The sequence below is a fragment of the Labrenzia sp. C1B70 genome (assembly GCF_000475395.1).
GTDB lineage: Bacteria > Pseudomonadota > Alphaproteobacteria > Rhizobiales > Stappiaceae > Roseibium > Roseibium algicola.
On sequence record NZ_AXCE01000012.1, the window covers coordinates 799013 to 850009 of the forward strand.

The window sequence follows — 50997 nt, forward strand, 5'->3', positions numbered from 1 at the left end:
CGGCTTCTACGCCTGTAACTTCCCGGAAGAAGTGGGCGGTGCCGGCCTGAGCCATCTTGATTTCACCCTGGTGGAACGGGAACTGGGGCGCGGATCGATGGCGCTGAACCACTTTTTCGGCCGTCCCCAGAATATCCTGATGGCCTGCAAGGGCGAGCAGATCGAGCGCTACCTTCTGCCGGCCGTGCGCGGCGAGAAGATGGACGCGCTGGCCATGACCGAACCCGATGCCGGCTCGGATGTGCGCGGCATGAAATGCCAGGCGGTACGCGACGGAGGAGACTGGGTGGTCTCCGGCTCCAAGCATTTCATCTCCGGCGCCGAACACGCGGATTTCTTCATCGTGTTTGTGGCGACCGGCGTTGACGAAACACCAAAAGGCCCCAAGAAGCGCATCACCTGTTTTCTGGTCGACCGGGGCACACCCGGCTTCGAGGTGCGCGACGGCTATCGCTCCGTCAGCCATCGGGGCTACAAGAACTGCATTCTCTACTTCGACAATTGCCGCCTGCCGGACAGCCAGGTGCTCGGTGAGGTCGACGGTGGCTTCGAGGTGATGAACGAATGGCTTTATGCCACCCGTCTGACGGTTGCCACCATGAGCGTTGGTCGCGCCCGCCGCTGTTTCGACTATGCGGTAAACTATGCCGCCGAGCGCAAGCAGTTCGGCCAGGCGATCGCCAAGTTCCAGGGCGTCAGCTTCCAGGTCGCCGACATGATCACCGAGATCGATGCTGCCGACTGGTTGACGCTTGCCGGAGCCTGGCGTCTCGACCAGGGTTTGCCCGCCAACCGCGAGATTGCGAGTGCCAAGGTCTATGCGACCGAAATGCTGGCGCGCGTCACCGACACGACGCTGCAGATCTTCGGCGGCATGGGTTTGATGGACGACTTCCCCATTGAACGTTTCTGGCGCGACGCCCGCGTGGAACGGATCTGGGATGGCACCAGCGAAATCCAGCGCCACATCATCAGCCGCGACATCTTCCGCCCGCTCGGAGCCTGATCCATGCGCTCACTCGAACGCCTGCTCCGGCCACGCACGGTCGCTGTTATCGGTGGCGGTTCCTGGTGCCGGAACGTGCTCAGGGAATGCCGCAAGGCCGGTTTTGAGGGTGATCTCTGGCCGATCCACCCGAGCCGTGAAGAGATCGACGGCTGCAGGGCCTATGCCACCGTGGAAGATCTTCCCACCGCCCCCGACGCGGTCTTTATCGGCGTCAACCGGCACGTGACGGTCGAGATTGTCCGCTCGCTTTCACGCCTCGGCGCCGGTGGTGCCATCTGCTTTGCCTCCGGTTTCAGCGAAGCAATCCGGGAGCTTGCCGACGGCGCGGATCTTCAGGCCGCCCTGATCGAGGCGGCAGGCGAGATGCCGATCCTCGGTCCCAACTGCTATGGCTTTCTCAATGCGCTCGACGGCGCGGCCCTGTGGCCGGATCAGCATGGCCTGACCCCGGTCGACCGCGGCGTTGCGATCATCGCGCAATCGTCCAACATCGCGCTGAACCTGACCATGCAGACACGCGGCCTGCCGATTGCCTATCTGATGACCGCCGGCAACCAGGCCCAGACGGGCCTGTCCGCCATTGGCAGCGCCCTCCTGGACGATGACCGGGTCACCGCCATCGGTCTGCACATCGAAGGGCTTGACGATCTTGCCGCCTTTGAGGCTTTCGCACGCAAGGCGCACGCACTCGGCAAGCCGGTTGTGGCCGTCAAGGTCGGCAGATCCGAGGCTGCCCAAGCCGCAACTGTCTCCCATACAGCCGCCCTTGCTGGTAGCACGGCTGGTTCCGACGCTCTTTTCAACCGGCTGGGCATTGCCCGGGTCGGCAGCCTGACGGCCCTTCTGGAAACCCTGAAGCTGGTCCACGTCGCAGGCCCTTTGCCGAGCACCAACATCGTGTCCATGTCCTGCTCGGGCGGTGAAGCCAGCCTGATTGCCGACACCGCCGTCGGCCGTCGGATCACTTTCCCGCCGCTCGGTCCCGCGCAAAGAACCGCGCTGTCAGAGGCCCTCGGCCCCAAGGTGGCTCTCGCCAATCCACTCGACTACCACACCTACATCTGGGGTGACGGCGAGGCCATGACCCGGTGCTACACTGCCATGATGCAGGCGGACATCGCCCTTGGCATCGTCATTCTCGATATTCCGAGAATGGATCGCTGTGACCCGGAAGACTGGTTGAAGGTGATCGAGCCGGTGGAAGCGGCGATGAAAGCTTCCGGCAAACCGATGGCGATCCTGAGTTCGCTCCCCGAAACCATGCCGGAAACCTTTGCAGCCGATCTGATGAAGCGTGGTCTCGTGCCTCTCTGCGGGCTGGACGATGCACTGACGGCCATTGAGGCGGCTGCCTTTCTGGCAAGACCACTTTCGCCGGAACCGATCCGGGTTCCTCAAGCTGTCGCTGATCCCCGTCTTCTTTCCGAGCACGAGGCAAAAGCCTTGCTGCAAAAGCATGGCCTCAAGGTTCCCGCGAGCGCTTTTGCAGAAGGTCCGGAAGCGGCAGCCCGGGCTGCCGAAGGTATTGGATACCCGGTGGTGCTGAAGGGCACCGGCATTGCCCACAAGACCGAAGCCGGAGCAGTCGCCCTCAATCTGCAATCGGCATGCGAGGTCCACTCCGCCGCAAGCGGGATGCCGGCCTCGTCGTTTCTGGTGGAAGAGATGATCACCGCCAGCCTTGGCGAACTGCTGGTCGGCGTTGTGCGGGATCCGGCTCACGGCTACGTCCTGACGCTCGCAGCAGGCGGCATCCTGACCGAACTTCTGGAAGACAGCACCTCGCTGATCGTTCCAACAGGCGAGGACGAGATCAAGAAGGCCCTTGAAAATCTGAAGATCGGCCGTGTCCTGACCGGATATCGCGGCAAGCCGCCTTGCGATCTGGGAGCGATTGTTGAAGCTGTGCAGGCAGTGCAGAGCTTTGTTCTGTCGGCACCGGTCGAAGAAGTAGAAATCAACCCGTTGCTCTGCGGTGCGGACTTTGCCGTCGCCGCCGATGCACTGGTAAGAATGGGAGCGAACTGATGGAAAACCCCATCAAGACCGAAAGACGCGGCCACATACTGGCTGTCACGCTCGACCGGCCAAAGGCCAATGCCATTGACCTGATGACCAGCCGGATCATGGGAGACGTCTTCACCGACTTCCGGGACGATCCGGACCTGCGCGTCGCCATCGTGACCGGTGCCGGGGAAAAATTCTTCTGCCCCGGCTGGGACCTGAAGGCGGCCGCCGGTGGCGATGCCGTCGACGGAGATTACGGCAAGGGTGGCTTCGGCGGCCTGCAGGAGCTGCGCGGCCTGAACAAACCGGTCATAGCTGCCGTCAACGGCATTTGCTGTGGCGGCGGGCTCGAGCTTGCCCTGTCTGCCGATATTATCCTGGCTGCGGAGCACGCCTCCTTCGCCCTGCCGGAAATTCGCTCAGGCACCGTGGCCGATGCCGCCAGCATCAAGCTGCCGAAGCGCATTCCCTATCACATCGCCATGGAAATGCTGCTGACAGGCCGCTGGATCGAAGCAGAGGAAGCCGCTCGCTGGGGCCTGATCAACCACATCTATCCTGGAAAGGACCTGATGGCGGAAGCCTGGAAACTGGCCGAGCTGCTCGCTTCCGGTCCCCCGCTTGTCTATGCGGCGCTGAAGGAAATCGTGCGCGAGGCAGAAGACATGAAGTTCCAGGACGCGCTCAACCGCATCACCGGAAGCCAGTTCGAAACAGTCGAAAAGCTCTATCGCTCTGAAGACCAGAAGGAAGGCGCCCGCGCCTTTGCCGAAAAACGAGACCCGGTCTGGAAGGGCCGCTAGATCATCCTGCGTCGACATGAACGCCATCAAGATGACCTGACACGTTAAAAACAATCAGTTTCCGGCAGTTCAATCGGTTCCGGTTGAACTGTCGCTGATCCAGGAGAACCAAATGCCATTGACCATGAACCGCGAAGTCTTCATCACCTGCGCCGTCACCGGGTCGGGCGGTACCCAGGACAAGTCTCCGCATGTGCCGCGCAGCCCGAAGCAGATCGCCGACAGCGCCATCGACGCCGCCAAGGCGGGGGCAGCCGTCGTCCATTGCCACGTGCGCGATCCGGAAACCGGCACCCCCTCCCGCCGGCTTGACCTCTACCGGGAAGTCACGGATCTCATCCGCGCCGCCGATGTGGATGTGGTCCTGAACCTCACCGCAGGCATGGGCGGCGACATCGTGTTCGGATCCACGGAAAGCCCGTTGCCGCTGGTTGAAAAGGGAACCGACATGGTCGGTGCAACCGAGCGCATGGCCCATATTCGCGAGTGCCTGCCTGAAATCTGCACGCTCGACTGCGGCACCATGAATTTCGCCGAAGCCGACTATGTCATGACCAACACCCCCGGCATGCTGCGCGCCATGGGGGCCATGATGACCGAACTTGGCGTGAAACCGGAAATCGAAGCCTTCGACACCGGCCACCTCTGGTTTGCCAAGCAGCTCGTCAAGGAAGGCACGCTTGCCTCTCCGGCATTGGTGCAGCTGTGCATGGGTGTGCCCTGGGGCGCGCCGAACGACCTCAACACCTTCATGGCCATGGTCAACGCCATTCCGGATGACTGGGCCTGGTCGGCCTTCAGTCTCGGCCGCGATCAGATGCCCTATGTGGCGGCCTCCATCCTGGCCGGTGGCAACGTTCGTGTTGGCCTCGAGGACAACATCTTCCTCGAAAAAGGCGTGCTTGCCACCAATGCACAGCTGGTCGAGAAGGCCGTCGGCGTTGTTGAAGGCATGGGCGCCAAGATCATCGGCCCGCAGGCCGTTCGTGAAAAGCTTGGCCTGACCAAACGCGCGCCGGTGAGCGCCTGACATGAGCCGCAGGGTCCTCGTCACGGCCGGAGCGTCCGGGATCGGCCGCGCCATTGCGGAACGCTTCCTGGCAGACGGAGACGAAGTCGCGATCTGTGATGCGGATCCTGCAGCCGTTTCCGCATTCTCGGAAGCAAATGGCAACGCGATCGCTGCTGTTGCCGATGTCACCAGCGAAGCGGAAATGTCCGCGTTCCTGAACGACCTAGAACACCGCTGGAAAGGCATCGACGTGGTTTGCGCCAATGCCGGCACCGGCGGTCCTGCAGGGGCGATCGAGACGCTGGACTACGCGGAATGGCAACGCTGCGTCGCGACCAATCTCCACGGAGCCTTCCTGACCTGCCGCTGGGCGGCCAGAGTGCTGAAAGCTCAGGGCCACGGTCTGATCACGCTCACCTCGTCGACCGCCGGACTTTACGGCTACCCGTTCCGCTCGCCCTACGCCTCCGCAAAATGGGCAATTGTCGGCCTCACCAAGACGCTCGCAATGGAGCTCGGCCCCCACGGCATTCGCGTCAACGCGGTCTGCCCGGGCGCGGTGGAAGGGGAGCGGATGGATCGGGTCGTCGCGATGGAAGCAAGGGCGCGCGGCGAGACCGAAGAGGCCATTCGAGAGAGCTACGTCAAGGGTGTTTCACTCAAGACCTGGGTCACTGCCCAGGATGTAGCAAACACCATTCACTTTCTGGCGTCCGAAGCAGGCGCCCGCATTTCAGGACAGATCCTGGCCATCGACGGCCACACGGAGACACTTGCACCATGACCCAAAAAGCATGCATCGTCGGCGGCGGCGTGATCGGTGGCGGCTGGGCCGCCCGTTTCCTTTTGAACGGTTGGGACGTTGCCGTCTTCGACCCCGACCCGGAAGCCGAACGCAAGATCGGCGAAGTCATCGACAATGCGCGCCGCAGCCTGCCCGCGCTTTATGACAAGCGCCTGCCGGACGAAGGCAAACTGTCGTTCCATTCAGATCTTGCCGAGGCAGCCGCTGGTGCTGACTGGGTGCAGGAAAGCGTTCCCGAACGCCTTGACCTCAAGCACAAAGTCCTGGGCAGCCTGACGGAGCTCGCGCCCAAGACCGCCGTCATCGGCTCGTCGACATCCGGCTTCAAGCCGTCCGAACTGACCAGCGAAGGCGCGCGCGCCGTCGTCGCCCACCCGTTCAACCCGGTCTATCTGCTGCCGCTGGTGGAACTTGTCGGTGATGCTGCCGAAACCGCTCGCGCGGCCGAGGTCCTGCGCAGCATCGGCATGTTCCCGCTTCATGTCCGCAAGGAGATCGACGCCCACATTGCCGACCGCTTCCTGGAAGCTGTCTGGCGCGAGGCGCTCTGGCTGGTGAAGGACGGCATTGCCACGACCGAAGAAATCGACGAGGCAATCCGCATGGGCTTCGGTCTGCGCTGGGCGCAGATGGGCCTTTTTGAGACCTATCGTATCGCCGGCGGGGAAGCCGGCATGAAGCACTTCATGGCCCAGTTCGGTCCATGCCTCTCCTGGCCCTGGACCAAATTGATGGACGTGCCGGAGTTCACCGACGAGCTGGTCGACCTGATCGCCGGTCAGTCCGATGCGCAGTCCGGCCACCGCTCCATTCGCGAGCTGGAACGCCTGCGCGACGACAATCTCGTCGGCATGATGCGAGCGCTAAAGAAAAGCGGCAGCGGTGCAGGCGGCGTTCTCAACACCCATGAACGGGCTTTGGCGGCACCGGCGGAGGCTGAACTGCCGATCACGGGAGACCGCCAGATCCCGCAGAGCTGGACCGATTACAACGGCCACATGAACGAGGCTCACTACCTGGAAGCAGGTGCTGCCGCAACCGACCGGTTCATGGAGCTTATCGGTGCGGATGCCGACTATATCGCATCCGGCAAGAGCTACTTCACCGTTGAAAATCACCTGCGCTACCTGGACGAGCTTCTGGCGGGTGAACGCCTGACGGTCACGACCCAGGTGCTCCAGGGGGAAGGCAAAAAGATGCAGCTGTTCCACTTCCTGAAAAACGCTGACGGCAAACTTGCCGCGACCATGGAGACCCTTCTGCTCCATGTCGATCTCAACACCCGCGCCAGTTCCCTGCCGGGAGCGGAAGTCGGCGAGAAGCTCAAGGCCTTCGCCGACGCCCACAAAGCCCTGCCTTTTCCGGAAGGTGCCGGCCGCTTCGTCGGACAGAAGGCGGTCTGATCAGACACCGTCCGCGGTCAACGGAACCGCGGACGGGCCTGTTTTGTTGGGCGGTCCTGCTGGCCGGTCCTATTGGGCCGGCTGAACCATGAACCCGGCCACGATACCTTCGGCGTCGGAATAGACACCCGGCCGCGCAAACAGATCGCATCTTCCCGACCCGGCAGACCAGTTGAACCCGAGGCAGGTGCGTTCCGTGCAGAGCGTCTCGCACTGGCCGGCCGATCCCGCCTGCAGGCTTTCATCCGGCTGTCCGGGAAAGCCCTTGTTCTGTTTGGTGAACGTCTGGACAGGCACGCTCAGATTGGGTTTGAGAGACCCGGCGGCAGCCCGCTGCACATAGGTGTCGGCCTTGGAAAGAAGATAGAGCCTGCCATTGCTGTCACCGACGGACTTTTGAATGCAGATCCGGTTCCATCGGTCATGGGTCACGGCATCGCAGCCGCTTCTGGCGCTACAGGACGAGATACAGTCCTCAGCGCTCATGTTGCGGAGCACGCCATCCGACAGATCTCCACCGTAAAGATCATAGCCGCTCAGGCGAACGAAACCGCCCTCGCCTGACGCAGCAGGCGCAGATGCGGGTGCACTTGCATTCTGCCCGGCTACGTTTCTTTCTGCCTGCTGGTCAAGCTTCAGGGAAGCCGGCAGCAGATACCAGTAAGGCGCGGAAAATTCCTCGGCCTCCCCGTCACCGAAATCGTCACCCACGGAATACTGCTCGAAACGGACACTGAGCGGACTGTAATCGGTATCCCAAAACCGTTTCCAGTCGTCGGATATCCGGACCGAACAGCCAAGCGCAGAGAATTTGCTCGGAGTATCATAATTGAAGACCTTGCCGACCAGGTCCTCTCCCTGCCTTGTCAGCACAACTTTCCGGTCTCCATCCGGATCGCCGATCAGGATTTCGTCGTAGTATTGTGAACTGGTCGTATATCCCGGCCGACCATCCATCAGATTGGCCGCATAGGCGTTGTCGCAGATATTTGCGATTTCCCGTTCCGTAATCGAGGCTGGCGGTGTCAGTCCGGTGACGGTGATATTGGCCAGCACCGCATCGCCGATGCTCTCTATGTGGAACATGTTTTCGGGGCGCGTGCCGAGGATCCGCTGATAGAGGAAATCCGTCATGGCCTCGACGTCGTGCTCTTCGCTCAGCTTGATATCGAAAAAGGATTCGGCAGCCTTTAGCGCAATCGCAAAGGCAGTCTGGACTTCGCTGGCAGGGTAACTGTTCTCGTTGGGCAGGTTGAGGCTGGGCGAATGGAAACCGAGCTTGCCCCCTGGACGCAGAGAGCGCATCTGAAAACGGATCACGGCTGTCCCGATCCGCATGCTGCCGCCAAGGAAAGCCAGGGAACAGGCGGATTCGCACCGTTCTCCCGAACGCACCATGGTTGCGATATCCTGGTCCCAGATCGTGTCGAACAGCCGCTTTCCTTCGGCAAAGCTGCCCCCGGGGCTATCGAGGCAAAGCGTGATGCCTTGCGAGTTGATCGGCAGAACCTTGAGCTTTTCCGCATCACCCGAGACGATCTGACCCCGCAAATGATAGTCGCAGCCTTCCGCGTTCGACGGAAACACGTCGGCCGCTTTCGCCACCGTTGCGGCAAGACAGAACAGGATAAACACCAGGCATCTCGAAATCATGGGCACTCCTTCTCCAGGCAGTCCGTTTAAAAAGTTTTGGCAGGGCTGATCGGGCACCCGAAAAAACCGGGGCCTCAGGTCGACCGGTACGGCCGGTCCGGGAATGAAATCGTCATCTCGAAATCGTTTTTCAAAACAGGCGACGAAGCAGCAATAGACCAAATATCGAAGCGTGTCTTCAACCCGCCGGTTGCGGTGACCGGCCCGCTTTCAGGTGCCTCACCAGACGCGCGATTGGGGTATCGACCCCATACTGACACCCCACCCGTTCTGGCACCTTTCTCTCATCGAAAGATCGATACCCCCTCCGAAAGGAGATTATTCAAGAGAAAGGAATTGACCAATGAAAGCCCTTGCCAAAACCGCAACAGCCGCCACCGTTCTTGCCATTGCAGGCGTTGCCTCCCTCGGTGCCGTGACCCCGGCCGCCGCCCTGTTCGACATCTGCAAGAAGGTCAACATCACGGTGAAGAACAACACCGGCCAGCCGATCCAGCTTTACGATCTCGATTACCGTGACCTCGGTTCCAACCGCTGGCGCTCGGAAAACATTTCCAACCGCGTCATCGCCCACGGTGGCACCTACAAGGTCACCCGGAACCTGGAAGGCGTAAACAACGCCAGCACCTTTGTCCGGGTCCAGTTCCGCAAGCTGAAATCCAACGGCCGCTGGAACCTCCTCAAAACCTGGTACGCGGACTCCAGCACCTCGGTTTGCCGCAAGGGCGCAAGCTACCGCATCGTGTTCCGGTAACACCCGGCAAACACACCAAGGCCGCGCCGCAAGGGCGCGGCTCTTGCCCGGCACATTACCCAACCTTTCCACATCACCCCGACACCCGGACCTTTCCTCCGGGCGACGAAAAGGATTTGTCTCATGTTTGGCAAACACATGCCCAGAACCTTGCTGATCAGCTCCGCTTCGCTGGTGACAATCGCCTTCGCCGGCATCGCCTCGCAAACCATCGATTGGCAGGAGCTCGGGAAAAAGCTCACAAGCCCGGCGGAAGAAGCCGGCCGGATGACCATTGCAGGTGAGCGAGACGATGATGCCTCGGTTTCGACAACCCAGCGCAGGAAACAGGAGGAAAGCCACTCCGTCATCGCGGACATCTCCCGTCCGGCCGCAGCCCCGCAGCCCGCCCCGGCCCCGGCCCCGGTCCCGGCTTTTCAGGACAGACTAATGATTGGCTCGGAGGCAGCCACCGGCGGCCTGATGTCGCTTTCCTCCGGCAGTGGCGGCTCTGCCCCGAGAAAGGTGGCTCAGTCCGAACCACCGGCAATGCCAGCCGTTCAGCCTGCAGACCGGGAACGGTTTGCATCCGCAGAAGTAAACCCGCTGAAACGCACGAGCGCGGAACCGGTATCGACCTTCTCCGTCGATGTCGACACCGCCTCTTATTCCTATGTCCGCAGCACGCTGTCCGGCGGCCGATTGCCGAACCCGGATGCCGTGCGCGTGGAAGAAATGGTCAACTACTTCGATTACAGTTATCCCGTGCCCGAAAAGGGCGGTCACCCCTTCTCCACCAATGTTTCCGTGATCGACACCCCGTGGAACGAACACACCAGGCTGATGCAGGTCGGCATCCAGGGCCACAAGGTGCCGCTCGATGACCTTCCCCCGCAGAACCTGGTGTTCCTGATCGACACCTCCGGCTCCATGGCCGATGCCAACAAGTTGCCGCTGCTGCAGCAATCCTTCCGCCTGCTGCTGTCCACGCTCCGCGACGAGGACGAAGTGGCGATCGTCACATACGCCGGCAGCTCCGGTGTTCTGCTGGAACCGACCAAGGTTACCGACAAGAGCCGGATCCTGGAAAAGATCAACGCGTTGACCTCCGGTGGCTCAACGGCAGGTCATGAAGGTCTGAAAGGAGCCTACGCCCTGGCCGAAACAATGACCGGCGACGGCGAGCAGACCAGGATCATCCTGGCCACCGACGGCGACTTCAACGTCGGCCTGTCCGATCCGGACAGCCTGAAACGGTATGTCACTGAACAGCAGGAAAACGGCACGGCGCTCTCCGTTCTCGGCTTCGGTCGCGGCAACTACAACGATGAACTGATGCAGACCCTTGCGCAGAACGGACAGGGCGTTGCCGCCTACATCGACACGCTGTCCGAAGCCCGCAAGGTGCTGGTGGACCAGGTGGTCAGCTCCATCTCCATGATCGCCCAGGACGTCAAAATCCAGGTCGAGTTCAACCCGGACACCGTCGCCGAATACCGCCTGATCGGTTACGAGACCCGGGCGCTCAGAACAGAGGATTTCAGGAACGACAAGGTAGATGCGGGAGATATCGGCGCGGGCCACAACGTCACGGCCCTTTATGAAATCACCCCTGTCGGCTCGCCGGCGGAAAAATTCTCGGACCTGCGCTACGGCCCCAAGGAGAAGATCGAACCCGTTCGCACTTCCTATTCGGGTGAACTCGCCTTCGTGAAGCTGCGCTACAAGCTGCCCGGAGACAAGGAAAGTACCCTGATCGAGACACCGGTCATGGCAGATACAAGCGGCATACCGATGTCGGAAACCCTCTTTGCCGCGTCAGTTGCCGCCTTCGGGCAGAAGCTGAAAGGCACCGATCACCTGGGAGATTGGGATTTCAAGGCGATTGAAAAACTCGCCAGTGAGAACAAGGGCGCTGATCGCTTCGGCTACCGGTCTGAGTTCCTGACCCTCGTCCGTCTCGCGGACGTCGCCGAGCGCTAGGCTCCCCCACCGCCCGCACAGAAACCGGCAGGCCCGCCTGCCGGTTTCCATTTGTTATTCTCCCCCTCAATTGACCGTCGCCATGCGCCGTCACCTCACGCACCATCCCTCCATTGGTCAGCCCTCCCATGGTCAACTCTCCCATGGTCACCCCTCCATTCGTCATCCCGGACGCAGCGCAGCGAAGATCCGGGACCGGGGAGCCGAGGGTCAGCGAAATGGGCACCCGAAAAACAAAAGAAGCCTGTGCCTCCCCGATCCCGGGTCTCGCGCTGCTCGCCCGGGATGACATTCGGGGAACTTCTCCCTCGTCATCCTGGCCAAGCGGAGCGAGACCCGGGATCCACTCCTTCGCAGAGCCGTACGGACGACTGACACATTCGAGAATAAATCTGGTGGCTGCGCGATTGCGCTGTCGGGCCGGTTATCGGTCCCGCAACCAGTCCAGGGACACTTGCGTCCCGTCTGCCTCGACCAGATCGAGACGGCTGGAGAGGATCAGCGACAGGGCACCCAGGTCGTTGGTCTTCCAGAGATAGATCGTATGGCGCGTCGGCTCGAAGCGGGCACAGGCCGTCGCGCCGACATCGGCAACATAGCGCGGCGGACCATCTCGCCGGATATCAAAGCCCTTGGCGCCGCTGGCATCGTCCGGATTGGTCAGGCAGACCGTCACCAGCCGCGCGGAAATCGCATCATCGGCATCTGCGGCTTCCTCCAGTGGCGCAGGTTCCTGCGCTCGCCTTGCGGCGGACTTTTCGATGACAGAGTTCAAGCCTTGGGCGCCCGCACCAGTGGCTTCCCGTTTTTGCGAATTTTGCTTCGGCGCTGCAGCCGGCGCAACCCGTTCCCTCTGGGGGACAGTCCGGTCGATGGCCCGATCTAACTCCGGACTCATGCGGTCCGTCCAGGATGGGGCGTCGGCGGGTGCAGGTGCATGCGCCGGTGGCTGCGGCCGCGCTGGCGGCGGAGGGGCAATCTCGGCAGCAGCCCCCTCGCTGTCCATCAGCCGGTGCTCGGGCACACGCATCTCGGCAGGTTCTACCGGTTCCGGAGCGGCTGACGGGGCGGCCTCCAGTGCAACCGGCGGTGCGGGCACCTCGCCTTTCTGAAAGCGGATCAGGTCGTTGCTGCCGCTTTCCAGGAATGTCGGCTCCGGCAAGCCGCTGGCCAGAACCGCGACAGTTGCGCAAGACATCAGCAAGCCTCCGATGAGAAGGCTTTTGGCAGATCTGCGCTGATGCTGATTTCTGACCGGCATGGGGCTCGTCGATATGTCTTTCAATTGGCGGGCTCAAGGTAGCGGGTATTCACCCATCCGGACACCGCGCCCGAACGGATTTCACACCAGCTTCCCTCACAGCTCTCGGAAAGTTCCACATTACAGGTTCCCGCCGCAAGAGCGCCGGTAACGGCATGCCGTGTTCCGGGGCCCTGCCGTACATTCAGAACATCGTCCTGCGCAATGCTGACGCACATCAACCGGCCGTCAACGGCACCGGAAGACCGGAACATGGCAGGTGGTGATGCGGATGCGGTGCATATCCCGCCGACATTCACACCACGTGCGCACAAGGGTTTGACCTTCATCTCCAGAAGCTCCCATTCGCCCGTCGCCGTGTGAACAACGGTGCCCCTGTAATGCTCACCGGAAAGGCTGTCATCAAGATATCCCGTCATGACGATATCGACACTGTAGCCGCTGTCGGCCTTGCGCATCTTCAGGTCGAGCGCTGCATTGCCTTCGTCACTCTCCGGATGGCCTTGCAGAAACGGCATCAGCACATCCATGAAATTGGCGGCGACCGCTGTGCCGGGAGCAATACGGATCTCGCGGAAACCGTCATCCTGCGCCTGGACCGAGCCCGTGATCAGCATGCCGGCAACGGGTATCGCAGCAAGCGAGGTTGCTGAAAGTCTGAAACAGGGGCGCATGGCACAATCCTTTTGCGGGTCACTTGCAGCAGTAACGCATGGCGGCTGAGTGCCGGCCATGGGGCCGATCCCCCATTCCGGCCAGAACAGGCATTCCCCGGTCAAAGTTCCCTTGATGGATCAATCATGCCTTCCTTCAGCGCCTTGGCCATCAGTTGCGGCACCGAATGCACGTTCAGCTTCTGCATCAGGCTGGTGCGGTGCTTGTCGACGGTCTTGACGCTGATGCCAAGTCCTTCGGCAATTTCCTTGTTGGATCGCCCCGCGAGGATCAGGTTCAGCGTCTGCCGCTCCCGGTCCGTCAGAACCGGCGGCGCGGGCGTCTCTTCCAGGATCTTCAGAAACACGTCTGAAATATGCCGCTGTCCGCGCAGGATACCCGGCAGTTTCTGGTAGAACTCGGCATTGTCCGACGCCTTCGAGAACAGGCCATCGACCCCGGCCTCGATGAGATCCGATATCAGCCCGACAGCGGAAATGCCTGTCAGCACGACCACCCTCGTTTCCTTCGACCAGCGCCTTGCCTCGATCAGCACTTCCACGCCGCCTGCCATCGGCATGGAGACATCCAGCAACAGGAGGTCTGGCCGCTGCTTGCGCACTTCGGCTATCGCGCTGAGGCCGTCGCCGGCTTCCGCCAGCACGTTGATCCCCTCCGGTTCGAACAGGCCCGGCTTTTCCAGAGCGTCGCGCAAACCCGAGCGAACGATTGCGTGATCGTCTGCAATGATGGCACTATATCTTTGATCTTTCACGGCTCTCGATCCAGCAGCTGCAGTCCTTCTATCTGACATGCCTTTGGGGAAATGACCAGAATTCTGCACCTGTGGGCCCTTCTGTTTTTCAGCCTTCTCGTGACCGGCATCGCCCGGGCAGAAACTGTGCGCCTCGAGCCCGGCCAGGGGATTGGCGACCTGAAGCCGCATCTGGTCTATGAGAGCGATCCGTCAGCATCTCTTGCCGACATCCTGAACCGGTTCCGCTCCGGCAAATTCTCTCCGACCCTCAAGGCCTCTCTGCTGGAAACCAACTATGCGCCGGAAGCCTGGGCCGCTGTCGAGATCGTCAACGCAACACTGAACGATGGCCGTGCGCCGGATCCTTTCGTGCTGACGATCGACCTGCCGCTGGTCAGCGAACTGGATGCCTATGTCATCCGCGAAAGCGGCTTTACCGAAAGCCTGATCAGTTATTCGATTTTCGAACCCTTCGCACCGGAAGACCATTCGGTCACGAGGTTGCGCACGCCCGTCTTCGACATCGCGCCGCAAGAGCGGGTCACCCTCCTGGTCAATTTCAAGTTCGGGCCTTTCCAGTCCTTCAAGATGGCGCTGGAAACACCGGTGGAGCTTGAAGCCTCAGCCTTTGCGTCCGGCATCACCCATACGGCGTTCTACGCCTTCACGATCTCCTGCCTGATTTTCTTCTTCGGCTTTCATCTGGCCATGAAAAACTGGATCGGCATGCTTTATGCCGTCCAGTTCGGGCTCGGACTTGCTTTCATCGCTTATATTGACGGCCTCTGGTTCCGGTTCTTCTTTCCCTACAGGCCTGAACTCCAGTCTCCGACAGGCTTCTTCCTGCTGTTCTCCCTATCCGGCCTCGGCTTCGTCATTTCCGGCCGCTCTGTCGCCACCGCGGGCCGCGAGACAAGACTTTCCATCGGCCTGACAGCCCTTTCCGCCCTATCGATCGCCGGTTTCGGGTTGTCTTTCTTTTCACCCGGTACCTATGTCGCGTTTTTCGGCTATCTGCTGCTGGCGCTGATGTTCATTTCCGTTTTCCTGGCAGGCCGCAGCTGGCGACGCAGCGAAGGCGCGGCACATGTCAGCTCGGAACTGGTTTCAGCCTTTGGCACCGTGCTGGTCGTTGGGCTGATTGCCTTGATGGTCGTTGGCCTCGAGACTGAAATCCTGCCAGTTGCGAGCACGGTCAAGGGTATTTTCTCCTGCCTGCTGATTGCCACCATGACCGGTTTGACCGCCCATATCGTTGCCTTGCGCCACAAACACGCAAATGCCGTTCAGGCCGAAATCGCTGCCCTTGAAGCGGAAGCAAAGCGCAGTCGGGAGCTGCTCGTGGCCGAGCGCAATTACACGCGTGCCCGCGATCTGGCCAGCCTGCGTCAGCGGCAACTGGCGACTGCTTCCCATGATCTGAAACAGCCGATCACTTCACTGAGGCTCAGCTTCGACCATCTTGCCGACCATATGGAACCGCCGGTTCGCCAACGTCTTGCAGAGGCATTCGACTACATGGAGGCCCTGTCGAATTCCTACCTGGCGGAAACGGCACCGCGGAACGATGGCACAGAGACAGCCGAAAGCTCCGATCCAAGCGGCGAAGAAGACCAGGCGCAGAAAGACATCGCCATCACCCGCGCAAATTCGGCGGAAATGGAGAGCTACGAACTTTCGCTTGTTCTCGACACGGTCCAGCAGATGTTTGGCGAGGAAGCAATCTCAAAAGGCCTGAAGTTGCGACGAGTTACATCAACCCGCAAGACCGCCGTGCCGCCCATGGTCCTGATGCGCATCGCCAGCAACCTGGTCTCCAACGCGGTCAAATACACCGAAAAAGGCAAGGTCCTGATTGGCGTCCGTAACCGTGGACAGGCCCTGGAGCTTTGTGTGCTCGATACGGGACCAGGCCTGACCGAGACCGAACAGCGAACCTTTCTGAAGGCCTACAAGAAAGGCAGCACGTCCAGCGGACATGGCCTTGGTCTATCGGTCTGTCACGACCTTGCGCGTGAACACGGGCTTGCGTTCACCTGCCAGTCTGTAAAAGGCAGGGGAACGCAATTCAGGCTGTCCTTGCCGGCCTCAAGCTGAGCAAAGCCCGCAGGGTCTCACGTCAGGCGGTCGCCCCGCGCGTGCCTGTTTCGTGGATTTCGATCAGGCTTGGTCCGGACAGGTCTGAAAACCGCTTCAGAGCGGCCCCGAGCTCTGAGACGTCATCAAGACGCACGGACGGCAAACCATAGGCTTCGGCGATTTTGCCAAAATCGGGTGCTGATGGTGTCACGCCTTCCGGTTCAATCCCGCAATCCAGCATGTAGGTGCGGATTTCGCCATAACCGTCGTTGTTCCAGACCAGGAAAATCACCCTGGCTCCGCAATCCCTGGCTGAGCCGATTTCGGCAAGCGAGAACTGAAGCCCGCCATCACCCACAAGGCAGATCACAGGCGTTTCAGGTTCGCCAATGCTGGCACCGATCGCGGCCGGAGGGCCATACCCAAGTGCACCGAACCCTGTTGCCGCGTTGAACCAGCCGTGCGGCCGGCCTGCTTCAAAGGACAAGTTGCCGGAATAGATGGCCTGCGTGCTGTCGCCGACGATGATGCAACCGGGCAGCGTCTCGCGGATCGTCTCCAGAACGCCGATTTCCGCCTGCATCTTGGGGCTCAACCAGGTTGAAACCGCCTCTCGGCAAGTCTTGGCCCGTGCAGCACCGTCCGCCGCCGTACCGGGACCTTCAAGCAGCGGCAGAAGGTCGTCCAGCAACTGGTCGACACTGGAGAGGACCGGCAGCGCAGCTTCAGGCCCCCGGGCAAGCTGGTCTGCATCGATGTCCACCCTCACCAGATCGGCAAGCTCCGGAAAGCCGCCATCGGCATACATGTCGTAATCCGTCTGTCCCATCTGCGTACCGAGCGCAATCACCAGATCGGAGGCTGCAAGCAGGTCGCGGACGGCGGCAAGGCTCGGGCTGGCCGGAACGGAGAGCGGATGTCCCGCAAACATGCCCCGCGCATTGACCGTGGTGATCAGCGGCGCGTCAATCCGCTCCGCCAGCAAACGGATCTTGTCTGCGGCAGCAACAGAACCGCCACCGCACAGGATCGCCGGGCGCTGGGCCTTGCGGCATTTTTCGGCAAGCTCTCGCACTTGTGCCTGAGCCGCCCGCGGGCCGCAGGCCTTTGAGGGGCGCAGGTCGCCAACGGCAATCTTTTCAACCATCACATCGGTTGGAATTTCGATATGGACCGGACCCGGACGCCGCGACTGCAGGATCGCGAACGCACGGTCCATGACAGCCGGAAGGTCCGAGGGCTCCAGCAACGTGTGTGTAATCAGCGCAAGCGGTGCCATCATGGCGCGCTGGTCCGGCAACTCGTGCAGCTTGCCCCTGCCATGGCCAAGGCTTGCGCGTGCATTGACGCCCGAGATCACCAGCATCGGCACGGAATCCTGATAGGCCTGCGCCATCGCGGTGATCGTATTGGTCAGGCCCGGGCCGGTGATCACCAGCGCGACACCGGGTTTCCCGGTCACGCGGGCATATCCGTCCGCCATGAACCCGGCCCCCTGTTCGTGGCGCGGGGTGATGTGGCGGATTTCGGAGGCAGCCAGCCCCCGATAAAGCTCGACCGTGTGCACGCCCGGAATGCCGAAGACGGCTTCCACGCCATTGGCCTCAAGAATATCGATCAGGGCCTCACCGACCGTTTTGGTCACTACGCCCATTTACGGTTCTCCTCGTCCTTGCCGAGACTGTCCGCAAAGGCCGCGATGCGGTCTGTTGCTTCGGAAAGCGTTTCATCGGCCACCGTCAACGACAACCGGATGAAATTCGTCGCCTGATCGCCGAAGGAGGCCCCTGGCATGACCGCGACCTGTTTTTCCTCCAGCAGCCTTTCGGCAAAGGTGGCGCCATCCAGTCCCGTTGCGCTGACATCCACCAGCAGGAACATGCCAGCTTCCGGCATCATGGGCTTCAGGGCACCGTGTCCGGAAAGATGCCCGATGATGAGCTTCGCACGCCGCAGATAACTCTCCCGCATGCGCTCGGCAGTGTCGAAATCCCCGGCAATCGCCATGGCCGTCATGTCCGCGATGAACGGCTGTCCGCCGAAAAGCATGGTTTCGGAAACCGCCAGCAACCGCGTGCAGAATTCTTCCGGACCGATTGCCCAGCCGGACCGGAAGCCGGGGGCGGCGTGAGATTTGGAGATAGAGGACACCACGATAGTCCGGTCCGCCAGCGCCGGCTGGTCGAAGGGGGAAGCGAAACTTCCCTTAAAGATCAGCTTTTCATATACCTCGTCGCAGACGATCCAGAGGTCATGCTTGATGCAAACCTCACCGATGGCGGCAATTTCCCCAGCCGTCAGCGTCGCCCCGGTCGGATTGTGCGGCGTATTGAGCAGGAGCACCCGACTGTCCGGAGTGATTGCCTTTTCAAGATCTTCCGCCTGAAGGTGAAAACCCTTTTCAGGGCGAAGCGGCACCGGCACCATGTGCGCGCCGGTCGCGGCAATAACGCCTTCGTAGGTGGCATATAGCGGATCACCTGCCAGAACGGCGTCGCCGGCCTCCACAAGGCCGAGCATCACCGCAAAAAGGGCAGTCTGTGTACCCGGGAAACACAGGACGTTCTGCTCGTTCACGTCAGGCCGACGCTTGCGATATTTTTCCGTCAATGCAGCAACGATACCCGGCTCGCCCCGACCGTTGGAATAACGGATACGGCCGGCCCTCATCGCCCGGTTGGCTTCCTCGAACAAGGCTTCGTCGGGCAGGATGTCCGGCTCGCCGATCGTCAGCTCGATAACGGGAACGCCCGCAGCCGCCATTTCGCGCGCCTTGATGTGGACAGTCCATTTTCCCGAGCCCAGGTGGGCAAGGCGGTCGGTGATCGACGCATAACGCATAGTCGGTCTCTCAGTTTGAGTGTGGTTTGGCGGCAAGGCTTATTCCGCCAAGCAATGCCTCGACGGACCGGATGGCAACGCCCGGAAGGGGCGTTTCGGAAAAGAGGTGACCCACCAGCGTGCCTTCGATCCACAGACCGTCGATCACGCCGTTGATCGCAATTGCCAGCTCCCGGCACCGCTTTGCATCGGGTGGCTCACCCGATTCGGCCAGCACCTCGGCGACGAGGGTTTCCAGCACAGACCGAAACGCGAGATAGCTCTCAAGGTGGATTTCGGCAAAGGCCGGATCGACGCGCACATGACTGATGAAAGCAGCCCAGAGCGACAACGTCCGTGCGTTGGCAACCGGTGGCGTCAGGTTGGCCACGATGAAATCGTGCAGTCGTGCCCTGGGGCTCTGCTGATCACCATCGGCAGCCGCCGCCACAGTGGATGTCATTCCGGTCATGACTTCCCGATAGGCATCCTGCAGCATCTGGTCCTTACTGGAAAAATAATGGCGGATCAGGCCGGGGGTGACACCGGCGCGTGCCGCGATTTCACGAACGGTCGCGCCGCGCAGACCAAATTCGGAAATGCAATCCAGCGTCGCCCGGATGAGATCCTGACGTCGCTCGGCCTCACTTGCGCGATGGAACGGACGACGGCTCATGACAGGCTCCGGACCGGCAGAATCCCGCGCACTGACGGGTTCGCAGGCGAAGTCAGGCACCATGCTGCAGCCATCGCTTTCGCCTCCCGCGCCATTCTTGTGTCCTCCGCCATGATCTCCGGTGGCGTGACGCACCGGCATCGATTTTTTCGTTATTATACGGTTGAATAATTACGAGACAAGTGCAAAGCTGACAACACTTACCGGGCGGAGAGCTGACGCCGCACCGGCAAAAAAGACGAGGTCAGCGGGGAACAGAAACAACAGTGCACCGGCTCAGGCCGGGCAATGGCGGTAGGATGGAACCAGCGGCGCCAGCCATCGAGGTATGCGACCTCTTTAAACGTTTCGGAGCTCTTGAGGTGCTCAAGGGTGTCTCGCTGACGGCCCGGCAGGGCGACGTGATTGCGATCATAGGCGGATCGGGCTCCGGCAAATCAACCTTTCTGCGCTGCATCAACATGCTTGAGATGCCCAGCGCCGGGTCGGTCACCATCCATGGTGAGACAATCGACCTGAAAAACGACGGCCACCATGGCCTGCGCCCTGCCAACCGCAGGCAGATCGAGCGCATTCGCAGCCAGCTTGCGATGGTTTTCCAGAGCTTCAATCTGTGGCAGCACATGACAGTGCTTCAAAATGTGATTGAAGTGCCTATCCACGTTCTGGGCATGAAACGCGACGAGGCCGTCGGCATCGCCGAAACCTTGCTGCGCCGTGTCGGACTGCACGAGAAGCAGGATGCCTATCCGGCCTTCCTGTCCGGTGGTCAGCAGCAGCGTGCAGCCATCGCCCGTGCTCTTGCCGTCCAGCCGCTCGCCATGTTGTTCGACGAGCCGACATCCGCTCTCGATCCCGAACTGGTCGGAGAGGTCTTGGGCGTCATCGGCGATCTGGCCCGTGAACAGCGGACAATGATCCTGGTTACCCACGAGATGAAATTCGCTCGGGAAGTCGCCAGTCACGTCATCTTTCTGCACAACGGCATCATCGAGGAACAGGGACCGCCGGACCAGGTGTTCGGCGACCCGAAATCGGAGCGGCTGAAGAAATTCATCAGCTCGATCAACTAGACCCTCCCGCAGACGTTTCGCGGGGAGGTCCTGCCGGAAGGTCCGGCACGAGAAGTGTAAAAAACAGGGGAACAGCATGAAACATATTCTGAAGACAGCATTCGCAGCAGCCGCACTGGCCACCACCGCGTTCACCGGCGCCATGGCTGAGGAAGTAAAGGTCGGCGTCGCAGCCGAGCCCTACCCGCCGTTCACCTCTCCCGATTCCAGCGGCAAGTGGATCGGTTGGGAAATCGAATTCATGGACGCGATCTGCGCGGAAGCCAAACTCGACTGCGTCGTCACGCCAGTTGCCTGGGACGGCATCATCCCGGCCCTGACATCCGGCAAGATCGACATGATCATCGGCTCCATGTCCATCACCGAAGAGCGCCTGAAGACCATCGATTTCTCCGACAAGTACTACAACACTCCGACCGGCATCATCGGTGCCAAGGGTGACGATTTCGACGCGACTCCGGAAGGCCTGTCCGGCAAGATCATCGGCGTTCAGGTTTCGACCATTCATGCCGACTATGCCGAGAAGTATTTCGGCGAAGGCGCTGCCGAGATCAAGCAGTACCAGACCCAAGATGAAGCTAACCAGGATCTCGCCGCTGGCCGCCTCGACGCCGTCCAGGCGGACGCCATCGCGCTCGACGCCTTCCTGAAGTCCGATGCGGGTGCCTGCTGCGAACTGAAGGGCAACGTCCAGGACGATCCGGCGATCCTCGGTGCCGGCGTTGGCGTCGGCCTGCGCAAGGGCGACACGGAACTGAAGGACAAGGTCAACGCCGCGATCAAGGCGATCCGCGAGAACGGGACCTATGAAACGTTCTCCAAGAACTGGTTCGACTTCGACATCTACGGCGGCTAAGCGGCCGGATCACCCTTAGGAAACCGTCCCGCGCCCTCGGGCGCGGGCGGACACTTTCAAAGCAAGGTTGACCGCTGCCGATGGCTGCCCCTTCCGGATTTCTCAATCTCGATCTGCTCGCCCTGTCGCCACCGGGCTGGGGCGGAGTTCTACTCGCCGGCTTCGCAGCCTCGCTGCAGCTCGCCGTCGGCGGTTTTGGCCTGGGTCTGCTGATCGGTATCGGCGGCGCCTTCGGAAAGCTTTACGGCGGCCCGATCCTGCGCGACCTGCTTGAGGTCTACACCACCGTCATCCGAGCCGTTCCCGAGCTTGTCCTCATCCTGTTGCTTTATTACGCCGGAACAGACGCGGTGAATTCGCTGCTGATGTTGGTCGGTCTGCCAAGGGTCGACATCAGCGGCCTAGCCGCCGGCATCTTCGTCATCGGCGTCGTCCAGGGCGCTTACTCGACCGAAGTCCTGCGTGGTGCCATCAAGGCAGTACCGCCCGGACAGATAGAGGCAGCCCGTGCCTACGGCATGTCGCCCTTCAAGACACTGCGCCGCATCACCTTGCCGGCCATGCTGCCCTATGCCATTCCGGGTCTTTCAAATCTCTGGCTCATCGCCACCAAGGATACTGCCCTTCTGGCCGTGGTCGGCTTCTCGGAACTGACGCTTGTGACCCGCCAGGCAGCCGGCAGCACCAAGGCCTACATGCTGTTCTATTGCGCCGCCGGCGTGATGTATCTCACGCTGACGCTGGTCTCGAACCGCGTCATCGCCCATATCGAAAAACGCGCAAGGCGCGGCATAGCGGGGCCCGTGTGAGATGAGCGAAACCAAGATCACAATGCCCGCCTATGTTCCGCCGCCGCCACGCCGGCTGCTGGAACCGCACAGGATCTTCCTGCTTGCCGTCTTTGCAGGCATCGTCTTCTGCGCGGTCTGGTTCCTGCGGTGGGACTGGTTGCCGAAATACCAATGGAAGCTCCTCCACGGCATCTGGGAAACACTGTTTCTGCTGTTTTCGACGGCAGCCGTCGGCTTTCTCCTTGCCATAGGCCTGGGCCTTGTCCAGGTCACCGGACCAAGACCGCTCGCCTGGCTGGCCCGTGGTTTCTGCACATTGATCCGCGGCACACCGCTGCTTCTGCAACTCTGGCTGCTCTACTACGGCCTCGGCTCGGTGTTCGCGCAGTATCCGGAAATCCGGCAGTCGATGTTCTGGCCCTATCTGCGCCAGGCCTGGCCGTATGGCTTCACGGCCTTGATGCTGTCATTTGCCGCCTATGAGGGGGAAGTGATGCGCGGAGCGTTTGCCGGTGTACCAAGGGGCGAACTGGAAGCCGCGCGTGCCTTTGGCATGGGCCGCTTCACCATGTTCCGCCGCATCTGGCTACCGCGCGCCATCTACCGTGCCTTGCCGACCTTGAGCGGCGAAACCGTGCTGCAGCTGAAATCGACACCGCTTGTCGCGACCATCACGGTGGTCGATGTCTATGCGATCATTTCAAGAGTTCGGCAGGATACATATCTCACATATGAGCCTCTGCTGCTGCTTGCACTGATCTATATGTGTCTCACCGGGATTCTGGTATTGCTGTTCCGCTTCCTGGAAAACCGTATCCCCAGCCGTGGTGCGTAAATGACCGTTCAGTCGTCCAACTTTCTTCCCGAAATCGTCGCCACAAGGCGCCATCTGCATACGATCCCCGAGATCGGCCTGTCGGAATTCAAGACCTCGGACTACGTCGCCAGTGAACTGGCTGCGATGGGGTACGAGGTTACGCGTGGCCTGGCAAAAACCGGCATTGTCGCAACCCTGCGCAATGGCACGTCTTCGAAAAGCATCGGCATTCGTGCGGATTTCGACGCCCTGCCGATCCTGGAGGAAACCGGGGCGGACTATGCCAGCACCCATCCCGGCGTCATGCACGCCTGCGGCCATGACGGCCACACGGCCATGCTGCTCGGCGCCGCGAAAATCCTCTCGGAACGCAAGCAGTTCGACGGAACGGTGCATCTGATCTTCCAGCCGGCGGAAGAAAACTTCGGCGGCGCAAGGCTTATGATGGACGACGGACTGTTCGAGCGGTTCCCGTGCGATGCCGTATTCGGCCTTCACAATGACCCGAGCCTGCCCTTCGGCCAATTTGCCTTCCGGGACGGCCCGATGATGGCAGCTGCCGACGAGTGCAAGATTACCGTTGTCGGCCACGGAGGCCATGGCGCCGAACCGCAGGCGGCATCCGACCCGATCGTGTGCGGCGCCAGCATCATCATGGCGCTGCAGACCATCGCCGCGCGCAACATCCACCCGCTGCAGTCTGCCGTGATCACGGTTGGCGCCTTCAACAGCGGGATCGCCAGCAACGTGATCCCCGAGCGGGCGGAAATGAGCCTGACCGTTCGAGCTTTGGAACCGGATGTGCGCGACGAGCTGGAAAGGCGTATCCGCATGATCGCCGAAGGACAGGCCGCCAGCTACGGCATGCGAGCCGAGGTCGATTATGAGCGCGGTTATCCGCCGATGATCAACCACACTGCCGAGACCGACTACCTGCGTGACCTTGCCAGGCGCTTTGCGGGCGAGGAAAAAGTCACAGACCTCACCCGTCCGTTCATGGGCAGCGAGGACTTTGCCTATTTCCTGGAAGAACGGCCCGGCTGTTACTTCATGCTTGGCACTGCCAGAACCGATCGCGACCCGCCCCTGCATCACCCCAAGTACGACTTCAATGACGACATCCTGCCTATCGGCACGAGTTTTTGGGTGGAGCTGGCGGAAGATTTCCTGTCGAGCAAGTAACGCACCGGAAATCACCACAATTTGAACCAGCCTGCAAACGGAGCGTCTGGTGAAATTTCACCGGCCATACGCCTTCCTATTGCAACTGGACGACGTTTCCCGAAATAGTGGGCAGGCCACCTGGTCTGCCCTATCCTGTTGTTTTGCGACAGGAAATCCCTTCTCGGCCGGAGCATTACGCTTCACCTGCGAAATTCAATCGCACACACGTCGGGTCACCACCGCTTCAAAGCTCTCACAGCAGACCATTGGAAGGGAAGCCCGATCGCCAGGCAGGCGGTGGCGCGAATTTTTGCTTCACTAAACCTCTGCACTTGATAGGATGTAGTGTGCCGCCGACAATGCAAATTTTATCAATTATCTGATGAAAGTGTCATAGAACGCTAAGTCAGTTTTAAAAATTCGGTGAAGTATGGCAGAGATTACCAAGCGTAAGATGCTCGGTTTCCTATCATTTATTGCGTCTATTTTGGTGGCCTGGCTAACAGGCGCGACAAGTTCGGCCAAGGCCAGCACCCAGGTCCTGAACGATCCTGTCAAGAATACGCCCTGGCAGCTTTCGAACGCACAGCAGATTTTTTCAAGGAGCACAATGCTGCCCTTTGATGAGTCATTTGACCCGTCAGCCGCAGGCAGCAAGCTGGAAAATCCAAACGGCAAGCCGATCACCATCGCCGCTTACGAAAGCGAATCCCCAAGCGTCAAGGCAGGCTCAGGCAAGGAAGCGGTCAGACCGTTTTTCTTGATTCCGAAAGGCGATGGAGAACCGACAACCGTGGCCCGGGAACGAGCCATTCTCGAGCGGTTCCTGAACAACCGTGTTCGGGTCAACAATGCCTGTGAACGCTGCAAGCAGAAGGTTTTGCGCGGTATCGAACCCGTTCGATGCATTACCGAAGTTCTGCAGGATCTGGAAAATCGGCTGGCGCGCGAAGCGGAAAACGGAAGCGCCGTTGCACAGTCGGCCCTGCCGATTGTTCGCGAAATGGTCGTCAAAGTCGAGCAGGCCGAAAGTGGCGAAGCAGCTCTTGAAGCGGTCCGCGAAGGCATCAGCAAGGTTCAGCGCATTCAGATCGTCCGGTCCCAGGACACTGTGATCACGAACCTGCAGCAGCAACAGCGAGCTGTCCTGACCGAGACCATCGCGGCGGTCGAAGTCAATCTGGCGTCCATGATTTCAATTTGAGCGGAATGCGGTTCCAAACCATGAAATTGCATTTGGTCCGGCAACTTCTCGAGAAGGTCCTGCTTCTGTCAGGCCTGATACTCGTTGTCTCGGTTTCCTTACCTGAAACCTCACGAGCCCAGCAGCTTGTACCCGACACGCGTATGGCGCTGATCGTCGGCAATTCCAACTACAATGGCGAGAAACTCCCCAATGCACGCAATGATGCGGAGAGTATCGCTGCAACCCTGCAGACCCTTCGCTTCGACGTCACCTTGATCCTGGATGCAACGCAGGAGGACTTCTTGAAGAAGGCCGAAGAGTTCTCCCAGGCAACCATTCGGCGCAACGCGAACGTCGTGCTGGTCTATTACGCCGGGCATGGCGTGCAACTGGCGGGCAAGAACTATCTCATTCCGGTTGATTCACGGATCAGTGACATCGATACGCTTGTCAGCGACAGCATCCATTTCGATGAGCTTCTCAAGCTTGTCGGGCGCAGCAGCGCCTTCAAGATGGTCTTCCTGGACGCCTGCCAGAACAACCCGTTTCAGGATCGCATCAAGAGCCTGGAAGTGGGCCTGGCACCACCGCCGGATGTCAGCGGTTTTTTGATCGGCTACGCCACACAACCAGGCAAGGTTGCCTATGATGGCGCGGGTGACAACAGTCCCTACGCGACGGCGCTCCTGTCCTACATGCACTCCTCCGGCCGCGAGGTCCTGTCCGTGCTGGCAGACGTGAACCAGAACGTACGCAAGGAAACCGGTGGCGCCCAGGTTCCTTACGTGCAGTTCTCGGTCAAACCCGATTTCTATTTCAAGCCGGGCCCGGAGTCGGACGGCGACCTTGAAGCGGGCCTGTGGAAGCTGTCGGTGCAGCAGGAAGATCCAAGGCTGATCCAGCTGTACCTGCAGCGCTATCCGGAAGGCAGGTTTGTTGATGAAGCGCAAACGATCCTCGAAAGAGCGCTGAAGGACACGAACGGCGTCCTGCCGACGCCATCGGTCGGCCTCGCAAGTCTGGAAGAGGAAATCTGGTCCAACGCCCTGGCCTCCCGTAACCGGGCCCTGCTGCAATATTACATCGAGCGGTTCCCGGACGGGCAATATCTGGAGCAGGCCAAAACGCTTGTCACCCAGATGATGCCCGACAATCCGAATAATCTGACGCAATCCGAACTGTGCAGGCGGTTCGCCACACACCCGAACGATTCAACCGTCATCTACCGGGGCGTCTCTCTCAACCTTCTGGCAAAGAACTCCGGGGCGGCCATTCATTCCTGCGAGCAGGCCGTCAAGGACTATCCGGATGTGCCACACTACAAGGCCCTGCTTGCGCGGGCGCGGGCAGCCGCCGGCGATACCAAGATTGCCGTCGATCTCTATCAGCAGGCAGCAGCTGCAGGCGACACAAGGGCACTCGTCAGCCTTGGCCTCCTCTACGAACTCGGCCAGGGGCTGCCCAAGGACCTGTTGAAAGCCCGCGAATTGTTCGAACGCGCCTATGCCAACGGCAGCGCCGACGGGGCCATCAATCTTGCAGTTTCCCTCTATAACGGCACAGGTGGCGCGCGCGACGTTCCGCGTGCAATCACCCTTCTGGAATATGCCTCATCGGAAGGCGCCGCCAGAGCGACCTACAATCTGGGCGTCTTTGCCAAGGAAGGCATTTACAAGACCCCGGAAGACGCAGCGGCCTATTTCGAATTGGCGGCGCAGCAGGGATACGCGGAAGGCGCCCTTGCCGCCGCTGCAATTTACGACGAAGGCTTCCACACCGACAAATCACCACAAAAGGCATCGGAACTGTTGTTGTCCGCATTGACGGTGGACAGCGGCGAAACACTTGCGAAGATTTCCTCCGACGCCCGCAGCTGGTCGCGCGATACCATCCTTGAGATCCAGACCAGATTGCAGTCTGCCGGATACTACGAGGGCACGCTGGATGGTGTTCCGGGCCCTCTGTTCAACCGCGGACTGGAGTCCTGGCGGCTCTATGGTGGCTCCCCATCGTGATTTCCGGCAAGATCGATTGATGGATTTCCTGGGGGGCCGACCGGCACATGGAATTTGACGTCCTTTACCTGGCCGACCTGCGCTTTCCCGGCGGGACGTCCACATCGCTCAAATATGATCTTCGCGCCTGCAAGCAAGCCGGGCTGAAAGCCGGTATCATACCGCTGTGTTCCCCCTTTTTTTCCCGAAACCGGACCTTGAACGCATCCGTACTCGCCGAGATCAGGGCTACCGGCACCGTCATTGTTCCGCAGAACGAAAGACCGCGGTCCAGGGTCGCGCTTTTGTATCACCCGACCTTGCTGGACAAACGGGTGCAATGCCGAACCCGTTTCGATGCGGATGTCTGTTACCTTGTCGTGCACCAGACGATACGAAACCGGGACGGACAACGTGCCTTTCCGGCAGATCACTGGTCGACGCTCATCTCCGACTGGTATGGACACTCGCTCAAACTCCTGCCGGTGAGCGAGATCGTGCGCGAAGACCTTTTGATGAACGGCCTGTCCCACGCCGTTCACCAGGGTAGCTGGGCCAATCTGATCGATCTGGCCGACTATCCGGAGAAACAATCCCGGGAACCGAAATCCCCTCTGGTCATCGGCCGCCACAGTCGCCCCAGCGCCGACAAATGGCCGTCTCTATCGGTTGCCACGACCTGCTATCCGCAATCCACTGACTTTGCCTTCCACATGATGGGCGTGCCGCAGAGCTTCGTGGACCAGTTCGAGGAGCTGCCATCCAACTGGCAGGTTCTGCCGTTCTCGAAGGGACCGATTTCCGGATTTCTTCAAGGGCTCGACATCTACAGCTATTTCCATTCCAAAGCGCTGATCGAGGCGTTCGGATATTGTGTACTCGAAGCCCTTGCCACCGGACTGCCCTGCGTCGTTCCGCGCTATATGGAAACCAGTTTTTCCGATGCCTGCCTTTATGCCGAGCCGGACGAAGCACCACTGGTCTATGAGCAGCTTCGAACGGATCCTCAGCTCTATGAAACGACCTCCCGAAAGGCACGCACGTTTGTGGAGGCGCGGTTTGGCTTGGACCAGTTCACCGCGAAATTCGAAAAAATCGCCGAACCCTCCGTCGCCGCCCTGCCCGCCCCGAAAACACGCAGCCCCGCCCCTGCCCCGGTCGTCCTTACGATCACTTCCAACGGCGTCGGCCTCGGTCATCTCTCCCGGCAGCTTGCCATCGCCAGGGCGATCGGCCCGCGTGCGAATGTCGTTTTCTTCTCGCTTTCCGAAGCAATCGAAATTGCAAGATCCATGGGATACCTCGCCGAATTCCGGCCTTTCCGGCAGAGACTGGAATTGGATTTCAAAGCCTGGAACAGCTATTTCTTTCAGGAAATGCGCGAGGCGCTCAGCCACTACAAGCCTTGCCTCACACTGTTTGACGGCAACTTGCCGTACGCAGGTTTCGTGGACGCGGTTGAAAGCTACGGCCGCGCCACCAGCGTCTGGATCCGGCGCGGCCTCTGGCGCACGCCCCAGCCCAACAGCATCTCCCGGGAAGGCTTTTTCGACGCAATCATCGAACCCGGGGAACTCTGCGCGCCTCTGGACGAAGGCTATTCACGCCCCAACCCGAACAGCGTCACCCGGGTCGATCCGGTGTTGATGACGCCAAGAGATCAGCTCTTTGACAGAACCACCGCAAGACGGGCGCTGAACCTGCCGGACGACGCGATCCTTTGTCTCGTGCAACTTGGCTCGGAAGCAAATTTCGACATGTCCCTTCCCCGGGCACGTCTGCTGGAGTTTCTGGACAGGCACCCGCAGGTGATCGCGGTCGACGTCAGGTCCCCACTTCATTTCGAGGAGCACGCGGATTTCCATGAGCGCCTGGTGATGCGGAAGGTCTATCCGCTCGGGCAGTATCTGAAAGCCTTCGACTTTGCCATCTGCGCGGCAGGATACAATACCTTTCACGAAAACATTGCAGCCGCGCTGCCGTCAATTTTCATTCCGAACAGCAACCCGATCATGGATGTGCAGGAGGCCCGCGCAGAATATGGCGCGCGCGCAGGGTGGAACCTCACCTCACCTGCCGAGGATCCATACGCAATCGGAGAGCAGCTTGTGCAGATGCTCGATCCCGATTTCCGCCAATCGCTGGCTCGGTCGTGCCTCAGAAAGTCCGGCTGGTGGAACGGTGCGCAGCAGACTGCGCATCTGTTGCAGGCGGTCGCTCAGCTTCCCGCAAATCCCCTGGAGGAGCGTTGAACCGTGTCTTTCAAACGCAGCCTTCGCAAGATCGGACTACGGGTTGCCCTCGGCAGCATCCGGAAACTTGAAACCAACACCAAGGACAACGCCACTCTTTTGTCGGAACACCGCAGGCAAGGAACAGTCGCGCTTGTCTGGGCGCTCGATGAGGCAGACGATCATCTGTCCAGCGCGCTGAAAAGCCAGTTGGAGAAGCTCGCGGAGTTTGAAACGATCGTCGTCGTGTGCCCGCCCAGGTACTTCTCCGCACTCAGAAGCAGAGGCCTCTTTTTCGAAACCCTGCCGATGTCGTCGGATCTTCCCCGATGTGGTGCCTCGGCGAACTGGGATCTCTATCTCCAACGCCGGATAGCCCGCATCCGGGAAAGCTGGTCGCCGGATTTCGAGTTCACCATCGGCACTTCGCCGGAAGGCTATGTTCAATCGCTGCCGAAAGGGGATCAGACATAACCATCCGCTGAAAAGACGGAGGGCTCGGCAAAGGCGTAATCGAGCAAGGAGGCTTGATGAAGAGCGTCCCGCATATGCTCGCCGTTGCCTATCGACCGGAAAGGATCGGCCTCCCGTTCCTGCTTGAAATCCGGGATCAGGCTGAAATCGAAGACGGACAGTTCACAGATGCCCTCATACTTCCGCTGCAGGCTGTAAAAGGCGGTCCGGGCCGGTTGGTTGAGATCAGCGCCATAGGAAAGATGCCGAACGTTCAGCCCCGCAGTCAGCGCCCTTTCCGACAGGAACTGAAACCAGTCGTCAGTGGCTCTGGCATCTTCGAGAAACCCTTCCATCGTTATTTCCGGTTTCAGGGACGTGGTATCGACCCACTTCCAGGCCCCGAGCTGCCGCGCCTTTACGAGAGAGACATATCTGGCAAACCTCGGCCTTGTGAGAAAGGTGCAGGAGCAGTCAAACCGGAACAGAATGTCTTCGATCGGCCTGCCGGCCAATTGCTTCGGCAGGATCGAATAGCACAGATAGTCATGCCCAAGGCGGTCGCAAACCCTGGCGAGGGCACTCAGCATGAAGACCGGATCGTCCCTGAAAAAGTTGGCCAGCGCTCTCGCCTTGCCCGGATCGACCTCAATGCCGCTTTCTTCTTCCAGCATTGCGATGAAATCCGGCGTCTGGGCTTCAAGACCAAACGGGGACGACGGGTTGAATAGCTCGCCAAGAACGACAGCCTTTTCAAGTCCGTTCCGCATCATGGTCTGGTGCAGATGCGTGCCGCTTCTTCCCGATGAAAGCAGGATGAGATGATGCACCATGGACTTCAGCCTTGCCGAACCTGATCAGGCGTTGCGCCTGAGCACGCTGCCCCGGAAACGTCCCTGTGCCGTGGAGCAAGTTTCAGATCAACCAATTCGACGTCCTGCGCGTTCAGAACCGGGTCTTCGAGGATCAACTGCAACGCTTCACGATCAAAATGGCGAGGGTCCGCAACGTCGACCGCAGGACAGTCACCTTCCTCCCGAACCTGCTGATCGCGAACCCGTTGGAACAGAACACCTGTTGCCCCGACCCGACGCGCAAGACGGACAAAGTCCGGCATCTCTGTGTAGTTTTCCTGCCGGACGACAAACTTCATTTGGAAGGTGTCTATGGCTTTCAGCCTGCGCAAATGGCCGAGAAATGACAGATTGGGCATGAGCTGAACCAACTGCCTGCCTGGCCGCAGTTCATTATAGGTTTCCGGGGTCGCGGCATCGACGGACACATGAACGCTGCCGACATGCCCCCAAAGATCAAGCCGGTTCCAGACAGCTTCCGTCAGCAGCAGGCCATTGGTGTGGAGGTCCAGCGCCTTTCTCGGCTCTATCTCCGCGCAATAGGTCTTCAGAAAGTTCAGGAAATGCCGGCTGGCAAAAGGTTCGCCTTCACGGCCGATGGTTATTCGGTCGGCTTTGGACAGAAAGCGCGCGTACGGTTCGTTGAAGATCCAGTCGAGCCGGTCGGTATCGTATTTTTTCAGTTTAACCGGTTTTGCCGCCCGAGAAGGACAGGCGGTGTTGCTGCTGAGGTCGTGACCGAGGCTGGCGAATGCTGGAGGCTTGTCCAGCCGGGTCCTGCCAGTCTTGATGATCTCCCGATAGTAGGCCACCGCAGGAGACGGGTCTTTTTCCGACAGGATCTCCTCGCGCGCTGGAAGATCACCCCCAGTGATACGCGGGCATTCCAGATGGCAGCAATGCGAGAAGTCACCCGCAAGGATCGATCGCCGTATTTCCTGGGCCTTGGACGAGTTCCAGGCGGTTTCAGGATCGTCAGACAGACTGCCGATTGCAGCCGGTTGCCAGGCTGCGGGACAGAAGTGAATGTCCTGGTTCGGCTGGGTTTCGATCCGCTCGAACGGATTGGAACAGAAGCGCTGGCTCAGCCAGGTGTCGTCAGGCCTATCCATGCAGTTTGCCCGGAAAGGTCTTGAACGCGTTCCCGCGTGCGAATGGCGCATTCGTTGACGTGTCAGACAGCATCCGCCTTCTCAACCTCCTTGAAGGCGACGGCAACCCGGTCCTTGTCGATCCCCTTGAACGCAAGATACCTGTCCGAAAGCTGAAGCTTCTCCACCTTCTGCAACCGCTGCCGGTCGTCTCCGGCATAGTCGTGACGCATCACTGCGCCGGGCTGATACAGGAACTGCTCCGCATCCGTCTCACCCAGCATCCGGCAACAAAGATCCATGCCTTCGTGGCCTGCCAGAAGCGGATCAAATCCGCCGTATTTTTCGAAGGCTGACGCCTGCCAGGCGGAAAACCCCTCCGTTGTGGGCGGTGCCGGTTTCAGACTGTCACCGAGATTGTAGTGGTTACCCGTCAATCCGGCACCGGACTTCGGCGCAATGCGTCCACGCACAGCCTTGGCCCCGCGCTCGATACAGGTGCCGGCAAGCAGATCAAGATCTGCCGCGCCCGTCGATGCATCATCGTCCAGAAACAGAAGGCAGCTCCCCCGCGCGACATAGGCACCGACGTTTCGCGCCGCCGAACAGCCGATATTCTCCGGCAAGCCGAACACCCGAGCCTTGTCCGCATACGGGCCGGATGCCCCCTCAGCGGCTCCGGGCCCATTGCCGACGAAAACCAATTCAACGTCCGGACGGCGGATGAAATCTTCGATACCCCGGCCAACCTCGCAGGCCTCAAGGCCGCTCCGATGGGAAACGACAATCACCGAAACCTTCGTGCCATATATGTTTTGAAGGTTTTCTGTCAGGACGAAGCGATGAATATTCGCGTAGATCTCCTGCAGGCAGGCGGAAACGGCATGCTGCGCCTTTGCAAATTCGCCGTTCTCGAAATGCCCTGTTGCCTGCGTGTAGGAAGCCAAACTCACGTTCCCGTTCATGCCCGATCATGAAGCCCGTCGAGTGTGTACACATCCGTTCATCGTTGCAGCACGTGGCTGACTTGATCGACGATGTGGCCCCCGTGGGGCTCCCTCAGGCCGTCCGATTAAAGCTAAGCGCCTAATATGGCCTCGTCCAGCATCGCGGGGCATCTTTCGTTCCCGTCAGCCATTTCTAACGGGATCGACAAGACCGCATAAACCCATGCCTGCCTCCTTGGAACCTTGCCCTGAGTTTCGCAGCAAAAGTGTGGTCCTGTTGGCGCTCACCGAAGGAGCCGGTGTAGTCGGCAGTGATATTGAGGTTGTCAGTCACACCGAAATTCAGCCCCGCATCGACAAGCGCCACATCCCGGTCCAGCGCCGCTCCAGTGATCGAGAACGGCGAACTGCCGGTCCTCCCCAATGCCGCAACAGCGCCAGGCAGACGCCGGTGTTTGAGCAAATTCGGGACCGCACATCAGCAGAAGAGGACCAGCTTTCTTTGGCCGGCAAATGCGAGTGGGAGAAAAGAAAAATGGTGGGCCCGGAGGGCCTAGCCAAACTGAAGAAAATCAATAGCTTAGCGAAGGGTGGGACAAAACACCTACCTGAAGGATTTCAATGGCTTACAGAAGCCATTGTCCCACCGTTTTGCCGCTCTGCCTCGCTCCGAAATGCCGCCCAGACGGGTCGCTGGAGGTACGCATGAGCGAGCGCCGTCCATTCCGGGAAGTGAAGCTTCAGTGGCTGCGTCTGCTGAGCTGCGATGCCAATATCAACGACAATGCCAAGTGCGTTGCGCTTTATATCGTGACCGCACATGTGAACGGCCACACCGAGAAGGCGTGGCCGTCCTACAAGACCATTGCCGAAGCAACCGGCAAGAGTGTCAAATCCATCCAGCGTGCCATCCGCGATCTGGAAGAAGGTGGCTGGCTTGGCGTTCAACGCGGGAATGGCGTCGGGCACAATACGGAGTATTGCCCTACCGACGCTTCGATCCTAAAGGCCTCCGAGCTTCGAGAAAAGACGGACAAATCTGTCCCCCTTACCCCGGCTGAAGGCGGACACATCTGTCCCCAAAGGCGGTCAGATGTGTCCGGCAAAGGCGGTCAAATCTGTCCACCAAACTTAGAGAAAGAAATAAATAAAAAATCTAACGCGCGTGAGGCGCGCGCGAAGGCCGTCTCTCGCCGCTCCATTCCCGTCGTCGTCCTGCCAACGGCTCAGACCAAGCAGGTCGATGAGTGGAACGCCTGGCTTGCCGAGAAGACCCTGCCGGACCTGGCGCGGTTCAATCTCGCAACCAGCGTCAACGGCTCGTCCGGATACCAGCTTCCAGGACGATGGCCACCGGAAGATGGCTCGGACAAAGAGCAGGACTGCCTGTCCTATTTCCTGAACAGACTGCCCGCGATCGCACACCAATCGGCCTCTCAAGCAGCATACAGGCAAGCGGCATGAGTGCGGCGGATCTGACAAGAGCAAGGCGACCCGTGTCATACGACACAGGACCTTGCGAGGGGCGGCAGGCCTCCCCTTCGAACCCCTCCGGATCGCAAACGGCCCGTCTCGACGAGACGGTTGTTATGCGATGCACGACGGAGGAAAAGAGACATCTCAAGCGCCGCGCCGCCGCGGACAAAATCTCCGTCTCGGAGCTGCTGCGCGGGGCGTTGGGGCAGATCAAAGCCCCTCGCCGCCGTGCCACGCCGCAGGCCGATCCGAAGCTCGTGACGGCGCTCAGCCGCATCGGCACGAACCTGAACCAGATCGCCCGCGCTGTGAATGCCGCCCAGGCGGCTGGCGACATGCGCCAGCTCGATAGCTTGCAACTGCTCGCCGAGCTGATCGGCATCGAGCGCCAGATGGCGGTCCTCCTTGCCAGTCACCGCCAGCGGGACGCCGATCATGCTGATTAAGCTGTTCCGCAGTGGCAAGGGCGGAGGATCGGCGCCGGTCGATTATCTGATCGCCTCTCATGTGCTCGCCTACGACGGCAATCGCGATCTCATCCGCGACGACGCTGGCGTCCCGCTGATGAAAAGCCGCGATCCGTTGCCGGAGGTCCTGGCGGGCGATCCGGACCACACCCGGGCGCTGATCGATGCATGCCCCCACGCCTGGACGTACCGGGCGGGTGTGATCAGCTTCGACAAGGACGACCATCCGACGGAAGAGCAGCAGCAGGCCGTCATGGACGCCTTCGACGAGCTCGCCTTTGCCGGTCTGGATCGCGACCAGGTCGACATGCTCTGGGTCCGGCACAGCCATGAAGGCCGCGTGGAACTGCATTTCTGTACTCCGCGCATGGAGCTCACGTCCGGCAAGAGCCTCAACATCGCCCCGCCTGGCTACCAGAAGGCGATGGATAGCCTGCGAGACATGCTCAACAAGGAGCATGGCTGGGCAGACCCGCAAGATCCGGCCAGGTCACAGGACACCAAGCAGCTTCCGGAAAAGAAGCTTCGGGCCCAGGGCCGCGAGGACATCCAGAATTGGCTGGAAGACCTGATTGTCGCCGGCCGCATCTCATCCCGGCCGGACATGATTGCCGCGCTTGAAGGCGCCGGCTTCGAACTGCCCCGCCAGGGCAAAACCTATCTCACAGTCAAAGACCCCGACAGCGACACCCGCTGGCGGCTCAAGGGAGACATTTTTCATGCAGATTGGACCAGAGAGAAGACCGCTGAGAGAGCGGCTGAGCGAGAACATCGAGCAGATGCACCAGGATCAAAACGCCTCGCTGCTCGAAGCCTTTCAGACCTCCGAGACGAATATAGAGCGCATGTTGAAAAGCGCAGGCGCTACAATCAGCAAAGATATCCGCTCATCCCAGGAGAAACTGAACGCGACCTTAGAAAGGCACTTGAGGTCGAGCGAGGAACAGATCCATCAGCTGAAAATAGGCATGGCGGAAAAAGAGAAATTGGCCGCGAAGAACCGATTTCTAAAGCTGTCAGCAGCGGTCTTGATCTCGGCCGTCCTGACGCTCGGCGGGATCATGTTCCTGAACGATCAGCTGAGATGGGCCCTGATCACCTCAGCCTTCAACCAAACGACATACACAGAATTTCCCATCCTGATCTTCGACACCAAAACCGGCACCTATCAACGTTGCCGGGACGCAACCGGAAAATTCTCCTGCCAACTAACCGAGTAGAGCCCCATGACAGACACCAATCTCCCCTCACCGAACCAGCCATCCCAACAAACCCTGACGCCGCTGGAGCGCGGGCTGCTGAGCTTGGTCGAACGCTTGACCAACGCCTTCGAGCATTCGACCGCTCAGCTGGAGCACTTGGAAAAGCGCTCGACCGGCTTGCTGGACGAGCGGCTGACCGAACTCGAGACGTTGCTCGACAGGTCCATCAGCTCGCAACAGGCCTTCAACGAGGCGTTGCTCGACTTGCTCAGTGCGCCGGAATCCTCAGGCAGATCGGTGGAAGAGTTGTGCAGCGTACATGGCAAAAGACGATGAAGACAGGTCGCCGCAACGAATTGGACCGCTAGCATTGGGCAATAAATTGCTGGTCGTTGCAATCCAATTTCAGTGACCAGACTGGCGCCGACTGCTGACTGGCAGATTGTGACGCTCAAAACCGCAAAACAGACATTCACTGGGGCAAAATGCAGGATGCGTATTTGCCAGCTGCCATCGATACAACACACTTTGAACAGTGTCCGAACAAACCTGATTTCAGGTGTTTATCGGCTTAAATAGCCTCAGAAAGAGGTGCGACTTGCATTCCGACTACGCCGTTCATGAAGCATCCATCAGGTTCTAATATTTCTCTGGTTTCTAGTTCAAGAGTGTGCTGCCTGCTTTGGGTATACCATCAAACTTTTATCGAGATCCGCGAGCCATTCTTTTGGGGAACGGTTGCCATTTGAGGTATTTCCCGGTGAACTTGAACGCCGCGACCGCGCAGACCACAAACAGAACGCCGGCAATTCCTTGGAGGAGAGACAGAGTTATCTGCTCAGCGCCGCTTAGGTGCTGAGGGTGTGCAAAACAGAAATACATCGACACCGCGCACGCTGCACCCGTCAAAGCGACGATTAGGTACAGCCGTTTTCGCGTTGGCCAGCCGGTCGAGGGCCAAAGCAAAAGGCTGGGTAAGAGAGCCGCGGCAGAAAGAGCCGCATAGGCAAGAATTCCGCTAAAACCACTGTTTGTCAGAAGAGCTCCGTAGCCGTAGCCGCAGACAGGTGCAAGGGAGGCATAAACGAGCCGCCACGGAAGACCGCAGCGGGGCAGAAAAGTTGCGGCGATCCAAGTGCTTCCCAGCATGATAAGCATGTCCGGCTCGAATTGCAGACGATCGAACGCCGACTCCCTGTGCTCCGCGGCGGGATTGGGAAAGGCTTCAAACAACAACAGACCGGAAAAAAAGCGGAAAACTGCACCGACGATCGCTGCGAAAACGAGCGTCAATGTAATTGTCGCAAGCAGTTTGAGCGGCCGGCCGGCCGGCGTGCCATTGACGATCACGCTGGTAAAATAGGGCAGCGGCAGCAAAAGCAGCCAAAGTGCGAAGAAAAACAGGGCCTGATACACTATTTGCGGGTTCGCCGTGAGCGGTTTGATCCAGACGGCTTCACCAATATTGATGAGCGCAGCCAGGGTCGCTATCACTAGACCGGTGACGATGGCTACAGCGTCTTTCTTGGCAACGTCGCGATACATTACAGTCAGAAAAACGACCGCGGCGGTGCCGACAGCCAAACCCGCGAGCGCAATTTCAAAGGCAGCGGCATCCTTTGAAGGTTCTCTGTCATAGATGCGCAAGCCGAACTGGGCGAGAATCAGGGACTTCTCGCCTAACAAGAACAGTATGGCGGCGAGCAGGATTGACCAGGCGTGCCCCTCTGCGTCTGCCTCCCTTCCGGCCTCCCCGTCCGCAGGGGCCGGGCCGGCGGCGCCATTGCCGATCGTGCCGCTTTCCCGGGAAAAACTGGAATTAACCGGGCTAGAGGCCACCGCCGACCCGCCACCGCTCCCATCCGGCGTATCCGTCCCGCTTGCCATGAAGTCACCTCACCGGATCGAAACCGACTACACGAAGGTCGCCTGTCGAAGAGAATGTCAGCTGAAGGGCAGATGCCTCGGGCAAAAGACGGAGATCCTCGATGTGCACACGACCACTGCCGGCGAGCGAGAACTCGGGGGTCAACTGACGGTTCACGGCAGCGTTCAACGCCTTTTCCAGGATCGAGATCTCGTCGTTCAACGCGACCGTATATTTGTCCTCCAGAAGCAATTCGACTGCACCGAGCAACACTGATTTTGCCAGCCCGGTCAGTCCACCTTCGGTGGACTCGAGCGTGATGCCGGAGAACTGAAGGTCCTGACTGCCACTCTTAAGGACCGGCCGCGTTGTGACGCGGATTGCCTCGCGCGTCAGCGAGAACGGCCCACCGGTCACATCGACGATCAGATCAAGCGACAGCCAGTCGCCTTTGACGGCAATATCAACGCTGTGGATGGTGACCTTTACGCTACGCTCATCGCCGATGCGAAACGTTACGGGAAGCTGATTTCCGGCCATCGCATTCAGCATCCTCGTGTCGATGCGTACCGGAACCTTTAAGGCCACGCCCTCATCCTCCATGGGCGTCAGGTTGGGAAGAGGTGTGGGCTGCGGCCCGGTCGCATTGCCGGAAATTTGTGCCAGCAACGCTATGTCGAGGCGTGCGCGGAGCGCGTCGGCGTCGAAGCTCGGGCCGGTCAACCCGACGCTGTGCGGCCGCAGATGCAGATACAGTGCTTCTTCACCCGGCAAATCCAGTCGATACGGCTCCTGGACGGCCAGCCAGAGCCGTTCCGCTTCTGATTTCAGATCCACGCGGTCCAGTTCCGCTTTCAGTCTCGCGGTCCTGAAATCATTGATCGCCCGGTCAAGCGGCGGACCAAGCTTGCTGCCGAGTGTGATCGGAAACAGATTGAACAGCTTGAACTCCGGGCGATCCAGCCACCGGTAGGAAATGTCGACCGGCATTTCCGGCGTCCAGTCAGGCGCAATGCGCGGGCTGGCCGAAATTGTCAGTTCCGCCTTTGCCCGAACCGTCTGGCGAATGTTCCTGCCGAGATCCCCTCGCCCCCTGACGGTCCCGGAGCCGAAGATATCCTGACGCAGAACGATCTGCTCACCGGCTCCTGAAATGCGTATCGGACCTTCGCGCCGAACTGTTTCGGTGACTGTGCACTCGATCCGCGGCGAGACGTCAACGCAACGATTACTAAAGGTGACCTTGAAGCCGCGGAACTCCGGCACCTTGGTGCACACCCGCTCCGGCTCGACGCAGGTCCGGCCGTATTCGTTCTGGTGCAGGGTTCCAGGAAGGCGCTCATTTGCATAGCGTGCAAGATTCTGCAGGCCGATCGTAACCGGCACCGAAATACGGCTTTCGGGAACGCTTTCGGAAGATGCCATTGTGGCAAAGCCGGTGAAGAAGAAAAATGGGAGCGAATGAAGCAATGCGTGTTTCATGACAATCTCCAAGATATTTAGAGAAAACCCTCCAGCCTTGAGGATAAAGCATCGCCAGATACTTGCGTTAAGTCAGTGGTAATTGCCACATAGAGAGTTTTCCTTGTCTAAAAAAGCAACTTAGAGGCTGAAGAAAAGCCTGCGCCGATTTTCTCAATCTTTTGTGTCACCTGTCGCGCAAATTAAATCAGACGAAAACGTGTTAAAAAACGAAATCAGCCGACTGCAACTGACTGGCCCGAAGTGCTTCATAGATGGAACTACTGCGGAAACTCCGGACCTTTTGGCGGCAACTGAACCGAACGGTCTTCTCGACAACTTAGAACACCGTCCATTGCCTCAATGTCAGAAATTTTGCTGCTTGAAACGGTAGCTGATATCACACCAACCCGTTTTAGGACCCGATCTATTTCCAAGCCTTGATTTTCAAGATCCCTAACGATGTCTTCAATCGTGCGCTTGCCATTTGTGTCTACTTGGATCAGCACATTAAGATGGTTCATAGCGTCTCTCTAGCTCTGGTTTAGCTCCAAACCAGCTCGCGGATATGCCTTTGTTCCAATCCATGGCTATCTGAACAAGTGCCCCATTGGATCGAAATAGATCAACGAACACCTCCGGGCGCGAAAGCACGGAGGCGTTCCATGTAAGTGAAACCTTCCAAAAGCGGCTTCGATAAAGGGCGCTCAGGATGCCAGCGTTTTCGGCGACGAGACGCTTGGTGCCTGGACAAATCCAGCGCCGCCATCGCGAATAGGCAGTCCGATATCCAGCGCGTTGCGGCGAAGCGTTTCCCAGAGTTCCACACCTCTCAGCTTTGCATCTGATTGCGCAAACATAGCGGCAATTCCGGATACGTGTGGCGTTGCCATACTTGTACCGGCAAGGCGGCGATATGTTTCCGGTAAAGGAAAGGACGACAGGATATCTTCGCCCGGTGCGCAAAGATTAACCTCGCCACCGCTGCCGTTAATTCCGCCGCAGGAAAACCTGGACACCCTCATCTGGTCGTCCACCGAACCGACAGCCATTATGGTCTTGGAATTGGCTGGCGAGCCGACCGGCGCGATATGATTGAACTGTCGTGCGCTCTCGTTGCCTGCCGCCGCGATGATAATGGATCCGTTTTCAAGTGCCAGCTGACCCACCTGTTCGTAAAGCGGATCCGGTTGTTCACCCGGCTGAACCGGTCGTCCTAGCGACATCGAAATCACATCGCACCCGCTATCGATCGCCCAGTTCATGCCCGCCAAAACCCAACTTTCCTGGCCGCTACCTGAGTTGGAAAGCACCTTGGCAGCGAAAATCTCGGCATCAACTGCACAACCGTATCGCGGATGCGCTGCAGTTGCGAGCGGACCAGCAGCCGTCCCGATACAATGCGTTCCATGTCCATGCCCGTCTTGAGCGCTTTCGCCCGGCACGAATGACTCAGCAATTATGGTCCGTCCGGCAAAATCGGGATGCCCCAGATCGAATCCGGTATCGAGAACCGCAATCTTGATGCCCTTACCAGTGTAAGATGAGGTTGAGACACCTGTTGCGTTGATACCCCATGTGGCATCATCGGAGGTAACGTTTTGGGCAACGCGTGCCGCCAAGTCACTTACCGGCACGCGCATAAACGGCGCTCCTTCCGCCAAGATGCGAATACCTTCTTGAACCCATTGTTGATAACGCTGCTCGACATTGCTTGATGTAAACATGTAGAATTCAGGTCTCACCGAGACCACGTCGTCATTACCGGCCAAGGCACTTGACATCGACGAAACGAATTCACTGTCTTTGCTTTGGATGACAGCGACTTTCAAATGGTCGAAATATACGCACCCCTGGTCGCCAAGCATCGCCGCCACCTTGCTCGACTCGCTTTTTGAATCGGAGAAAGACTGAACCTTCATTTCGCTTGATACGCTCGACAGGCTTTTTACTGCTGCGGATGTCCTCATCTTGGGACGCATCGTAACGAGGTAATTGCCCGTCGGCATTGGTGCCAGTTGGTTGGGATTCATTGTATTTGACATGAGACTTCTCCTGTCGGGTCTAGAGGAAATTCATCGCTAAAATCAAATTCGCTCTCGCCTGGATAAGCGCTCAAACCTCCTTCGTTCTGCAAGCCATTGATTGGAGAAAATATTTTCGGAAATCACGTCGAACAAACCAGTCAGACGCCCTTTGGTTACGCCTGGATCGCGGTAGCCAGCCCACCCGTCAGCTCGCAAATCCTACAAGTGCTTTCAGAATAGTTGCCGGTATTGAAATGCAACCGAGAATTTCGCTCGGCTTGGTGATGTCCGCTTTTGTAAGAACGCCGTTCTCGAACGTTAGATCGGACACCTTTTTCACACAGGCCGCGCGTCGAACGTCAAACGAACTGACTTGTCGGGTGTTGACCACCTCAACAGTTTGCCGAGATACGAGTGTGGCGCCATTGGCTTGTATTTCAACGATAATTGGGCGCGTGGTTCGAAAGCAGAAGCTGCCTTGGCACTTCTTGGCAACGGCAACGCTTTCATGTACGGACACCGACTGCCTACTGGGCTTGGGTCGATTTACCTGAAAGAGGAAGTCACCCTCGATTGTCTTGAGCATAAGATGAAATGTGCCCCCGCTTGCAAAGTTTAACTGGCGGGCAGCATATGCAACTTGCCTCGGATCATCTGGATCAAAAACCAAGTCAACACTGAATGGATCGACTGATTTTTTCTCGACGTCTAAACTTTGGACACCAATGAGGTCCTTCACTTGGGTAACGAGCGAGGTAGCCGAGCTGATAATTTCGGCAGTTTTGTCCTCATTTGTGATCTTTGCGGAATTGAGCAGTCCGTTCGCGCCAACTGTTAAAACAAACTGGTCGTTGGCAGTCGGTAATTCCAGAAGGTTCAATCGAAACTGGGCACGGGGGTCAGCAACCCGTTTCTCTGACAATTTGCCGATTGTCACCTTTTTGTCGGCATCACGGGTAACGTTGAGTGACACGATCGACTTAGGCAGATGATAGGCCACATAAGGGGCCTGTTGTTCCTTGATATCAACAAACTCGGATTTCACTGACAATGCCGTGCAGCCAGTGAGAAGGAGTGACGCCGACAAAATGTAGAACGCTTTACTGGGTGCAAAAGTAAAATTCGAGGTAACAGAAAACATCCCCAACGCTCCGGTCAAATTGAATAGCGAAAGCTGCTACTCGTGAGAGGCGTCAGTTTCTTTATGTTACAGAACGCCCTTAACTCTGCCATAAAGCGCAGGTCTGCTGCTTGACGTAAGTGGTAATTGCCACATTCGGAAAACTTCTTTTTTGAAATGCCGTCTTCAATTGCCGTTAATTGCGCCTGTTCTTTCCAACAGCAGGTGTTAAACATGACACAATGCCAGCTCCAGGCAACGACAAACCCATCACGATTATGGCTCTTTCCGCTCAAACAGATGAACAGCGTCGTGCGACCATACCTTTGCGTTTGCTGCCTGGCGCTCCCTTGCGCCACTGCGAGTTGGGGCAACTGCGTTCGGCAATAAGTTCCGAACCGCTGTCTGGCAGAACCGGATGGCTGTTTCCTCATTTCAACCGGGCAAACGGCGACTGGACTTCAAGCTTGAGCCATTTGGGAGTTTCGGGCACTAGACGGCTCAAATATGCCCATCTCCGGGTCGTGATGTATTCCCGCACCCCATGGGCCGCCGAGTTTCGGACCTCGAAGCCGAGTTGTCTTGGATCGTTCACGTGGAACAGAACACCCTGGAAGAGGACTAGTCGATCACGAGAAAATCAAACCGATACGTGACCTCGGGTTCCTCGGTGCAATCCACACGCCGGTATTTGAACTGAAAACCACCGTTCCAGATATTGCCCATCATCGTAACCAGCTTGTCCGGAACCGAAATCGGCTGTCTGTCAATGAGACCTGGCTGGATCAGAACGACAGAAGGACTGAGCGGCATGATTTTCGAGATCACCTCGACGTCATTTTCCGGTCCGCCCGTCGTCTTCACGTGAAAGGTGATAAGCCTCGCGCCGCGGCCGCCTTGCGGGTGTTCCTTTTCGTCAAGGGCCAGAACGGTGATTTCCTTCGTCCTGTGGGCACTCATAAACAGTTACTCCGTGTTGCGATCGACCAATGAGATCCGCAGGTGACTAGGGAAAAGCGCTGGCCCTGGGAGCAGTCAGCCAAACAGCGCTTCACGCACGAGATGAACGACTGTCTGCCAAGCCGGTTGGCGTTGACCGGTTCATGAGCCGAATTCACCTCTAAGGCCGTTCGACGGTCTGGGTTGGCCAAGTTTGAACCGTCCCTTGCCGTGACGCTCCTTCTTCAAACCCGGAAGACGGTTGGGATCACGGCGCCGGCTGCGGCGGTTAAGCTGGTCGTCGTCGGCCTTGGCCTTGTCATCCAGGCGTTTCTGGATTTGCGCATCTGTCTTTCCGCTCGCCATAAGGTCAGCAATCAATCGCGTGACCTGCGGCGCCGCAACGCTGGTACCGTTCAGCGCAACGGCTGAGCCACTGCGGGTACCGGCAGCCAGAATTCCCAGATGCGCAAAGGACGTTTCGGAAACGGCGAGGTAATCCGGTTTGCGGTCTCTCCCCTTGAAATCGGAGGAAGTGTAGCTTGTCGCCCGGGCGTCGGCGGTACGATAGCCCCCGACCACTTTCGGTTCCGTTCCGGTTGCAATCGCGTTGATGGTTCCGGTGCGCCTGACCGACGTTTCGTCATTGTCATCTTCCTCCAGTTCGCCGTCAGAAGCGAACCGCCGGTAGGCAGGATCCTCGAAATACGACTGTCTGCCGAACCTTACATAGTTGATCGGTGAATCGTCCCAGTGGATCCAGCCGTGGATCTCAATCTCCTTGGTGCCGGAACTGCCGACCTTGATCCTCCATGACCCTGCCGGTGCGAGCGTTGCCTCGGCTTCATGAAATGCGGTTGGGGCAAGTGCGATCAGAAAACGGCCGCGTTTGATCGAAGCGTCCGATTTCCCGCCGGTGCCGGGTGATGCGACGGGAACAAGTTGAAAATAGGCCTTGCAGATCAGGCTGTTGCAATTTTCCTCATCCATGAGAGCGATCGACCCGCCTTCCGGGTCGGTTGTATCGGCCGCCAGGGAAGGGCTGAATTCCTCAACGCCGGGTGCTGAAATCGACAGGGTTACTCTTCGGGCTTCGTCAGCGGTCAGGTCTCGCGGTAACCACAGCTCAACGTAGGAGAATGTTCTGTCGTCGGGGGGAACGTGCCAATCGACAGCATGGCTTTCGTTTCCGGCCAAAGCCCGGTCCTTGTTGAGAGAAAAAAGGACATGGCTGCGGGCCTGAAAACTGTTGCCGGCCGGAATTACAACCTGTGTCGCCGGCTTGGCGCCGCCGTTTGCGATGTTTTTCTTCCGCCTGCCCGAGATCAGGCTATCCAGGGCGTGCTCCACATAGGAAGTGCCATCGTGAGGCCCTGCGCGCACCCCTGAACTGAAGTTGATCACAACCGGAAGACTGGTCCCGTCGTAGTAGCGCTTGGATATCTTTTGAGCCCGGTCGAAAATGTATACCACGCCATCAATCATGAACTTCTCGAGACCGAGACCAGACGTGTCCGCCACGATGGATGTCGGCAATTGCACGCTGATGATGTGGCGCTTTGCTTTGGCCTCCGCCATGTCGTATCCGGCGGCAAGATCCATCACATGCGCGCCGTGAGACACCCGCCAGGCGGCCGCCTTGTGTCCCTCGCGGCCGAAATCGGCGACGCCTGTTAGCGTATAGAAAAGGTCCTCGTCAACGAGACCGCCCTGGAGACAGCGGTGGAGCAGGGTGTCGATACCCGGAAGATCGGTGCGGTCCCACTTGGTCAGCTCTCGGCCATACCCAAAACCAGGCACACCGGGAGGTGTGCATTTGCCGTCTTGCAGCCAAGCAAATTCAACCCGCGAGTCGGTCAGCGAGTTCCTGAACCGCTCGTTCCCAAAGGCCAGCCCCTCGTCTATGACACCGACGACGACAGGGAGTTCTTCCGAACATTGAGGTTTCAGCTCGGTACCGGCCTTCGCGACCTCAAGCGCTCTCATTTCGGCGCTCGCGACGCAATATGCGTCGGCGGGTATCGGGCGTCCCACGATGATTTGCTGGTCTCCGTCTATTTCCGGATCGGCCCTGAGCAACTTTACGAGGTCCTGCCAGGTATCAAGCGGAACATGGCCGGTGAAAACTTGGAAGTCGCCGAAAAGGTCGCTCCCAAGAAAGATCGGCGAGAGAAAGGGGAAGATGATTTTCTGCCAAGAGGAGGACCCTTCTGTACCAGTTCCTCGATGCAGAAATTGTTGCCTGAAAGTGTCTGCGGAATCGTTCGTGACGACGAACACGACAGGAACGAGATACTTCTCATATCCGGGTGGAAATTTTTCACCGTTGAGGTCGGTCCAGTCGACATAGGCGTCGATCCTTTGATCGAATGGATATTTGGTCCAGTTCAGAAGCATGAATTTGCCTCACGCGAATGCTGTGGAAAAGGGAAAGCGGCTCGCGGCTTCGCTAGACGGTGCAGGAATTCGGCAAGGGCTCCTCGCATGTACCTTCGTCGCGGTCCCATTCCTTGCGGGCCTCGTCCCACAGCCAGCTCAAGACGGGTATCTTTTCGCCATATCTTGTAGGATTTTGCTTGGTGTGCCCGGATACTACCGTGTATTCGAGATCGAGGTCTTCCTTCAGCTTGCCGGTTGTAACCTCCAGATACCGGTTCCAGAGAAAATCCGCTTCACCCGTGGACGCCTTTGGGAAACACTCGCCCACGAATTTCATGCGACGATAGTGATCGTACGCCGAACCGTGCTTGCACAAGCCGATGAAGTATTCGCCAAGTGTCAACCCGAGTAGGCATCCTGCAACGCTGTCAATGGGATAATGCACTCCGGCGACCGTCCGGTTGATGGCGATGCGGGCCGCTTGCCGCGCGAGCTGTGTGGTCCATTGCACCTCGTTTGGTTTTTTTCCTTTTTGACTTTTTGTCCCGTCAATCAGATGGGTCAGCACCAGTGCGAACAGAAATGCCTCGGTTGCGTGGCCGCTCGGCAGGGAGCCGTGCAGCGGTGCTGGGATCATCGGCTGAATTTGCGGCGAGTATTCATGCGCGCGCCGGCAGGCGAGCGCGTGCTTGAAGCGCATTTCGACCATGTAGGCGAGCCTCAAGGCTGCGTAGATGAGTTCCACGGTCTTCGGTTTGGTGGCGAAATCGAATTGCGCGATCGAGCTGAAAAACGCATTCGGAACACCAAGCTGTGCAATGATCTCCTGCGCCCGGTCCGGTCGCAATTCCGCATAGGTATGCAGAAAGGGAAGCTGATCCAGAAAAGTCTCCTGGTACGGACGGCTCATCGTGACAAGTTCATTCCAGGCGATCGCGGAGGGTTTGCCCGATGAATCCTTTTCCAGATAAACGTGGTTGACGGTCATGCCTACCGGTCTGCCGTCGCCGGAAACAGCGGGCTGAAAGGAAAGTCTCGAAGCCAGTTCGAAATCGAAGATGGCTGCCCTTTCCGTCGAGCCGAGGTACTCAAGGTTTCTCGGATCGTCCTGACAGAGCGGATACTGCGGATTTTCAATTGGGTTTTCGCGATAGCCGACAATGCCGTCACGATTTGTCAGAAGAGCGGCGGTCTCTGTCGGCCCGTAGAATGCACCAGGGGTACCAGAGATACCCGAGATACCAGAGATACCCGAGATACCAGAGATACCTGAGATACCAGAGATACCAGAGATACCAGAGATACCGGAAATGCCCGAGATTCCGGAAATGCCGGAAATTCCTGATCTGATTGCCATTTGAAAGGCTCCCCTAATTTGAAGCCCGCGCCCTAGTCAGGGACGCCGACCTTTTTCAAAACCCGTGCCCATTCGTCGGAAATCGGATAACCGGCGCTCGGTGATCTCGCGCGCCATGCTTTGATCGACAGGTTAGGTTCCATGTCCATCAGCATTTTGCCGACCCTTCGCGCCTCGTCACGCATACCCAGTTGCCAGCAGGCAACCGCCTTGGCGCGCAGCGAAGAGGTATGCATTCGGTTTGCACGCAAAGAGCGGTCCGCGAATTCAAGAGCCTGTTCGAACTGGCGATTTGCGAGAAAAGCCGTCGCCGCGAGCGTGTCGTAATAGTAGCGGTGCGGATCGAGCGGCGAGAGCTGGATGGCTTTTTGTGTGTCGGCGACAGCTGTCACGCCGTCGCCGGTGAACGCATGATCAGTGCCTTTGAGAAGCCAGGCCAGGGAGTTGTTGGGGTTGGCTCTGACCGCCGACTGATAGCGCTCGGTTGCTGTGTCGTGGTCTTTCAGAATGTGCGTTTGAACCAGGCCGTCAATGGTCAGTGCAAGAGAACTGTCCGGATCCGCGTCAAGGGCGCGTTCGGCCGCCACGCGGGCATTATAGGCATCCTGATCCGCATTCTCACTCCAGCCCTGCTGCATTTTCAGGACATGCCATTTAGCCATCCACGAATGCGGCACCGACTGCCTTCCCGCCCGATGAACGACTTCTTCAAGCATCTCAAAGGAAAGGTGAAAATCCCGCCGCGACATCCGGTGCATCAGTGTGATCGCCGCCATAAGAAGAGAATGGGTCTGGAGGTTGGGCAGCGGCAGGCTGCGGGCACGCTTGAGTTCCGCGAGGTTAATGGCATTGCTGACGCTTGCGACAATTTTTGAAATCATTGCCCTGTCGGCGCTGTAAAGGCTGGGCAGGCGATCACGCACTTCGTCTGACCAGATGACCAGACCGGTTGCGGTATCCGAGAGTTCCGCGAAAAGCTCGATCTGCTGTCCATTACAGACAAATCGGCCGGACAGCACGAACTCGGCGGAAAACTTCTTTCTGACGACCCCGAGGTCGATGATCCGCCCCGTAAAGGCAGATGTCGACAGATGGGAAATCACGTTGATCGTCTGGGAGGCCGAAAAAACCTGGATGAGTTCATCCGACAGGATCTCGCCAATGACAAGACACTCAGGAGAAGGCAAACGCGGCACGAAGGGCACAATGGCAAGCGTCGGGTTCAGTGAAACGTGCGTCCCAGGGACGGCGGCAGTTCGAACTTCACCCAGCGGAAGCACACGATAGGTGCGAACGGGCTCTCTTATGTGTTTGAGGTAGCACTCACCGAGATCCTCAAAACCGGCATCGAGCTCATCAATTGCCTGATTGCGGGCTTCGGCGGATATAAGAATGTCTCCGGGAGTTGCGAGCGCCATCAGCCGAGCGGCGCGATTCACGGCTTGGCCGTAAAGGTCGTGGTCGTCCTCGAAGACATCCGCGGCATCAATCCCCATGCGCAAGAGAAAGTGTTGGGAAGGTCGTTTGTCTCGGTTACCTTCCCTGCAGGCTGCCTTGATTGCCAGGGCCGCGGCACACGCGTCGCGTGGTCGATCGAAATCGATCAACAGACCATCGCCAAGCCGTTTTTTGAGACGGCCGGAGCAATTCGGTAGAACATCCAATTCGATTTGATCGACGAACTCGATCCACCGCCCAACCGTTTCCCGCTCATTTTCCTCAATAAGGCGAACAGACTCCACCAGATCAATGATCAGGACGGATCGGGCGCCGATCATTTGGTAGGAGTTATTTACTTCATTTATTGCGGTCACAGCCGGTTCCGGCTGTCTTCTTGCGACAACATCAGCCCCCCGCGCGCAAAAGCTTTTATGACAACTTGAGATTAGCTTATTAAAGCCAGAAATTGTAGGTCTAACTCGTTTCGAGTGAACACGTCTTTGCGGGGGGCAAAAGGCGGCTGCAAAACCACGACGAAGAACTTGTTTGGCACGACCGCTTTTTCCGCTTCTTCCTTCAGAATACAATGAAGGTTGAGCATCAAATTCAACAACGGTTTTGCATAAGGTTTTCATCGCATGCTTAGTTTCGCTAAGTGCGCGAAACAGCACTGTGGCAATTGCCACAGACAATCAGTTTGTATTCAGTAAGTCACACAGATTGGCGATTATCTGATTGGAGCGGACGTCAGTGCAGTCGAAGAAGACATTTAGCTGTCGTCATTTTCGACCACCATTCGCCGTAACTTCGGAACATCCTTGATAGTGATGCTTCTGCGTTCAAGCCTGGCAATGCCAATAGCGACCAACCGGTTCAGTTCCTTGGTGACAGCCTCGCGATGCGTGGCAATCCGGGTGGCAAGTTCGTAGTGCGAGGGGGCTGGCGAAAGCTCACATATTCCATCGTAATGGGATTTGGCGTCACATAAACGAAGGATTTCCGCATACAGGCGTTGACGAACTGACAACGCGCTAAACTCGAAGATACGCTGACTAAGCGCCCTGGTTTTCGCCACCAAATGTTCGGCAACGCGCAGGCCGAACGTTCCATTCGAAGCAATCAGCGCGCGAAAATCGTGCGCGCCCATGCGAGCAATCAAAGCTTCTGTTTTGGCTTCAATAGATGCGGAGCGTGGACCACCATCAATTGCTGCAAACTCTCCGAAGATCCCACCTTTGCTGATCTCAAAATATGTGACTTCTTTTCCATCGATTGAATAATCACACACCGAAACAGTACCGCTCAGTATAAGAAAAACGTCAGATGAAACATCGTTTTTCTTGAGAATTGTTTCACCTGAGTTCACATGAAAGATTTGGCAAATTCTATCAAATTGATTGTCGTCAAATACAGAGATGTTTTCGAACAACGGAATAGATTGTTTGATCGAACGCTTTTCTGATTCAGACATTGGCGCAAACCCATTCATCTGCCGGAAGCACGTCTTAGGATAGCATCTCACGGCCGACAACCATAACGATCTTGATGACACTGGCGTCCCGCTGATGAAAACCAGTGATCAGATTCCACCAGGACGACCATCCGACGGAAGAGCAGCAGCAGGCAGTCATGGACGCCTCCGACGAACTGGCCTTTGCCGGTCTGGACCGCGACCAGGTTGACATGCTCTGGGTCCGGCACAGCCATGAAGGCCGGGTGGAATTGCATTTCTGCACACCGCGCATGGAGCTCACGTCCGGCAAGAGCCTCAACATCGCCCCACCCGGCTACCAGAAGGCCATGGATGCCTTGCGCGACATGCTCAACAAGGAACATGGCTGGGCAGACCCGAAAGATCCAGCCAGGGCGCAGGACACCAAGCAGCTTCCGGAAAAGAAGCTTCGGGCCCACGGCCGAGAGGACATCCAGAACTGGCTGGAAGACCTTATCGTCGCCGGTCGAATCTCATCCCGGCCGGACATGGTCGCAGCACTCGAAGGCGCCGGCTTCGAACTGCCCCGCCAGGGCAAAACCTATCTCACAGTCAAGGACCCGGACAGCGAAACACGCTGGCGGCTCAAGGGAGACATTTTCCATGCAGATTGGACCAGAGTGAAGACCGCTCAGAGGTAAGCGCCGTCTGCGGCCCA

The 50997-nt window shown here is 58.7% G+C and carries 43 protein-coding genes (1 of these 43 running past the window's edge); 23 read left to right on the forward strand and 20 right to left on the reverse strand.

Annotation, left to right across the window (positions count from 1 at the left end; translation table 11 throughout):
• The 6 genes from Q666_RS51980 to Q666_RS52005 form a co-directional block, all read left to right on the forward strand.
• On the forward strand, positions 1–1006 hold the 3' portion of the coding sequence (locus Q666_RS51980) for an acyl-CoA dehydrogenase family protein (protein WP_023000392.1). Its footprint begins 155 nt before the window's first position; the window shows 1006 of its 1161 coding nt (coding positions 156–1161); its start codon lies beyond the left edge, outside the window; its stop codon occupies positions 1004–1006.
• A 3-nt stretch (positions 1007–1009) separates the two neighbouring features.
• Positions 1010–3037, forward strand: coding sequence for an acetate--CoA ligase family protein (locus tag Q666_RS51985; RefSeq protein WP_023000391.1), 2028 nt, complete (start codon positions 1010–1012; stop codon positions 3035–3037).
• Positions 3037–3819, forward strand: coding sequence for a carnitinyl-CoA dehydratase (locus tag Q666_RS51990; protein ID WP_023000390.1), 783 nt, complete (start codon positions 3037–3039; stop codon positions 3817–3819). The genes Q666_RS51985 and Q666_RS51990 overlap by 1 nt, the downstream gene beginning before the upstream one ends.
• Positions 3820–3931: 112 nt before the next feature.
• A complete protein-coding gene (locus Q666_RS51995; protein ID WP_031269089.1) occupies positions 3932–4849 on the forward strand; it encodes a 3-keto-5-aminohexanoate cleavage protein in 918 nt (305 codons plus the stop codon).
• Position 4850: 1 nt separating this feature from the next.
• Positions 4851–5615 (forward strand): SDR family oxidoreductase, encoded by a 765-nt coding sequence (locus Q666_RS52000; RefSeq protein ID WP_023000388.1) that lies wholly within the window; start codon positions 4851–4853, stop codon positions 5613–5615.
• On the forward strand, positions 5612–7039 hold the full coding sequence (locus Q666_RS52005) for a carnitine 3-dehydrogenase (protein WP_023000387.1): 1428 nt from the start codon (positions 5612–5614) through the stop codon (positions 7037–7039). The genes Q666_RS52000 and Q666_RS52005 overlap by 4 nt, the downstream gene beginning before the upstream one ends.
• Before the next feature lie 69 nt (positions 7040–7108).
• Here Q666_RS52005 and Q666_RS64980 read toward each other — a convergent pair whose 3' ends face one another.
• On the reverse strand, positions 7109–8692 hold the full coding sequence (locus tag Q666_RS64980; RefSeq protein ID WP_023000386.1) for a PAN domain-containing protein: 1584 nt from the start codon (positions 8690–8692) through the stop codon (positions 7109–7111).
• A gap of 343 nt (positions 8693–9035) precedes the next feature.
• Between Q666_RS64980 and Q666_RS52015 the strand changes: the two genes are divergently transcribed.
• Both Q666_RS52015 and Q666_RS52020 read left to right on the forward strand, forming a co-directional pair.
• Positions 9036–9446 (forward strand): hypothetical protein, encoded by a 411-nt coding sequence (locus Q666_RS52015; protein ID WP_023000385.1) that lies wholly within the window; start codon positions 9036–9038, stop codon positions 9444–9446.
• A gap of 123 nt (positions 9447–9569) precedes the next feature.
• Complete coding sequence (locus tag Q666_RS52020) at positions 9570–11408, forward strand: VWA domain-containing protein (RefSeq protein ID WP_023000384.1); 1839 nt, start codon at positions 9570–9572, stop codon at positions 11406–11408.
• 424 nt (positions 11409–11832) lie between these two features.
• On the opposite strand, the gene Q666_RS52025 is transcribed toward Q666_RS52020, so the two are convergent.
• The 3 genes from Q666_RS52025 to Q666_RS52035 form a co-directional block, all read right to left on the reverse strand.
• Positions 11833–12606, reverse strand: a complete 774-nt coding sequence (locus tag Q666_RS52025; RefSeq protein ID WP_152533366.1) for a hypothetical protein — start codon at positions 12604–12606, stop codon at positions 11833–11835.
• 83 nt (positions 12607–12689) lie between these two features.
• Positions 12690–13343: an SH3 domain-containing protein gene (locus Q666_RS64985; RefSeq protein ID WP_161633242.1), complete on the reverse strand. Its 654-nt coding sequence runs from the start codon at positions 13341–13343 to the stop codon at positions 12690–12692.
• 101 nt (positions 13344–13444) lie between these two features.
• A complete protein-coding gene (locus Q666_RS52035; protein WP_031269087.1) occupies positions 13445–14098 on the reverse strand; it encodes a response regulator transcription factor in 654 nt (217 codons plus the stop codon).
• 51 nt (positions 14099–14149) lie between these two features.
• On the opposite strand from Q666_RS52035, the gene Q666_RS52040 reads away from it, so the two are divergent.
• Positions 14150–16177 (forward strand): sensor histidine kinase, encoded by a 2028-nt coding sequence (locus tag Q666_RS52040; protein WP_023000380.1) that lies wholly within the window; start codon positions 14150–14152, stop codon positions 16175–16177.
• A 22-nt stretch (positions 16178–16199) separates the two neighbouring features.
• Here Q666_RS52040 and Q666_RS52045 read toward each other — a convergent pair whose 3' ends face one another.
• The 3 genes from Q666_RS52045 to Q666_RS52055 are packed head-to-tail and all read right to left on the reverse strand — an operon-like array spanning position 16200 to position 19655.
• Positions 16200–17813 carry a 5-guanidino-2-oxopentanoate decarboxylase gene (locus Q666_RS52045; RefSeq protein WP_023000379.1) on the reverse strand — a complete coding sequence of 538 codons (1614 nt, stop codon included), beginning with the start codon at positions 17811–17813 and terminating at the stop codon, positions 16200–16202.
• Complete coding sequence (locus tag Q666_RS52050) at positions 17804–19000, reverse strand: pyridoxal phosphate-dependent aminotransferase (RefSeq protein WP_023000378.1); 1197 nt, start codon at positions 18998–19000, stop codon at positions 17804–17806. The genes Q666_RS52045 and Q666_RS52050 overlap by 10 nt, the downstream gene beginning before the upstream one ends.
• 10 nt (positions 19001–19010) lie before the next feature.
• Positions 19011–19655 carry a TetR family transcriptional regulator C-terminal domain-containing protein gene (locus Q666_RS52055; RefSeq protein WP_031269085.1) on the reverse strand — a complete coding sequence of 215 codons (645 nt, stop codon included), beginning with the start codon at positions 19653–19655 and terminating at the stop codon, positions 19011–19013.
• A gap of 299 nt (positions 19656–19954) precedes the next feature.
• Here Q666_RS52055 and Q666_RS52060 point away from each other — a divergent pair, with 299 nt between their 5' ends.
• From Q666_RS52060 to Q666_RS52100, 9 genes are all read left to right on the forward strand, one after another.
• Complete coding sequence (locus tag Q666_RS52060; protein ID WP_031269084.1) at positions 19955–20728, forward strand: ABC transporter ATP-binding protein; 774 nt, start codon at positions 19955–19957, stop codon at positions 20726–20728.
• Positions 20729–20804: 76 nt separating this feature from the next.
• Positions 20805–21584, forward strand: a complete 780-nt coding sequence (locus Q666_RS52065; protein WP_023000375.1) for a transporter substrate-binding domain-containing protein — start codon at positions 20805–20807, stop codon at positions 21582–21584.
• 80 nt (positions 21585–21664) lie between these two features.
• The gene (locus Q666_RS52070) at positions 21665–22393 is read left to right on the forward strand and encodes an ABC transporter permease (protein ID WP_023000374.1); all 729 of its coding nucleotides are present in this window, start codon (positions 21665–21667) and stop codon (positions 22391–22393) included.
• Between the two features lies 1 nt (position 22394).
• The gene (locus tag Q666_RS52075; protein ID WP_023000373.1) at positions 22395–23210 is read left to right on the forward strand and encodes an ABC transporter permease; all 816 of its coding nucleotides are present in this window, start codon (positions 22395–22397) and stop codon (positions 23208–23210) included.
• A complete protein-coding gene (locus Q666_RS52080) occupies positions 23211–24374 on the forward strand; it encodes a M20 aminoacylase family protein (protein WP_023000372.1) in 1164 nt (387 codons plus the stop codon).
• 592 nt (positions 24375–24966) lie between these two features.
• Positions 24967–25560, forward strand: coding sequence for a hypothetical protein (locus Q666_RS52085; protein ID WP_077292291.1), 594 nt, complete (start codon positions 24967–24969; stop codon positions 25558–25560).
• 20 nt (positions 25561–25580) lie between these two features.
• Entirely contained in the window at positions 25581–27557 is a 1977-nt protein-coding gene (locus Q666_RS52090) for a caspase family protein (protein WP_161633241.1), read from the forward strand.
• A gap of 47 nt (positions 27558–27604) precedes the next feature.
• Positions 27605–29788, forward strand: a complete 2184-nt coding sequence (locus tag Q666_RS52095) for a glycosyltransferase (RefSeq protein ID WP_023000369.1) — start codon at positions 27605–27607, stop codon at positions 29786–29788.
• Between the two features lie 3 nt (positions 29789–29791).
• On the forward strand, positions 29792–30241 hold the full coding sequence (locus Q666_RS52100) for a hypothetical protein (protein WP_023000368.1): 450 nt from the start codon (positions 29792–29794) through the stop codon (positions 30239–30241).
• On the opposite strand, the gene Q666_RS52105 is transcribed toward Q666_RS52100, so the two are convergent.
• From Q666_RS52105 to Q666_RS64990, 3 genes are all read right to left on the reverse strand, one after another.
• The gene (locus Q666_RS52105; RefSeq protein WP_023000367.1) at positions 30232–31053 is read right to left on the reverse strand and encodes a hypothetical protein; all 822 of its coding nucleotides are present in this window, start codon (positions 31051–31053) and stop codon (positions 30232–30234) included. The genes Q666_RS52100 and Q666_RS52105 overlap by 10 nt on opposite strands.
• Positions 31054–31058: 5 nt before the next feature.
• Positions 31059–32186 (reverse strand): hypothetical protein, encoded by a 1128-nt coding sequence (locus tag Q666_RS52110; RefSeq protein ID WP_023000366.1) that lies wholly within the window; start codon positions 32184–32186, stop codon positions 31059–31061.
• Between the two features lie 62 nt (positions 32187–32248).
• Positions 32249–33112, reverse strand: coding sequence for a glycosyltransferase (locus Q666_RS64990; RefSeq protein WP_161633240.1), 864 nt, complete (start codon positions 33110–33112; stop codon positions 32249–32251).
• 277 nt (positions 33113–33389) lie between these two features.
• Between Q666_RS64990 and Q666_RS66235 the strand changes: the two genes are divergently transcribed.
• The 4 genes from Q666_RS66235 (at position 33390) to Q666_RS65565 (ending at position 36625) form a co-directional block, all read left to right on the forward strand.
• Positions 33390–33821: a hypothetical protein gene (locus Q666_RS66235; protein WP_208993885.1), complete on the forward strand. Its 432-nt coding sequence runs from the start codon at positions 33390–33392 to the stop codon at positions 33819–33821.
• Positions 33818–34576: a helix-turn-helix domain-containing protein gene (locus tag Q666_RS52125; RefSeq protein ID WP_023000363.1), complete on the forward strand. Its 759-nt coding sequence runs from the start codon at positions 33818–33820 to the stop codon at positions 34574–34576. Before Q666_RS66235 ends, Q666_RS52125 begins: the two co-directional genes overlap by 4 nt.
• Before the next feature lie 125 nt (positions 34577–34701).
• Entirely contained in the window at positions 34702–35034 is a 333-nt protein-coding gene (mobC, locus tag Q666_RS52130) for a plasmid mobilization relaxosome protein MobC (protein WP_023000362.1), read from the forward strand.
• Complete coding sequence (locus Q666_RS65565; protein ID WP_081713287.1) at positions 35024–36625, forward strand: relaxase/mobilization nuclease domain-containing protein; 1602 nt, start codon at positions 35024–35026, stop codon at positions 36623–36625. Before mobC ends, Q666_RS65565 begins: the two co-directional genes overlap by 11 nt.
• 334 nt (positions 36626–36959) lie before the next feature.
• On the opposite strand, the gene Q666_RS52145 is transcribed toward Q666_RS65565, so the two are convergent.
• The 10 genes from Q666_RS52145 to Q666_RS0133450 all read right to left on the reverse strand — a co-directional run bounded on the left by Q666_RS52145 (position 36960) and on the right by Q666_RS0133450 (position 50318).
• Complete coding sequence (locus tag Q666_RS52145) at positions 36960–38144, reverse strand: hypothetical protein (RefSeq protein ID WP_023000358.1); 1185 nt, start codon at positions 38142–38144, stop codon at positions 36960–36962.
• Positions 38145–38148: 4 nt separating this feature from the next.
• Positions 38149–39606, reverse strand: coding sequence for a DUF4403 family protein (locus tag Q666_RS52150; protein WP_023000357.1), 1458 nt, complete (start codon positions 39604–39606; stop codon positions 38149–38151).
• 260 nt (positions 39607–39866) lie between these two features.
• Positions 39867–40109 carry a hypothetical protein gene (locus tag Q666_RS65960; RefSeq protein WP_023000356.1) on the reverse strand — a complete coding sequence of 81 codons (243 nt, stop codon included), beginning with the start codon at positions 40107–40109 and terminating at the stop codon, positions 39867–39869.
• Positions 40110–40292: 183 nt separating this feature from the next.
• Positions 40293–41630, reverse strand: coding sequence for a S8 family serine peptidase (locus Q666_RS52155; protein ID WP_023000355.1), 1338 nt, complete (start codon positions 41628–41630; stop codon positions 40293–40295).
• Between the two features lie 187 nt (positions 41631–41817).
• Positions 41818–42753 carry a hypothetical protein gene (locus Q666_RS52160; RefSeq protein ID WP_023000354.1) on the reverse strand — a complete coding sequence of 312 codons (936 nt, stop codon included), beginning with the start codon at positions 42751–42753 and terminating at the stop codon, positions 41818–41820.
• 600 nt (positions 42754–43353) lie between these two features.
• A complete protein-coding gene (locus Q666_RS52165; protein ID WP_023000353.1) occupies positions 43354–43692 on the reverse strand; it encodes a hypothetical protein in 339 nt (112 codons plus the stop codon).
• 141 nt (positions 43693–43833) lie between these two features.
• The gene (locus Q666_RS52170; RefSeq protein WP_023000352.1) at positions 43834–46068 is read right to left on the reverse strand and encodes a S8 family serine peptidase; all 2235 of its coding nucleotides are present in this window, start codon (positions 46066–46068) and stop codon (positions 43834–43836) included.
• Between the two features lie 52 nt (positions 46069–46120).
• Positions 46121–47407: a phosphatase PAP2 family protein gene (locus Q666_RS64995; protein WP_023000351.1), complete on the reverse strand. Its 1287-nt coding sequence runs from the start codon at positions 47405–47407 to the stop codon at positions 46121–46123.
• 32 nt (positions 47408–47439) lie between these two features.
• Complete coding sequence (locus Q666_RS52180; protein WP_161633239.1) at positions 47440–49221, reverse strand: adenylate/guanylate cyclase domain-containing protein; 1782 nt, start codon at positions 49219–49221, stop codon at positions 47440–47442.
• A gap of 395 nt (positions 49222–49616) precedes the next feature.
• On the reverse strand, positions 49617–50318 hold the full coding sequence (locus Q666_RS0133450; protein ID WP_023000348.1) for a Crp/Fnr family transcriptional regulator: 702 nt from the start codon (positions 50316–50318) through the stop codon (positions 49617–49619).
• A gap of 104 nt (positions 50319–50422) precedes the next feature.
• On the opposite strand from Q666_RS0133450, the gene Q666_RS52185 reads away from it, so the two are divergent.
• Positions 50423–50980, forward strand: a complete 558-nt coding sequence (locus Q666_RS52185) for a relaxase/mobilization nuclease domain-containing protein (RefSeq protein WP_023000347.1) — start codon at positions 50423–50425, stop codon at positions 50978–50980.
• Positions 50981–50997: the final 17 nt, after the last annotated feature.

Coding starts and splice junctions, on each gene's coding strand:
- Q666_RS52090 (WP_161633241.1), top strand. CDS start 25,581: ATGAAATTGCATTTGGTCCGGCAACTTCTCGAGAAGGTCCTGCTTCTG.
- Q666_RS52080 (WP_023000372.1), top strand. CDS start 23,211: ATGACCGTTCAGTCGTCCAACTTTCTTCCCGAAATCGTCGCCACAAGG.
- Q666_RS52055 (WP_031269085.1), bottom strand. CDS start 19,655: ATGAGCCGTCGTCCGTTCCATCGCGCAAGTGAGGCCGAGCGACGTCAG.
- Q666_RS65565 (WP_081713287.1), top strand. CDS start 35,024: ATGCTGATTAAGCTGTTCCGCAGTGGCAAGGGCGGAGGATCGGCGCCG.
- Q666_RS52070 (WP_023000374.1), top strand. CDS start 21,665: ATGGCTGCCCCTTCCGGATTTCTCAATCTCGATCTGCTCGCCCTGTCG.
- Q666_RS64995 (WP_023000351.1), bottom strand. CDS start 47,407: ATGGCAATCAGATCAGGAATTTCCGGCATTTCCGGAATCTCGGGCATT.
- Q666_RS52045 (WP_023000379.1), bottom strand. CDS start 17,813: ATGGGCGTAGTGACCAAAACGGTCGGTGAGGCCCTGATCGATATTCTT.
- Q666_RS52075 (WP_023000373.1), top strand. CDS start 22,395: ATGAGCGAAACCAAGATCACAATGCCCGCCTATGTTCCGCCGCCGCCA.
- Q666_RS51995 (WP_031269089.1), top strand. CDS start 3,932: ATGCCATTGACCATGAACCGCGAAGTCTTCATCACCTGCGCCGTCACC.
- Q666_RS52060 (WP_031269084.1), top strand. CDS start 19,955: ATGGAACCAGCGGCGCCAGCCATCGAGGTATGCGACCTCTTTAAACGT.
- Q666_RS51990 (WP_023000390.1), top strand. CDS start 3,037: ATGGAAAACCCCATCAAGACCGAAAGACGCGGCCACATACTGGCTGTC.
- Q666_RS52085 (WP_077292291.1), top strand. CDS start 24,967: ATGCTGCCCTTTGATGAGTCATTTGACCCGTCAGCCGCAGGCAGCAAG.
- Q666_RS64985 (WP_161633242.1), bottom strand. CDS start 13,343: ATGCGCCCCTGTTTCAGACTTTCAGCAACCTCGCTTGCTGCGATACCC.
- Q666_RS52145 (WP_023000358.1), bottom strand. CDS start 38,144: ATGGCAAGCGGGACGGATACGCCGGATGGGAGCGGTGGCGGGTCGGCG.
- Q666_RS52005 (WP_023000387.1), top strand. CDS start 5,612: ATGACCCAAAAAGCATGCATCGTCGGCGGCGGCGTGATCGGTGGCGGC.
- Q666_RS0133450 (WP_023000348.1), bottom strand. CDS start 50,318: ATGTCTGAATCAGAAAAGCGTTCGATCAAACAATCTATTCCGTTGTTC.
- Q666_RS64980 (WP_023000386.1), bottom strand. CDS start 8,692: ATGATTTCGAGATGCCTGGTGTTTATCCTGTTCTGTCTTGCCGCAACG.
- Q666_RS52065 (WP_023000375.1), top strand. CDS start 20,805: ATGAAACATATTCTGAAGACAGCATTCGCAGCAGCCGCACTGGCCACC.
- Q666_RS52160 (WP_023000354.1), bottom strand. CDS start 42,753: ATGTTTTCTGTTACCTCGAATTTTACTTTTGCACCCAGTAAAGCGTTC.
- Q666_RS52150 (WP_023000357.1), bottom strand. CDS start 39,606: ATGAAACACGCATTGCTTCATTCGCTCCCATTTTTCTTCTTCACCGGC.
- Q666_RS52020 (WP_023000384.1), top strand. CDS start 9,570: ATGTTTGGCAAACACATGCCCAGAACCTTGCTGATCAGCTCCGCTTCG.
- Q666_RS65960 (WP_023000356.1), bottom strand. CDS start 40,109: ATGAACCATCTTAATGTGCTGATCCAAGTAGACACAAATGGCAAGCGC.
- Q666_RS51985 (WP_023000391.1), top strand. CDS start 1,010: ATGCGCTCACTCGAACGCCTGCTCCGGCCACGCACGGTCGCTGTTATC.
- Q666_RS52050 (WP_023000378.1), bottom strand. CDS start 19,000: ATGCGTTATGCGTCGATCACCGACCGCCTTGCCCACCTGGGCTCGGGA.
- Q666_RS52095 (WP_023000369.1), top strand. CDS start 27,605: ATGGAATTTGACGTCCTTTACCTGGCCGACCTGCGCTTTCCCGGCGGG.
- Q666_RS52015 (WP_023000385.1), top strand. CDS start 9,036: ATGAAAGCCCTTGCCAAAACCGCAACAGCCGCCACCGTTCTTGCCATT.
- Q666_RS52040 (WP_023000380.1), top strand. CDS start 14,150: ATGACCAGAATTCTGCACCTGTGGGCCCTTCTGTTTTTCAGCCTTCTC.
- Q666_RS52165 (WP_023000353.1), bottom strand. CDS start 43,692: ATGAGTGCCCACAGGACGAAGGAAATCACCGTTCTGGCCCTTGACGAA.
- Q666_RS52170 (WP_023000352.1), bottom strand. CDS start 46,068: ATGCTTCTGAACTGGACCAAATATCCATTCGATCAAAGGATCGACGCC.
- Q666_RS52125 (WP_023000363.1), top strand. CDS start 33,818: ATGAGCGAGCGCCGTCCATTCCGGGAAGTGAAGCTTCAGTGGCTGCGT.
- Q666_RS52000 (WP_023000388.1), top strand. CDS start 4,851: ATGAGCCGCAGGGTCCTCGTCACGGCCGGAGCGTCCGGGATCGGCCGC.
- Q666_RS52155 (WP_023000355.1), bottom strand. CDS start 41,630: ATGTCAAATACAATGAATCCCAACCAACTGGCACCAATGCCGACGGGC.
- Q666_RS52025 (WP_152533366.1), bottom strand. CDS start 12,606: ATGTCTTGCGCAACTGTCGCGGTTCTGGCCAGCGGCTTGCCGGAGCCG.
- mobC (WP_023000362.1), top strand. CDS start 34,702: ATGCGATGCACGACGGAGGAAAAGAGACATCTCAAGCGCCGCGCCGCC.
- Q666_RS52105 (WP_023000367.1), bottom strand. CDS start 31,053: ATGGTGCATCATCTCATCCTGCTTTCATCGGGAAGAAGCGGCACGCAT.
- Q666_RS52110 (WP_023000366.1), bottom strand. CDS start 32,186: ATGGATAGGCCTGACGACACCTGGCTGAGCCAGCGCTTCTGTTCCAAT.